Raw genomic sequence first — 54,198 nt, 5'->3', positions numbered from 1 at the left:
GGCACGTGCAGACCTTTCGTCATGGCCTCCTACCTTTCTTTCGGGCCTTACGGCCGAATCTCTCAGCACCCTTCCGTAACGGGTGCTGCTTGCTGACAGCTCTAGTTATATCCAAATATCACCCGCAATTCCACCTCGCCCCCGAACGGTCAACAAAGTTCGATGAACGGTATATCGAATATGATTCCCCCATAATGCACTTCGGCGTTCTAAAGTAGCTTTTCTAAGGTAAATGCTCTTTTTTCTTAAAAATCATTCGCAATTACAACTCCAATCTTTCGATTAAGAATTGCATATCTAAAACGGTTTTATGTATATAAATGACGCTTGTTCGTGTTTCTGTCTGTATTCGATGATATTCAGCTACCTATCATTCTTATTCACACATACTCACCAGTTGAGTGAGGATATAGACCGTTTTTCACAACGCGAAGAGCGTCAGCTCTATGGCTTGTCAGCGTAAGAAGTAGGTAAAGATACCGTTCACGCGATACGTCCGTGCCATAGGTCGACTAAATTGAGACAATAGTGAATAGTGTTAGGCAACCGTCCCCCACGGGGACTGAACGGACAGATGCATATGCCGAGCAAAATCGAAAAAAAGCAAGCCGCCGCAAAGCTGCGTAAGCCGCCGCGCGACTTCTCGTACACGCAGAACCGAGAGCTCAGCTGGCTGCGCTTTGACAACCGTGTGCTTGACGAAGCCTTCGACGAGACCGTTCCGCTGTTCGAGCGGCTAAAGTTCGTGTCGATTTTCGAGTCTAACCTCGATGAGTTTCTCATGGTGCGCGTGGGCGGCCTGTCCGATCTGGCAGAGCTCAAAAAACAGCCTGTCGACAACAAGAGCAATATGACCGCCTCCGAACAGGTCGATGCTGTCATGGCCGAAATGCCCGGGCTCCTTACCCGATGGGAGTCCATCTTTAAGAGCATCGAGGGCAAGCTCGACACCCTGGGCGTTCACCGCGCCCGCATCGATTCGCTTACGCCCGAGGAGCGCACCTTTGTAACCCGTTACTTCCAGGCCTACGTGTCGCCGGTCATCTCACCGCTGGTGATTGACCCGCGCCACCCCTTCCCCAACCTGCGCAACGGCGCACTCTACCTGGCCTGCGGCCTGGACGGCGTCACCGACGAGGAGAGTCTGCTGGGCCTTATCGAGATTCCCACCTCGATGAACCGCGTGGTCGAGATCCCCTCGCCCACCGGCACCTACTCCTACATCTTGCTCGAGGACGTCATCCTCGCCTGCCTGGACAGCTGCTTTGGCTCCTATAAGCCGCTCGACCGCGCGCTCATCCGCGTCACCCGCAACGCCGACATCGACCCGGACGGCGAGGGCGTCGAGGAGGAAGAGGATTACCGTCAGCACATGAAGCGCATCCTCAAGAAACGCTTGCGCCTGCAGCCGGTGGTGCTCGCGGTCTCGGGGTCGCTCGAGAAGGCGACGCTCAAGACCATCCGCAAGGCGCTCGAGCTTTCGCGCCGCTCTGTCTTTACCTGCGATATCCCGCTCGACCTAGGCTACGTCTTTGGCATTGAGGGCAAGATTCCCGAGCACCTGCGCAACGAGCTGCTCTTTACGCCGTTTAAGCCGCAGCCCAACCCCACCATCGACATGTCCCGTTCCATCCGCGAGCAGGTGCTGCAGCACGACAAGCTGCTCTTTTACCCTTACGAGGCCATGAATCCGTTCTTGGACCTGGTGCACGAGGCCGCCTACGACCCCGAGTGCATCTCGCTGCGCATCACGCTCTACCGCGTGGCCAAGCAGAGCCGCCTGTGCGAGTCGCTGATCGATGCCGCCGAGAACGGCAAAGAGGTCACGGTGCTCATGGAGCTCCGCGCGCGCTTTGACGAGCAGAACAACATCGAGTGGGCCGAGCGCCTGGAAGAGGCCGGCTGCACCGTCATCTACGGCTCCGAGGGCTTTAAGTGCCACTCCAAGATCTGCCAGCTCACCTATCGCGAGGGCATGGCGCTAACGCGCTTGACGCTGCTGGGCACCGGCAACTTTAACGAGAAGACGGCCAAACTCTACAGCGACTTTATGCTCATGACCGCTCACCCCGGCATCGGCGAGGACGCCAACCTGTTCTTCCGCAACCTGTCGCTGGGCAACCTGCGCGGCGATTACCGCTTCCTGGGTGTGGCGCCCGTCGGACTGAAACCGCTCATCATGCGCGGGCTTGACCGCGAGATCCAGCGCGCCCTCGCCGGCGAGCCCGCCCGCGTGTTCTTTAAACTCAACTCGCTCACCGACCGCGAGGTCATCGACAAGATCGCCGAGGCATCGTGCGCAGGAGTCCGCGTGGACATGATCATCCGCGGCATCTCGTGCCTCAAGCCGGGCGTTCCTGGCAAGACCGAGAACGTGCATGTCCGTTCTATCGTCGGACGCTTTTTGGAGCATGCGCGCGTTTACGCCTTTGGCGTGGACTCGGACATGATCTATCTGAGCTCGGCCGACATGATGACACGCAACACCGAGCACCGCGTGGAGATCGCCTTCCCCGTGCTCGACCCCACCTGCCGCGCCCTGGTGCACGAGTACATGAGCATGCAGCTGCGCGACAACGTGAAGGCCCGCAGCCTCACGAGCGACGGCACCTGGGTCCCCGTGGAGCGCGCAGAGGGTGAGAAACCCTTCAACTCGCAGGAAGCCCTGCTGGAGCGTGCCTACCGCAACGCCGAGGCCGCGCCCGAGCCCGTCATTGAGGCAAAGCCCGCCCCTGCTCCTAAGCCGCAGCCGGCCACACCCGAGGTTCAGAAGGTCCAGGCGACCGTCATTGAGCCCGAGCCCGCACCTGCACCTCAGCCCGAGCCGCAGGCAGCTAAGCCCGCACCCGAGACGAGCGCCCGTCGCGATAAGCCCGCCGGCAAGACCAAGGCCATCGAGCGCCATCGCCCCGGTCGTGTGCGCATGGGCCTGGGCCTGATCGGCCTGGGTCTTAAGACGCTCATTACCGGCAAGACGAAATAGTCGTTTGTAGAAGCAGTTTGTAGAAGCGCCCCGCATTTGAGGAAAGCCTCGGATGCGGGGCGCTTTTCCCTGCTACCATGGTGCGAGCAACAACACGAATGACAGGCAGGGATATGAAGCTCACTATAGAATCGATGACCTACGGCGCCGACGGGCTGGCGCACGCCGACAACGGCAAGGCCGTCTTTGTGCAGGGCGCCGTGGCAGGCGACACCGTCGAGGCCGAGGTCGTACAGGACGGCAAGTCGTTCATGCGCGCCCGCACGACCGAGATTCTGGAGCCGAGCCCCGATCGCATTCAGCCCCCCTGCCCCTTCGTTGGCATCTGCGGCGGTTGTTCGTGGGGCAATCTCTCACGCACGGCACAGCTCGCCGCCAAGGAGCAAAACCTGCGCTCCACGCTCGAGCGCATCGGCAAGTTCGCTCCTGAGCAGGTCGATGAGTTGGTACAGCCCATCTGCCACACCAAGGACGACTGGGGCTACCGCAATAAAATCGAGCTCGAACCGACCGTCGTCAACGGTCGCGTGCGCCTTGGCATGCACGGTGTCGACCCCAGCAAAATCGTGACCGTCGATGCGTGCCCGCTGTTCGATAAGCGCTTCCCGAAGGCGCTCAAATCGGTCGTCGGCGCACTCAACTATCTAAGCGGCAGCCATGACTTGGGACTCGAACGCGTGGGCATTCGTGCATCGCGCCGTACCAAGGCACTCGAGGTCGCACTCTGGACGCCTACAGGCTCTTTTCCGCGCTCGCAGGTCTCCCGCGTGCTGGCGGACGCCGCTCATCCCACGAGCATCGTGCGCGTGATGAGCAAGGGCGAAAAGAAGGCCCGCCGTGTCTCCAAGGTCGAAATGCTCGCCGGAGAGGGCTCATGGACCGAGAATATCGCCGAGGGTCAGATGCGCTTGTCCGCCCCGTCTTTTTTCCAGGTCAACACCAAGGGTGCTGAGATTTTGATCGAGCTTGTCATGGAAGCGCTCGACCCGCAAGAAGACGAGCTTGCCGTGGACCTGTACTGCGGCGCCGGAACCTTTACCCTGCCGCTCGCCCGCCGCTGCGACTTCGTCGCCGCCGTCGAGGCCTACGGCCCGGCCGTGCGCGACCTGCGCCGTAACCTGGAGATCAACAAGCTTGATAACGTCGACGTCATTGGCGGAGACGCGGTGCGCGAGTTCCCCGACCAGGATGCCGACGTCTTGGTGGTCGACCCGCCGCGCGCAGGCCTCGCCCCCGAGGCGATCGACCTTATCGCCAGCACGAGTGCTCGCGATGTCGCCTACGTGAGCTGCGACCCGGCCACCCTGGCGCGCGATCTCAAACGCTTTGTCGAAGAAGGCACCTTCTCCCCCGTCAAGATCACGCCAGTCGACCTGTTCCCGCAAACCTTCCACTGCGAGACCGTCGTCCACCTTAGGCGCAACTAGTCACTCAATCATTGCTCAGATAAATCATTGAGAAATCGAGCGTGGCAAGCGGAGGTCTTCGGGGTATAAGACGGCTAATTGTATGCCGCCTATGAAAGGAACCCTCATGCCCAGCGTTGCCGTTCTCGCCGCCGATGGCTTTGAAACTATTGAATGCTTGACCATGGTCGATGTCATGCGTCGCGGCGGTGTGCGTGCCACGCTCGTCTCGATTATGCCCACACGTGAGGTCGTAAGCTCGCTGCAGATCCCCGTGACCTGCGATGCGCTCTTTGATGAGATCAACTTTGACGAGTACGACTGCGTCGTGCTGCCCGGCGGCTTGCCCGGTGCCACCAACCTGCGTGCCGATCAGCGCGTCTGCGACGTGGTCTGCGAGTTCGCCGCGACCAAGCACGTTGCCGCCATCTGCGCCGCCCCGTTTATCCTGGGCGAGCTCGACCTACTCGAGGGGCGCCACGCCACGTGCTTCCCTGGCTTTGAGAAAAGCTTCCCCGAAGGCGCCTATACCGGCGAGAAGGTTACGCAAGACGGCAACATCATCACCGCCAGCGGCATGGCCCAGTCGCTCCCCTTTGCGCTTGAGCTGCTGCGCACACTCGCCGGCGACAAGGCCGTCGAGAAGGTCGCCGAGGGCATTCAGCTATGATTTTGGCTTCGCAATCACCGCGCCGCATCGAGTTGATGCGCGAGGCGGGCTATGACATTCACGTGATTCCCGCAGATATCGACGAAACGCCTTTTGATGGCGAGGCCCCGCTTACGCTCGTTGAACGCTTAGCACGCGCCAAAGCCGCCTCCGTTGCCGCCGAGCATGCCGAGCCCAACGAACTGACCGTCGCGGCCGATACTATTGTCACCTTCGATGGCAAGATTCTGGGCAAGCCGGCAACCGAGGACGAGGCGCGCACCATGCTCCGCGAGCTTTCGGGCCGCACGCACCAGGTCGCAACCGGCGTCTGCATCGTTAAGGCAGGCGACACGGCCGCTCCGCATGCCGCCGAGAGCCTGTCGTTTGTCGATGTGACCGACGTGACGTTCTATGAGCTTACCGAAGAGCAGATCGAGCGCTATGTTGCCTCCGGCGAACCCATGGACAAGGCCGGGGCCTACGGCATCCAAGGCACAGGCGGCCGCATGCTTGTGCACGATATTTCGGGTGACTTCTACAACGTGGTGGGCTTGCCCATCGCTCGCGTCGCACGCGCGATTCAAAAACTCTCGTAATTGCATCTGGCGCTGGTTATCCCCCAGCGCCTACAATTTTGCCGTACCGTACGGATCCCGACCGGGCATAAGGCCCGGCGGAAAACCGATAGGAGAAAACATGGACACACTGCTCGAAGCCATCGATGTTTGCAATGTCGATGGCTTTTGCTTTGGCAACTATACGGACGAGGAGGCTGGCACCGGCTGCACCGTAATCGTGGCGCCCGAGGGTGCCACCGGTGGCGTTGACGTACGTGGTGGCGCCCCCGCTTCGCGTGAGACCGACCTGCTGCGTCCCGAAAACACCGTCGATAAGGTCCACGCCGTCTGCCTTTCGGGCGGATCGGCCTTTGGCCTCGAGGCTGCAAGCGGCGTGGCCCGCGAACTCGAGAGCCGCGGCATTGGTCTGCCCGTCGGCCCCACGCAGGTGCCCATCGTGTGCTCCAGCTGTATCTTCGACCTTGCCTTTGGCGACCCCACCGTTCGCCCCGACATTGAGGCCGGCATCGCCGCCGTGCGCGAGGCGCTCGACAACACCCCCACCATGCTCGAGCAAGGCAATGTGGGCGCCGGCACCGGTGCCACCGTAGGTAAGCTCATGGGCCCTGCCACCTGCATGAAGGCCGGCCTTGGCACTGCCGCCGTGGCGCTCGGTCCCGTTAAGGTAGGCGCCGTGGTTTCGGTCAACGCCTGCGGCAACGTTGTCGACCCCCTCACCGGCGAGTGGGTCGCCGGCATGCGCGCCTCAGCCGATAGCGACCAGATCGTCGACATGGAACTCGCAGCCTTTGCCGCCGCCGGATCCATGCAGATGCCGCTCGACCGCACCAACACCACCATCAGCTGCATCGTCACCAACATGGAGCTCACTAAGGCCCAGGCCACCAAGGTCTCCCAAATGGCCGCAGACGCCTACGCACACGCCATCCGTCCCACGCACACCACCAACGACGGCGACACCATCTACACCCTCGCCAGCGGCAAACTGGGCGCCCAGGCAAACGCCGCCGTTCCCCTAGACCTGCTGGGCATGCTCGCCGTAAGGGCTTTGCAAACCGCCATCGTAAACGGAGCCAAAACCGCCAAAACCTCCCACGGCATCCCCGGCGCCGCAAAGTAATCTCACTCGACCGTCGGTCGGAGACGGGCGGTCGTTACGTTTGCTGCTCTACAGTCCTATGCAAGACGAAGGCCACATTAAGTGGCCTTCTTTGCATGCGGAACTCGCGACAAACACAACCAAGCCCCACCGGGCAACCTGCTCAACCAGATCTTTTTCAGCCCAGGCCCCTGTGTACCGCGCGTCCAAGATCTTCAAATTCAGCTGTCTGACATAAAGCGAGACATAGCAGAGGACCCCTGGTCCTTAACTTGATACGAGTTCCGCACGCAAAGGAGGCGCCAGTGGCGCCTCCGTCTTGCGCAGGACTGTCCGAAGTAGCAAGTTAAGGACCAGGGGTCCCCGTTACCCGAGCGTTTCTGTACTAGTTGAATTTGAAGATCTTTGAGGCAAGACGGTATAGGCCGAGTGTGGTTTTGTCTCCGGCACGACCGCGGAGGTTAGTGAAGAAGCCGACCACACCGTAACGTGCACGACGATACATACGCTCGTCATAGGCCTTCAAATCATTCCACAGCGTCTTCAGACGCTCATCGGCACAATCCTCGTCGGAAAGCTTGGTGAGCACCGAGCAGATCGCCATCATCATGGTGAAGTAGCCCATCATGTACGAACGCAGGCGCGACGACCCAACATCGCTGTACAGGTGGTACGACTCCATCATGATACGCGTAACACGGAACTGCTGGTCCAGACGCTTGACCATCGTGGCCTCGTTGACACTCTGGCCCTCGCGACCGATAAAGTAGCGATAGAGGTCGATGTCGGCGTAGTACATGGTCTTGCAACGCGGCAGCGGCACGTAGGCGTAGATGTTGTCCACATAGAACGTGTGCGGCGGCATGGGCAGGTTGGACTCGCGCAGCACATCCGTGCGATAGCACAGGCTGTGCATGAGCAGATTCTGGTCCAGGCGGAAATGGCCGATCTGGTCCCAGGTAAAGATCTTTTTTCGAGGCAGGGCAAACTTGTAACCAATGGCCGTATGCGTACCCTCGTAAACCTTCTCGTACACGTAGTTCGAGATAAACAGGTCAACGCGCTGATCGCGCTCTTCAAAGCCGCGCAGAATCGACAGCATGGTCGAAAGGGCAGCGCCGTCAAGCCAGTCGTCCGAGTCGACAACCTTGTAGTAGGTGCCCTGCGCCTCGCGCAGACCCGAAAGGACGGCAATACCGTGGCCGCCATTCTCCTGGTGCACCGCGCGGATGATTCCAGGATAACGGGCCTCCCACTCGTCGGCCTTGGCGGCCGTCTCATCCTTGGAGCCGTCGTCCACCACGATAATCTCGATATCGGTGGCATAATTGCTCCCCTCCAAGATGGAGGTGATGCAATGGTCCATGTCCTTAGCGGCGTTATACGAGGGAATACCGAATGTTATGACTTTATGCATGGCAGGCGATAATCTCATCCGAAAGATCGAGGGCGGAATTGGTCACGGCATCCATATCGTAGTAACGATACTCGGCCAGACGACCCACCGGGTGGAAGTTTGTCAGGTTCTGGACGCGCTCAAGATAGCGCTCATAGAGCTCACGGTTCTCGGGCTCAAGAATGGCGTAATACGGCGTCTCGCCCGAGCCGGGCGTATAGGCCTTGGAGTACTCCTTCATGATGGTGGTCTTGCCGGGCAGGACCTGACCAGTCATGTTCTTGAACTCGGTAATGCGGGTGTAGTCCTCGCTCGTGGTGTAGTTGACGGTGCCCACGGGCTGGAACTGATCCATATCGAGCGTCTCGAACTTCATGTCGAGCGTACGGTACGGAAGAGCGCCCAGGTCGAGGTTGAACAGCTCATCGAGCGGACCGGTATAAACGATCTCGCCGCCGTAGACCTTGCCACCGATCTTGACGGTGGTCTCGTCGATCTCAAAGAGATCGCGGGCGTCCACGTCGCAGAACACGTCGATCAGGTCGTGGTCGAGCATATGCTCGAACAACGCCGTGTAGCCGTCCTGCGGCATACCCTGGAAGGGAGCCTGCGGGAAGTAGCGGTCATCATCGCCCACAAAGATGGGAACGCGGCCGGTGATCGAGGGGTCGATCTGATCGGGCGTCTGGCCCCACTGCTTCATGGTGTAATGCAAAAAGACGTTCTCGTAGACGTAATCGGCGACCTCGGCAAGATCCGGGTCGTTCTTCTTACGCAGCTCCATGATGGGCACCTTGACATCCTTGCCAAAGGTCTCCACGAGCTTCTGATACAGCTCCTCGCCGCGCTCGTCACCAAAGGCGAGCTTGAGACTCGCGTGGTTGAAGGGCACGGGCATAAGGGTGCCGTTGATGTTGGCGAGCACCTTGTGCTGATAATCCGTCCACTTGGTAAAGCGCGACAGGAAATTGTGCACGCGCTCGTTAAAGGTGTGATAGATATGCGGACCGTACTCGTGGATCAGGATTCCGGCCTCGTCAGTGCAGTCATAGGCATTGCCCGCAATGTGGCTACGGCGCTCCAAAACGGCAACACGATAGCCGATGGTCTCGGCAAGACGGCGGGCGCAAACGGCACCGGCATATCCAGCACCGACGACAATCATGTCGTACGCGCCGGCGTTAAAGCCTTCAGGCAGGCCTGAGGTAATCTGCATCGATACTCCTTGTCAAAAGCCACGGGCTCGTTAGCTGGGCTTTTCTCGAACATTCTTCGAGACATATTTATCAGAGCGATTATAGCGCTAATGCGTCCTATAATGAGCTTGCCACACAAGGAAAGCTCAAGCACCGCGGCGTACAAATTTGAAAGGTAAACCCGCTAGCAGCGGGTTTATTCGTGAACAGCCGGGCGCCTGGAGCTTAGTGAAACGCTTGTAAGGAGTAACATGAGCGATTTCCTAAACCGTATGAAGTCTGCCGCCAAGGCCGACCTTAAGACGATCGTCCTGCCCGAGGGCGAGGATCCGCGCACCATCGTCGCGGCCACCAAGATCATCGAGGAGGGCCTGGCAAAGATCGTCATCCTGGGCAACCCCGACGAGATCAACGTTCCCGGCGCCACCGTCATCGATCCGCGCAATGCCGAGAAGCACGAGGAGTACGCGCAGAAGTTTGCCGAGCTCCGCGCCAAGAAGGGCGTCACCATCGAGCAGGCTCGCGCCCAGGTGATGGACGCCACCTACTTTGGCACCATGATGGTCAAGATGGGTGACGCCGACGGCCTGGTCTCCGGCGCCTGCCACTCCACCGCCGACACCCTGCGCCCCGCGCTGCAGATCCTTAAGACCGCCCCGGGTACCAAGCTGGTCTCGGCCTTCTTCGTGATGTGCACCGACACCCCGCAGTTCGGCACCGACGGTACGCTGATCTTCGCCGACTGCGGCCTCAACATCAACCCGTCCTCCGACGAGCTCTCCGAGATCGCCATCGCCTCCGCTCACTCCTGGTCCACCTTTATGGGCAGCGTCGAGCCGCACGTGGCCATGCTCTCCTACTCCACCATGGGCTCCGCCGGCGGCGAGGTCGCCAAGAAGGTCCAGGAGGCCGTTAAGTTCTGCAAGGAGAAGGCTCCCGAGCTCGCCATCGATGGCGACCTGCAGCTCGACGCCGCCATCGTTCCCACCGTCGCCCAGCTCAAGGCCCCCGGCTCCTCCGTTGCCGGCAAGGCCAACGTGCTTGTGTTCCCCGATCTCGAGGCCGGCAACATCGGCTACAAGCTGGTCCAGCGCTTCGCCGACGCCGACGCTTACGGCCCCATCCTGCAGGGCATCGCCAAGCCGGTCAATGACCTTTCGCGCGGCTGCTCTGCCGACGACATCGTGGGTGTCGTGGCCATCACCGCCGTCCAGGCTCAGATGGCTGAGTAGCGGACGCACTCGCCCGAAGGCCGTACGGGCTAACCCCTGAAAACGTCCTCGACCAATGAAACGCCCCCGTTCCGCTCCTTCGGAGCTACGAACGGGGGCGTTTCTGGTCTGCGGAATGTTTTCAGGGGTTAGCCCGTACGGCCTTCTACTGCTACGAAGCATTCAGAGCATCTGGAGTGGGCGGCGGCTTGGCTACGAGCTGGGGCTGAGGATCTGAATGGATGGATGTCGTTGCTGGGAGCGCAGGCGTTACTGGTGATGATCACTTTGGGACTGAAATTTCCGCCTGCCAGCAAAAAGGCCTCCCGAGCTGCTGCTCAGGAGGCCTTTTTGTCAATTACAGACGAATGCGTTAGTTGTTCTTGGTCAGACGCTCGACGTCGTGGGCGATCATGTATTCCTCGTCGGTGGGGATGACCATGACCGTGACGGCGGAACCGGCGGCGCTGATGACCTGCGGACCGTTGCCCACGGCCTCGCGGTTCTTGTTGTTGTCGATGCGCACGCCCAGCCACTCGAAGCAGTCGCAGAAGGCCTTGCGGATCGACCAGTCATTCTCGCCGATGCCGGCGGTAAAGGTAATGGTGTCCACGCCCGCCATGGAAGCGATCATGGAGCCGGCCTGCTGCATGGCCTTGTAGGCGAACATATCGAAGGCGAGCAGGCAGCGCTCGTCGCCCTCGGAGGCGCGCGTACGGATGTCACGGGCGTCGTTGGAGATGCCCGAGATGGCAAGCAGACCAGACTGCTTGTTCATCATGTCATCGACTTCCTGGTAGCTGTAGCCGCCCTCGCGCTGCAGGTAGCACACGGTAGCCGGGTCAATGGAACCACAACGGGTGCCCATCATCAGGCCGTCGAGCGGCGTGAGGCCCATCGTGGTATCGCGGCATACACCGTCCTCGATGGCGGCAAGCGAGGCGCCGTTGCCCAAATGGCACGAGAGCAGGCGGTGGCAGCGCGAGCCCAGGATCTCCTTGGCCATCATCCACTCATAGCGGTGACTCGTGCCGTGGGCACCGTACTTGCGCACGTGGTACTTGTCGCACACGTCCTTGGGCAGCGCGTAGGTGTAGGCGACCTCGGGCATGGTCATGTGGAACGAGGTGTCGAAGACGGCCACGTTGGGCAGCTCCGGATACTTCTCGCGGCAATATTCGATTGCCGCGGCCTCGCCGTAATTGTGCAGCGGGGCGAGCGGAGCAACCTCGAGGATCTTAGCCATGACCTCATCGTCGACGACCGCGGAATCATCGAAGTGCCAGCCACCCTGAACGATACGGTGGCCGATGCCATCGATCGTAAAGTCGGTCTTCTCGAGCTCCTCGAGCACGCGCGCAATGGCGCAGCGATGATCGGGAAAAGGAATCTCCTCGGTCTGCTTGGCACCACCGTTCTCGGAGTGGCCAAAGATGCCCATGTCCGAGCCGATACGCTCGCAGTTGCCCTTGGCGAAAACCTCGCGGGTATCGGTATCCAAAAGCTGATATTTAAGGCTCGAGCTGCCGGCGTTGACAACAAGTACGTTCATGAGACTCCTTTGCAGTGCGATACGGTCGGCGCAGACCCCTTAAGGCGGCCGCATGTTAATAAGAAGTTATCACAACTTGATAAATAGCTATCAGGCATATCGCTCAACGAGACAAAAGAGGGGCTGAACGGCGCTCGGTCGTCCAGCCCCTCCCCTCTTGCAATTACTTGCCGTTGACAATGCGCTCGACGTCGGAAGCGATCATGAACTCCTCGTCCGTGGGGATGACGAAAATCTTGACCTTGGAATCCTTGGCGGACAGGCACCAAGCGCCGTCGCCACGCAGGGCGTTGCGGGCATGATCCATCTTGACGCCCATAAAGGCCAGACGATCGGCCACGCCAGCGCGAACGGCCGGAGCGTGCTCACCGATGCCTGCGGTAAAGACCAGGGTGTCCATGCCGCACATGGAGGTGGCCATCTCGGCAGCCTTGGCGGCAATCTTGTAGACGAACATATCGAAGGCGAGCTGAGCCTCGGGGTCACCAGCGGCGGCGAGCTCCTCGACATTGCGGCAGTCGTTGGTCTTGCCACCGGTCACAGCCAAAAGGCCGGACTTCTTGTTCATCATCTCGTCGACCTCGTCGAAGGTGTAGCCGCCCTCGCGCTGCAGGTAGCACACGGTAGCCGGGTCGATGGAACCGCAGCGGGTGCCCATCATGACGCCGTCGAGCGGCGTCAAGCCCATGGTGGTGTCCATGCACTTACCGTCCTCGATAGCGCACAGGGAGGCACCGGAACCGATGTGGCACACGACGACCTTGCGGGCCTCGCCGTTGGTCATCTCGGCGACCTTCTTGGAAATGTAGCGATAGCTGGTGCCGTGGGCGCCGTACTTACGGATGTGCAGCTTGTCGCAGACGTCCTTGGGCAGGGCATAAGTCTTGGCGACCTCGGGCATGTTGAAGTGGAAAGCGGTGTCGTAGACCGTGACATTGGGCAGGTCGGGATACTGCTCCAGGCAGTACTCGATAACGTTGGCCTCGGGGTTGTTGTGCAGCGGCGCCAGCGGGGCGACCTCGCGGATCTTAGCGAGGACGTCCTCGTCGACGAGGGAGGAGTCGCCAAAGTACCAACCGCCCTGAACGATGCGATGGCCGATGCCCTCGATCTTGACGCCGTTGGCCTCGAGGTCCTTGAGGACGACCTCGATGGCGACCTTGTGGTCGGGGAACTCGATGTTCTCGGTCACCTTCTTGGAACCGTTGGCAGCGTGGGTGAAGGTACCGCCGGTAAAGCAGACGCGCTCGCAGGAGCCCTTTGCGGACACCTTGTGGGACTTGGTATCGATGACCTGATACTTAAGGGTCGAAGATCCTGCGTTGACGACCAGAACGTTCATGTGTCTCCCTACTAACAGGCGGTGTGGCGCCGCCAGGTTACATACGCTTCAATAATAAACCCAAACGCCCTCGCGCTCGGGTTTATTGCGTTGATATATAAGTTATCGGTGCCTGAATACTCATGTCCTTTGGCTTGTAAGACGAAATAACGCGGGGATATACACAAGGGAAGAAATCCCGAGCGCGACAAGCAATATGACTCGAGTGCCCGCGATGCTGTTCAACGCAGCATTGAACAGATAGAAAAGGATGGCACCCACCGCCACCATCTGGCTTTGAACCGAAATCAGTGAACAGCGCATCGAAGAATCGGCAGCATTTTGAAAAATTGAGTATTTAATTGGAGCAAATAAAGAGTACGCAACCGTCTGCAGCACATAGAACACGGGCAGCAAATAGACCGGAGTAAAGGGAATCAAAAACAGAGCAGTCAGGAAAAGGCGCACGATGCCGCAAATACGCGCAAAACAGCCCTTGTCGACATGAGCAATCGCACTGGGCACAATAAACCCTATGGAGGCGGAGGCAAGGAGCTGGACCGCAATGGTCACACCCGAAGCGACGGCATTCATTCCGCGACCCGCAAGCAGCAATGAGAAAAAGTCTTCCAGGGCGACAAAAGCAAATGCCTGAGAACAGTCCATCATGAACGCTGAACGAAGAATGTCACTACACACAATAGCGGCACCGATCATCTTCGTGCTCATTCCACGCTTAGGTGTCGCTGCAGTGTCCCCTCTTCGTATCTCAGGAATGCAGGCAACGACAACCAACGTCAACACCATTGCGATGATATCTGCCGAAAGACCAATGAGATATGCACCGACAGACGAAATGAAACCGCCCACGCAAGCGGAGATGGCATAAGAGGCATAGAAAACGAATCGCTCAATGACATTAAGTCTTACGAGCTGGTCCTGAGAGACGCTTTCAATGTAAATCGCTTCTATGGATCCGCTCACACATGCAACGGCAAAACCTTTAAGAGCAAACGCACCGATTAAAAGCAGAGGAGAACGGACGAGAAGCAGGGCGGCGTAGTATCCAAGCATTCCCACGACGCCAACGAGACCGCTTGTCTTTCGTCCAAACCTATCAGCAATATAGCCAGTGGGAACTTCAAGGACGAACTTGCTCACTTGATATGCAATCATCATGCCAGAAATCGCTACCATCGAAAGCCCGACGAACTCAAGGTAGACAGTTAGAAAATACAAGATGGTGCTGAAGTTCGACAGAAAAACGAACGTCATATAAAGCAAAACCGTACGGTTTTTCATGCTCCGCCCTCCAAGAGCCAGCAATCTTAATCGGAATCTTGGAAAAGCATGAGGGCAAAGCTGTCAGCTATGTGTTGCAAGGCGTCAATAATCACTTGACGTCTCAAAGCCAATTAATTTCACGAAGCAAGATGACGCAATAGGTGAAGAAATACCGTCTGGTGTCGATCGGTCCAGGCATTTTGTCGATAGCAAAAGTAGATGGGCAAGGCTACGTCACGCGAACCCTCAATGGAGCACTCGCTCACTTCCAATACATCTGATGCGAGAGAAGAGCCAGAAAGACTCAATATCAATCCCCCGGCTTGAAGAAACTCAGTCTGCGCCCTGTTTCCGTATTCGACATCGCGGAAACGGAAATTGACGAGCTGAGCTTCGGGGCATTGATTGATTGCATTGAGACAGGGTGACAAATTAATGGGAACAGCGAGCCTGCCGCCCAGTAACTCACGAACGGTCATAGCGCCCACAGATTGATGACCCGCTGGGCACGAAAGAACCTTGAGCTCCTTTTCACCCAAGTATTTCGAAGAAAGGACACTGTCCCTTGGTTCCTCAAATGAGATGGCCGCATCCGAAATGCCAAGCACAAGTGATTCAAAGCATGTAGCCGTTGGCTGATGCCACACATCAAGGTGAATCTGAGGGTGCGAGCGTTCAAACGAGTCGTACCAGTTTTCGGAAAAAAGACGCCCCCGCCCATGAAGGCAGGGGGCGTAAAGACGGAAGTGGCCGTCGGGCGAGACGCCGTCGTCCCTCGATTGGGCGTACTTTTTGAGATCGTCGACTTGTGCCAGGATCACGCGTGCACGACGCGCAAATTCTCTGCCCGCCGGAGACAAAACAGCCTCCCCCGCCGATCGGTCGAGCAAAACAATCTGATACTCAGATTCCAACTTTTTGATTGCCGACGAAACGGCCTGCGGACTCACATGAACGGCGCGAGCTGCCTTGCGCACGCCGCCATAGTTCGCTACCGCTTGAAGGTATTCGAGTTGAGAAAGCTGCATAGATTACTCCAAAGGCAGCCAAGTCGACGGGCTACGCGTCCTCAGATGAGGTTCTCGCCCAGGTTCTTGCCGCCGAGGACATGCATGTGGAAGTGCATGACGGTCTGGCCGGCGTTGACGCCCTTGTTGGAGATGACGCGGAAGCCGTCCTCCAGACCCTTGGCCTTAGCGACCTCCTGGATGGCGTGAGCCATGGCGCCCATGGTCTCGGCAGGTACGTTGTCGGCGATATCGCTGTAGTGCTTCTTGGGGATCACGAGCGTGTGGACCGGCGCCTGTGGGTTGAGGTCGTCGAAGGCGATGACCTGGTCGTCCTCATAGACAACGGTCGAGGGGATCTCGTGGTTGGCAATTTTGCAGAAGATGCAATCACACATGGTTGGTTCCTTTCTCGCAGACCAAGGTAATTATATTTGGTCGGGATGGTTAGAACGAGAGGTTGTCGTCGGTGTTGGCGGCTTCGCCGTCGGCGAGCACGTCGTTGCCGTCGACGTCCTTCAGGAGCACCGAGACCTTCTGCTCGGCATCGGACAAGCGAGTACGCAGGCTCTTGAGGAGCTCGACGCCGCGGGTATAGCTCTCGAGCGACTCCTCGAGCTCCATATCGCCCGACTCCAAGCTGCGGATGATGAGCTCCAGCTCCTGCGAAGCCTGCTTGTACGTAAGCTGCTCGACCGGGGTCTTCTCTGCCATATCTGTTTCCTTTCCTAAAGGTTTATCGCTATGAAACGCGGTTTACTCGACCGCATCGACCGTTGCCGCCACGTTGCCGTCTGCCATGCGCACGCGGATGGCGTCGCCGGGCTTAAAAGTCTTGGCGCTCGTAGCCACCCCATCATCGCTGTACGCGATGGAATAGCCGCGGGCAAGCACCTTGAGCGGCGACAGGGCATCGAGCGACGCGGCAACTCGGCCCAGGTCGGACGCTGGCTTGCTGAGCATCGTGCGCCCCTGATGCTCTAAACGGGAACTCGCAAGCGTGAGCGCATGGCGCTTCCCATCGAGCCCCGAGGTGCTTGCGATCAAGCGCTCGGGCAGACGCTCGAAGTTGGAGCGGAAGGCCCCAACCGAACGCGTTATGGCGCCGGACAGACGATCGGCCGTCAGGGCAAGCTCGGACTCGCGGCGCTCGACCATAAACGTTGGGTCGTTGAGGCACGGGCGGCGCGCGGCTGCATCGAGCGCGTCGCCCAGACGAGCCGTATAGGTGTCCCAGGCACGGTGACCGCGCTGATCGAGCATCTCCAGGTCGACCTGGGCCGACCCAATCATCGATGCCATCGCGGCACCCAGACGCTGATGGCGCGCCTCGAGCACATCGGCCAACTCCGTCATAGCCGGCGCCACCGATTCGGCCGCCGCCGTGGGCGTGGAGGCGCGACGGTCGCTTACCATGTCGCAGATCGAGGTATCGGGCTCATGGCCAATGCCCGTCACCACAGGCACGGGACAGGCTGCCACCGCGCGGGCAAGCCCTTCGTCGTTAAAGGTCATAAGGTCTTCGAAGGAGCCACCGCCGCGCACCAGCAAAATACAGTCGGGCGCCGGCGTAATGGAAGCGGCGCGGCGCAAGCCCTCAATGAGCTCGGCCGGCGCACCCTCGCCTTGAACCTTGGCGCCCACGCAGACAAGCTCAACGAGCGGGTTGCGGCGGCGCAGCGTACGCTTGACGTCGTCGATTACGGCACCCGAAAGCGAGGTGACGACCGCCACGCGCGAGCAGAACACCGGGATGCGGCGCTTGCGTGCCTCGTCCATCAGGCCCTCGCGGCGTAGCTTTTCGGCCAGTTGCGCCACTTGCTGACGCAGCAAGCCCTCCCCCGCCAACGAGAATGACTTAGCCACGAAGCTCATGCGGCCCGTGGCCTTATACAGATTAAAGCTGCCCTTAAAGCTCACCTGCATACCGTCGCGCAAATCGAAGGTGCGCTTGAGATAGGCGCCCTTCCAGATGATGCAGTCAACGGCTGCCGAGGCGTCCTTAATCTGGAAGTAGCAGTGACCGCTTCGGGCATTGGGGCCACGGAAGCCCGTGACCTCGCCCAGGACGCTCAGCTGCGGAATAGCATCGAGCGCACCAGCGGCGATCTCCACCGCCTGGCTCACGCTGAGCTCTTTGCGCTCCTGCTCGTCCGAACCGTCGAACTCGGCGGAAACGGCATTGCCGGTCAGATTCCAGCCTGCCACGCAGCCTCCTTTCGTCATCGTGCACAAGGGCTCCGGCCCTGCGCAAATTCAAGTCCAACACATAGTACAGCGCCGCGGGGACACAAATCTCCGCGGCGCCTGTCAAGCCAATTTGTTATCGGTTGGAGTTTCTGTTGTAGCGAGCCATCAGGTAGAGCAGCTGAATGATCGAAGTGAGCGCTGCAGCAACGTAGGTAAGCGCGGCTGCCGTCAGGACCTTCTTGGCACCATTGACCTGCTTGGAGCTCATGCCCGACTGCTCGATGTACGCCACGGCGCGGCGGCTGGCATCAATCTCGACCGGCAGCGTAACCAACTGGAACAACACACTAAACGAGAAGAAGACCAGCGCGAGGGTCGTGAGCCCCGCGATGTTCATAAACAGGCCCATGAGTAGCACGATGGTCCAGGTGTTCTGGGTAAAGTTGACGACCGGGACCAGGGCGGTGCGCACCCTCATCATGGCATAACCACTTTGACGCTGGGCGGCATGGCCCGCCTCGTGGCAGGCCACGGCAACGCTTGCGACCGATCCGCCCGAGCGGTTGGCTTCCGAGAGATACAGGTTGTTATCCTGAGGGTTGTAATGGTCGGTGAGCTCACCAGCGACACCCTTGATACCCACGGCACTGCAGCCGTTGGCGTCGAGCATGCGGCGCGCGACCGCAGCACCCGTATCGCCGTCCGAGCGAACCTTGGACCAGGTTTTGTACGTCGAGTTGATATAGCTCTGTGCAGCAAGGCCAAGCACCGTACAGACAAGGACAACCAGCAGATACAGCGGGTCGATGCCAAAGCCGTATCCATAGTAGTAGGGCATACGAATTCCTCCGAATCGAGTTACACATTGGAGGCATTCTACCCACTCGCCCAGACAATGAGACACCATCGATGTTTTGTCGCTACCGGTTTGTATCGTTTGGCAAAACCGCGTAATTACAAAAGCTCGATTTTACCGTCCTTCACGGTGAGCCCCATATTGCCGGAAAGCAGATCGTCCAGGCGCGAACCCACAAGCTCAAAACGCCAGCCTTCGCGCAGGGGGCTTTGCTCAGGATGCTCGATGTAATCGGCCAGGTCATCGCGCGAGGCAATGACCGAGGTCGCCACCCCCGAGCGCTCGGCAACCAAGCGAATAAGCGCATACATCAGGTCCGTCACGCTCTCAAGCTCCGGCGAAATCTGGCGATGCCCGCGCACCATGAGCGGCAGGCGATCGTGCGGGCAGCTTGCGCCGCGCTTGATGGCCATGAGCGCGCCGTCCACGTCGCGCTCCCCCAGCTGATCGGTACCGCGGATGCTACGGAACTCCTCAACGCGAACGGGATTGCGCTTGACGAGCGCCAGCAGCGTATCGTCGGACATGACCCACTTGCGCGGGATGTTGCGGCGCTCGGCGCGGTCCTCGCGCCAGGCGGCGAGCTCGCGCGCAATGCCCAGCTGATGGCGGCTGCACGAGTTGATGCGCTTGACCTTGCGGAATGCCTCATGGCGGTCGGCGCGGTAGTGCGACTCGTCTGCCAGCGGGCGCAGCTCATCGAGCACCCAATCCACACGGCCCAGCTCGCGCAGGCGGCTCATCATCTCGGTATAGGCAACGATCAGATACTTGACGTCATCGATCGCGTACTCAATCTGCTTATCGGTCAGCGGGCGGCGCGACCAGTCGGTCAGCGACTCGGTCTTAGGCAACGAAACGCCGCAGAACGTCTGCACGAGCGCACCGTAGGAAATCTGCTGGCGCTCGCCCAAAAAGGCGGCGGCGACCTGCGTGTCAAAAATCGGACGCGGCAGCGCGCCCACGGTATGAAGCATGACCTCCATATCCTGCGAGCAAGCGTGGAAGACCTTGGTCACGCTCTCATCGGCCATAAGCTCGGCCAGCGGCGAAAGGTCGTCGATTACCAGGGGATCGACCGCTACGCTCTCGGCAGGGGTGGCAATCTGGACCAGGCACAGACGCGGATGGAACGTGCGCTCGCGCAAAAACTCGGTATCGACGGCAATCGCGTCGAACTCACGGGCGCGCTGGCAAAAGTCGAGTAGAGCCTGATGTGTGGAAATGTACATATCAACCCATCGAATAAGGTTAGGCCCGAAAAACACGGGTAGGATATCGGCATTGCCTTACAACTATACTCGGTTAGTCACAGAACGGGAACGTAAGTATGCGCTGCCTTATCATCCACAACCCGGCATCGGGCCCCAGCTCAGATGAAATCTACGCGTTCACGCACGCCCTCGCGCAGGGCGGCGACGAGGTCGTGATGCGTTTTATCGGCGATGGCATGGAACCCGAGGACGCCGTGGCGGACGTGCGCGAGTTTGATCGCGTGGTGATTTCGGGCGGCGACGGCACCGTCTCCAACGTGCTCGACCAAATGCGCGGATGCGGCGTCCCCACGCTCGTCTTCCCCTCCGGTACGGCCTGCCTGTTCTTCAATAACATCGGTAATGCCCCCGAGGCAGCGGCACTTGCCAAGGCCTGCCGCGCCGGTCGCACGGTCAAAGTAGACATGGGCGAGCTCTTTTGGCTCGACGAGAACGGCAACGAGAAGCGCCACGGCTTTATCATCATCGCCGGCTCGGGCTTCGACGCCGAGATCATGATGAAGGCCGCCCCCACCAAAAACGACATCGGCGAGATTGCCTACTTCCTCTCCGCGCTCGCCACGCCCAACCCCACGGTGGCGCACTTTACCATCGAGCATGACGGCATTGTCGAGGAGCTCGATGGCATCTGCTGCATGGCCGGCAACACCTCGGTCATCCAAAACGACATCAACCTGTTCCCCGATTGCCGCATGAACGACGGCATGGTCGACATCGCGGTCATCGAGCCCGTAAAAACCGTGCAGCTGCTCCCGACCGTGATCACCGCCGCGCTCGACCCCGCCGGCAAGGTGCTCGGTCGTCCGCAGTTTAAGATCATCCAGACCAAGGAAGCCAAGATCACCTGCACCCCGTCGCTGGGCATGCAGTTCGATGGCGAGATTATCTCCAGCAATTCGGGCGTCTTTGGAGCCCGCGCGCTTCCGCAATGCCTCGACCTCATCGTCGACGAATTCTCACCGCTCGGAAAATAGGAGGGCCCCATGAACGACAATCCCCTGATCGGCTTTATTGTCATCGTCTTGGCCATGCTCGTCGGTTACGCCATCAACGTGATTCACCGCCGAAAGAAGTAAATCCACATTGGTATGATATTCATCCAGTTATCGACTCTCCCGCTGTTTATGCATTCGTCAAACAGCGGGGGATTTTCATTTCGGGCATTCCCAGCTACTTTATTCGGCTACAGTAATTACAGGGCGTCTTTATTAAAGTAAAGCTGCAAACTGAGTACGATTAACCGTTCATCGCATATTTCATCACGCTTATCGAGTAAGTTTCTTTCATAGATGAATATTGTTTCCAGTTCGTTACGCTAATGAGGTGTCTTTATTGGCTGAAGCCCTCTGGCGACAGAGGGCTTTCGCACGCTGGGAGGGAAAATGAGGAAAACTCGCCCCGTCAACGCGCTCAAGAAGCTAGGCATAGGCCTCGCCTTTGGAGCTGCGACCATCATGTCCATGCCGACATCTGCGCTCGCCTGCACGCAGATGTACATGGGCAAAAACCTAACAGCCGACGGCAACACATATTATGGTCGCGCCGAGGACTTTGGCCCGCGCTACCTCAAGCACTTTGGCATTGAGCCGTCGCATGCCCCCGGGTATACCTACGGCTCAGACGAGTCCGACTTCTCATACAGGTCGACCAAGACTACATATCGTTATAGCTACGTGCGCGATCATCCTTCGCAGTGGCACGGGCGCTATGATGCCTACTCTGAGGCAGGCATCAACGAGAAGGGCGTGTCCTGCTCCGCAACGCTGACCACCAACATGAACGATAAAGCCGCCAAGGCAGACCCCCTGACCGACACTGGCATTGGCGAGTATAGCTACGGCAGCGTTATCTTAGGCGAAAGTGCCAAAGCACGTGAGGGTGTCGAGCTCCTCGGCAAGATCATCGACGAGCAGGGCGCCAACGGCAACGATCAGATTATCATCGCCGACAGCAACGAGACTTGGCTGTTTGCCGCACTTTCCGGCCACCAGTGGATCGCCATGAAGCTCGCCGATGACGTCGCCTCACTCAACCCCAACATCGGCGGACTCAATTACGATGTCAACCTTGATGACGCCGAGAACTGCCTCCACTCCGAGGGCATCCAGACCATGCCCGAGAAAAATGGCTTCGCCGAGTACACCGACGGCAAGTTCGACGTTGCCAAGACCTATGGCAAAAGCGTCGCCGATTCCGGCGTTCATCAGTGGACTCGCTATGTCCAGGGCCGCGATTACTTCATGGCCCCGTTGACCAAGGGTGCGGATTACGACATCGTCACGGTTAAACCGGAAAAAGGCCCCGACCAAATCGGAGCCATGGTCAGCGAGATCCAGCCCCTGTTCTTCAAGCCCGGCAAGTCCGACTGGAACACCTTTGAGATGATCCGTGCATTTGGCAACCGCGGCGAAAATGTCCCCGGCCTCAACGCCAACACCGACGGTGTCTACGCCATCGGCACCGAAAGAAGCACCGAGACCAACCTCTTCCAGATCCGTCAGGGCATGGACCCCGAGATCGCGACCATTCAGTGGGAGATGCTCTCCCGCGCCGCCTACTCCGTCGCTATTCCTCTGTACTCTGCACTGCTCACCGAGGTCAGCCCCTACTTCAGCAATCAGGATGTCTCCTACGATCACTGCGAAGAGACGGACATCGTGAACAACGAGGAGCCCGAGAACTCCATCAACTACGTCCTCATGGACATTAGTTCCCTCTGCTACGAGCACCGCGAGCAGCTCGGCACCGGCGTTCGCGCCTACCTCGACGCTCTCCAGAACGAGCTCATCGAGCAGAACCTTGAGGTCGATGCTGCTATGCAGGCCGAGACCACCACTGAGGGCCGCACCGCCCTGGCAAACAAGGCCGGCAAGGCTGCCACTGAGAACACCTACGTCAAGTGCAAGGCCCTTCTCCAGGAGATGCGCGCTTATCTGAAGGCTGAGGATTTCAGCACGCCCTTCACCCCGAGCGACCTGAACACCGAGACCAACGGCCTCAAGGTGTCCATCACCTACGCCAAGGACGCTCTTGCCACCGACCCGGTAACCCCGGATCAGCCTGGCACCCCCGAGCAGCCTGGTACTCCTGAGCAGCCCGGTACCCCCGAGCAGCCCGCTAAGCCCGAGCAGCCCGCTAAGCCCGAGCAGCCCACCACCAAGCCCGAGAAGCCTGGCAAGTCCGACACCACGACCACAGTAACCACCAACAAGACGAACACCAAGGGCGGCCTGCCCACCACCGGTGATAGTTTTGATGGCCGCGTGGTGGCTGCATTCGCCATCGCTGGCGTTGCCGTCATCTCCGCAGGCGGTTACTTCCTCTACCGTCGCAATAAGGAGTAACGTCTTAGCTGAGCGGACAAGGCAGCAATGGCAGCCTCGCCCGCTTAGCCCGCTCTTTTGGCCGACGGGAAACCCACCTGAAATCTTTTTAAAAAAGATTTCCCCGCACACACTTCGCTGTGCTATAGTGCAGCGCAACAGCAACTAGGTGCGACCGCGCCATGGCATCACGAAAGGAGCCACCGACATGAAGAACACGATGAAGTCTCTCAACAACTGGTGGTGGCGTGATGCGAATACGATCGGTCGACAGTGAGTCCCTCACGCCTGTTTTTGCGCTCTAGGTGATTGGAAGGCCTCCGGTTTCGACCGGGGGCCTTTTTCTATCTCGAGCCCGATCGCATTCGCATCACGCGCCTCCGCTTTTCTCTTGCAATCCCCTTCCGAAAGGATTTTCACCATGTCTCAGAACACCACCGCCACCCAGCCCCGCACCGTCCAGACCGCCGATCGCGGCAAACTCGATGTCCGCGCCCTCGTCTTGCTCGCCATCCTGCTCGCCGCCGGCTTCATCCTCAACTTCACCGTCGGCAAGGCAATCTCGGGCATCTCGGGCGGCATGATCAGCCCCGAGTTCATCATCTCGGCCTTCTGCCTCACCATCCTGGTCGTTCGCCCCAACATCGGCCAGGCGCTCGTCATTGGCCTCATCTCGGCTGCCGTGATCCAGATCACCACCACTTCGCCGTTCGTCGATTTTGCCGCCGAGGGCATCGCCGCCATGCTCATGGCCGGCATCGTCAACGCCGCCGGCAAGAACGGTCAGGTCAAGCCTGCCGTCGCCATCGTCGCAACCTTCGTGACCACCTTTGTCTCCGGCGTCATCTTCATGGTCATCAAGATGGCCATGCTCGGCGTGGTGGGCGAGCTCGCCGCCGCCATGCTTCCCGTCGTCGCCATGACCGCCGTCTTTAACGCCATTCTGGTCGGTGCCCTCTACCTGCCCATCCAGAAGGCCCTGAAGCTCAACTAACCCACAGTGCCCCATCGGTAAAGACTGTCCCAAACAACTAGCTCTTGGGGACGTTCTCAAACGACTAGTCATGTAAGAACGTCCCCAATGACTATGAAAGGTATCCATGGAAACGATCATCAACGTCGACGATGTCTCGTTCTCCTATGGCACGCAGACCGAGCAGGCGCTCAGCCACATCTCGCTCAGCGTGAACAAGGGAGATTTCATCGGCATCATCGGGCCCTCGGGCGCCGGCAAGTCCACGCTTGCCGCCTGCCTGTCGGGTGCCGTGCCCCACCACTACACCGGCACGTTCTTTGGGTCCGTCATGGTTGACGGCCACGACACCTGCGAAGCCTCGCTCACCGACGTGTCGCAAATCGTCGGCAGCGTGCTGCAGGATATCGACACGCAGATGGTCGCCTCGGTCGTCGAGGACGAGATGCTCTTTGGCCTCGAGAACTTTGGCGTTCCCCACGACCAGATCGAGCAGCGCGTGAGCGAAACGCTCGAGACCGTCGGCATCAGCGACCTGCGCGACCGCGAGATCGCCACCCTCTCGGGCGGACAGAAGCAAAAGGTAGCCATCGCCGCCATCCTCGCCATGCGTCCGCGCGTCTTGGTTCTCGACGAGCCCACCGCGGCACTCGACCCCGCCAGCTCCACGTTGGTCTTCGAGACGCTGCGTGAGGCAAACCGCACACTTGGAATCACCATCGTCGTCGTTGAGCAAAAGGTCGCCCTGCTCTCGGAGTACTGCAACCGCGTGCTCGTGCTCAACCATGGCGAAATCGCGCTGCAGGGCGAACCACACGAGGTCTTCGCGCATACCGACGAGCTCCGTGCCATCGGCGTCGACTGCCCTCGCGTCACGCGTATCTTCAATAGCCTCGAGGCCGATGGCCTGGTAAGCGGTACCCCTTGCTTGGATGTCGATGAGGCCGAGCGCCTGATTTCGGGCATCGTCGACCCCGCACACGCGGCCAGCGAAGCCCAGGCGCCCGCCGGCTCACCGCACGCACCGTCGTTGCGCCCTCATGCCAAGGACGCCGAACCCGTACTCACCTTCGACCATGTTGAGTTTGCCTATCCCAATGGCGGCGCCGCCGTACACGACCTTAGCCTGACGCTCTATCCCGGCGAGCTCGTGGGCATCGTCGGCCAAAACGGTGCCGGCAAGACCACGCTCACCAAGCTGCTCACAGGCCTGCTCAAGCCCGCCTCGGGCAGCGTGCGCGTCACGGGACTGGATACCGCGGCCGTTCCCACGAGCCGCATCGCCCGCGAAGTCGCAACCCTCTTCCAAAACCCCGACCGCCAGATCTGCAAGGATACCGTACTCGACGAGGTCGCTTTTGGCCTGGAGCTTGCCGGCATCGACCGTGCCGAGGCTCTGCGTCGCGCTCGACTCGTTATCGACCGCTTTGGCCTGCCTGCCGATGAGGCACCTTTCTCGCTTTCGCGCGGCCAGCGACAAATGGTGGCGCTTGCCTCCGTCGTAGTGGTTGAGCCCAAGATCGTCGTGCTCGACGAGCCCACGAGCGGCCTTGATTACCGCGAGTGCATGACCGTCATGGAAACGGTGCGCACCATGGCCGAGCGCGGCTGCGCCGTTATCATGGTCTGCCACGATATGGAAGTCGTCTCGGATTTTGCCGAGCGCATTGTGGTAATGGCCGACGGTAGCATCCTCGACCGCGGCCGCACGCACGAGCTATTCTCGAACATCGATCTCATGCAGCGTGCCTATGTTGAGCCGCCCCAGGTTATTGAACTCTCGCGCCGTCTGGCATCTTCCGTCTCGCCCGCTTTTGCACAGGTGAGCGAGGTCACCGATGTCGTTCGCATTACCAAGGAGATGGTCCGCCGTGGTTAACGTCATCGACTACATGCCAGGCGATACGCTGCTGCATCGCCTGAACCCCGTCGTCAAATTGGGCCTCGCCGCCGCCATCATCGTCGGCATCTTCTTGTCCGACACCTACGTGGCGCTGCTGGGCTTTTTGGTGCTCACCCTTGCGCTGGGTGCCTATGCCGGCGTCGTCGACCGTCTGTTCTCGCTGCTCAAGTTGCTGATTCCGCTCGCGCTTATCATGCTGGTGCTCCAGCTTGCCTTTATGCGCGATGGCAACGTTGTGTGGGGCTTTATCACCGACACGGGCCTCATCACAGGATCGAAGGCCTGTCTGCGCCTGCTGGGTGTGGCGTTACCGCTCATCCTCATGCTCATGGTGACCAAGCTCAACGACCTTGCCAACGCCTGCGTCGAGGTGCTGCACGTACCGTATCGCTATGCCTTCACCTTTACCACGGCGCTGCGCTTTGTGCCGGTGTTTGGTCAGGAGATGAACGCCATCATGGAAGCGCAGACCGCGCGCGGCGTCGAGTACGACACCAAGAACCCTATCAAGAAGCTTAAGCTCATGCTGCCACTGTGTGTGCCGCTGCTCATCTCGAGCGTGGGCAAGACCGATGCCACGGCCTTGGCGGCAGAACAGCGCGGCTTCTATCTGCGCACGCGCGCCAGCTCGTACAAGCGCTACCCCATCAAGGGCCTGGACATCGCCGTACTCATCGTCAGCATCGCCCTCATCGCCATCGGCTTCCTGTTCTAGTTCGCCACCGACAGCAACCGCCCAACGCAAAAGGCCTCGGCTCGCACCAAACGAGCCGAGGCCTTTTTTGTTTCACCAGATAAAACCTACCAAAATTAACCTGTCCCTTTTTGACGGGTCGGAAGCTAGAGGCGGTAGGGGACGCCGCTGCGGATGATGGATTCGCGCACCAGGACATCCATAGCATCGAGGGTGATCTCGGGCATCTCTCGATACTTCTGCAGCACCGATAGCTCGGTGCAGGCCAGAATGACACGGTCGCAGCCGCTACGGGCGAACTCCCACATCACGCGGTCGAACTTATCCATATCGGGCTCACGTCCGGCTTTCACATCATCGTAGATAAGCGACATCACATCGTTCTGACGTTTCTCGCTGGGATAGACAACCTCAACACCCGCAGCCTCGCATTCGCAGCCGTAGACGCCCGCGCCCACGGTTCCGTCGGTGCCCATAATGCCAATCTTGTGCACTGGCTCGGCCGGCATACTCAGGTTGGGGTCGAACTCGCACTCCCCCATCACCGCACCCGCAAGGGCATAGCGCACCGACTCACGCGGCATGTGGATAATCGGCACCTTCGTAAACGACTGGATCTGGTCGTAGAAGTAGTGTGACGTGTTGCAGGGAATGGCAATGTGCGCACAGCCCAGCGACTCGAGTGCCTGGGCACACTCTTTCATGGTCGCCAGCAGCTTGGCATGCTCGCCGGTCTTAATGGCAAGCGTGCGGTCGGGCATGGTCGACTTGGAGAGCACCACCATGTCGATATGTTCCTGATCGCAGGCAGCAGCCGTATGGCGCACCACCTGGTCGTAGTAATACGACGTGGCCTCGGCGCCCATGCCGCCGATAACCCCCAGCTTTTCCATCGCCGCCTCCTTGGTGACGCTTGCGCAATTGCGCGTATCATACCCGCGCCCGCCCGATGTAAACCGGACGGGCGCCGCACTCATCTACTTGTAATACGTCTTGAACAGCTTAAAGTGGCGCAGCTTGGTGTGCCACATGCGCAGCCAGCGGTTAAAGACAAAGTCGCCCTTCATAAACGAAGGGTCGGCGCCCTTGCCTTCCTTGTCCAGGCGATGCACCTTAGCGCGCAGCTCGGGATCCTTGACGTACTTGTCGACGACGCCCATGGGAACGACCATCCACAGCGCCTCGTCCTGCGCCGTCACAAACTCCGGCTCAAACGGGCGGTTGAACACATACTCGTCCACCACATACTTGGCAACGTTAAAGCCGCTGTTGGTAACGTAGTAGTTGCTGCGACCTTGGCGCGTGTTGAAATCGAAGAACTTAAACGAGCCGTCGCGTTCGTCGTACTTAACGTCAAAGTTAGAATAGCCCACAAAGTGAAGGTCCTCGAGCAACTTGCGCACGCCGCTCATGAGCTCGTCATTGGGCTCGGTGATGATACAGGCGTGGTTGCCGACACCGTGAGGCTGATGCTCCTCGAGCAGCACGTGACCCAGGCACATCATGCGCACCTTGCCGTTGCGGTCGGAATAACTGGTGAGCACGCGCATGTACTCGTCATTGCCGGGCACGCGATCCTGCAAGATCAGGTCGTCGGTGTAGCCGCTGGCATACGAGTCGCGAATGACCTGTTCCAGCTCGGCACGGTCGGCAATCTCATAGGCCTTTTTCTGGCCCTCGAACTCGTGCTGCCACCACATGATGCCGTCAGAAGGCTTCAGAATCATCGGGTAGGGAAAATCGATCTGGTCGAGCACTTCGGCAGGCGCCTCGCCTTGGGCGTTCAGCATCGCCATGGTGAAGGTAAAGGTATGCGGATAGGGCACGCCATGCTTCTCGCACAGCTCGTAGAAGATCTCCTTCTTCTGACACTGTTCAAGCATGCTATAGGGAGCGTAAGGCGCGACGATGTTATCCGCCAACTCATGGGCATCCTTGGCCTGAGCCACGAGGGCAACATAGTTATCGCCACAGCCCACAAGGACAATCGTCTTATCGGCATGCGCTTGGGCGATGCCGTTGACGGTCCTGAGCATCACGGGCATGGTATCGATATCCACGTTGGGCGTGTAGTCGATAATCTGGCTGCGGTACGCGGGGCCCGTCTGGTACTTGCCAAAGACCAGACTCTTGACCTGGTACTCCTCATAGAAGGCGCGCGCCACCGAATAGGCGTTGATGTCGCCACCGAGCAGCACGGGAATAAACTCGCGCTCTGTAAACTGCAATGCCATGGAAACTTCCTATCATGAACTGCCCACACAACGGGGCGGTCTTTGCGCAACTGATTTATTCTAGCGTGCCAAGCCGCCGGCGCCCAAAGCTCCACCGTATCTATGGCAATCGACGTAATCGTCCAGCATAAAGGCCGCACTCACCGCGATGAAGCCTTGTAGCTGCAAACCCCCTGTTGAGATAGCTTTTACAGCCCTAAACTCCTCTTAAACAGGCCCCCGTAACGTTAAAGTTGAACTCTATGGTTTCTCAACAATTCATCATAACTGCAGGTCAAAGCCAAAGCCTCAAGTTCAACTTGACCCTTTGGAACCTTTAAGGTTCAAGTTGAGGTCGAAAGCAGTAGTAGAATACCGTTCGAACCATAACCTACGATTGATTGCAGAGGGACTGGATGCAGCATTCGAATCATCGCACCGCAGCGCTCATTGCGTCGAAGCCGGCTCGTATCATCACGAGCGCCGCGCTCGCCGTTGCGCTGACGGCCACGCCGATGCTCTCCCCCGTTGCGGCGTATGCCGCCTCGCAGGCAACGCAGGACCAGCTTTCCGCAGCCCAGCAGAAGATCGAAGCCGCCACGAGCGCCTACAACGACGCCCGCACCAAACTCGATGACCTGCAAAAGCAGATTGACTCCAACGAGGCAAGCATCGAGGAAATCGAGGCTAAGCTTCCCGAGCAGCAGGCCAAGGCAAGCTCCGCCATGCGCGATCTGTACAAGTATCAGAAGGGCACCAACCCCATCGTGAGCTTCCTGGTCAACGCGCAGAGCCTGGGTGAGTTCATCACGACCTGCAAATACACCAACCAGATCACGAGCTCGAGCGTCGACGAGATCGAACAGCTCAATAACATGCAAACCGAACTCGAGCAGAACAAGGCTGAGCTCCAGCAGGCCAAGTCTCAGCTTGAGGCAGAGCAGAAAAACGCCGAGGATGCGTTGGCTCAGGCCCAGCAGCTCCGCAGCGAGGCGCAGGCAAAAGCCGAGCAGGAAAATGCCGCCGAGCTTGCCAAGCTTGAGGCCGATAAGGCCGCTGCCGCCGAGAAGATCTCGGGCGAGGGCGTAAGCGGCAGCAATTCCAGCAGCCAGGCCACCAACACCAACACCACCATCGACACCATGGTGAACAACGCCAATACCGGTAGCTCCGATTACGATTCGTTCATTAATGGGTGGACGAGCCGCATCGACAATTATCTCGCCGGCTCCCCCATGGCAGGCCAGGGCTATAACTTTGCCGTCGCCGCTTGGAATACCGGTGTCGACCCCCGTTGGTCCCCCGCCATCGCCTGCATCGAGAGCACCAAGGGTGCTTATTGCGCCAATTCTTACAACGCCTGGGGCTGGAGTGCACGTGGCGGCGGTTGGCGCAGCTTTGGCAGCTGGAGCGAGGGCATCTCCGCTCACGTTGCCTATCTGGGCGCCAACTACGGCTCCACCCTTACCCCGGCTGCGGCCAAAAAGTACTGCCCGCCCACGTGGCAGGACTGGTACAACAAAGTCGCCGCTCAGATGAACCGCATCTAAGTGCAACTGCAAAGGGCCCCAATGGGGCCCTTTTCTTTTAGGTAGCGGAAGTATCGACGACGCCGGTCGCATTGGCAACCGCGACTATGACGATCATGCATAGGAGCAGCACGCCCAATGCCTTGAGCCAGAGTTTCGCGAGTTTCTTGCCGCGATGGCTGTCGAGCAGTGCGAATCGCCGACGAAGACGGCGCTTATCGAGCAGCGCAAAATGCATAAGCACCATAAGGCCATCGACAAAGAAAAAATACTCGATTATGAGAAGCCACGTCGGGTAGCTTTGGTTTGCTCCCGTGGGGTGAAAGACGGCAAAGTGACTTCCGGCAAAGAACACAAGTAGCGAGAAGCAGACGAGCGCATTCCAAATGCGCCCCAGAGACTCCGGAACGCGAGAGAGCAGACCGCATGCAGCGGAGGCGACAGGCCTAGGAAGCCCTGCTGGGTTCTGGAGCCCTTGGAGCGTCAACACCGTCTCCGAGGCCGGAGTACGGACAGGCGCAGGTGTAGGAGGCCGCACGGGGCGGCTCAGATCGTATGCCGAGCGCGTCGCCCGTCCCAACGCTTCCGCACTCGCAAAACGCTTGGCCGGGTCGAGCGCCATCGACATGCAGACGGCATCGGCAAGTGGAGTGGGAATGCCACGCGCCTCGCATTGCTCGCGCATATTCTGACCCGGCTTAGGGTCAGCCCCCGTCAGACAAAAGAACAGAAGCGCGCCGAGCGCATAGACATCGCTGCGCACGCTCGTCTGCCCAAAACCATATTGCTCGGGTGGCGCATAGGGTCGCGTTCCAAACTTAACTGTGTCGGCATCGGCCCCGTCACGCCACACCCGCGCAATCCCCAAATCGATAATCACCAGCGACGAGAAGGTCATGCCAGCATCGGCCGCATACCTCACGCCCGATACGATGATGTTCGAGGGTTTAAGGTCGCGGTGGATTACCGGTACCCCCGGCTCCCCCGCAGCCGCAAAACCAGCATGCAGCTCGCCCACCGCTTCACACAGAACGGGATACAGCCCGCGGGCATAATCGGGCGTCGCCCCCAAGCGCCCCACCAACGCCTCGAGTGTCTCGCCTTCGACATACTCCATCACCACGTCAAGCTCGTCGCCCACACGGCGGCAATCGACGATTCGTGGCAAGTGCTCAAAACGACGACCGGCGCGCTGGGCCGCAAACAGGCGCTCATAAGCTCCGCCAATCTGCACCGAAGCATCGATGCGCTTGCGGACAAAGGGGCCAAGAGACCCGCCACCAGAGCCCTCAAAATAGACGAGTTCGGTCGTCTCGACATCCGAGAGCTTGAGCACGCGCTCCACACGATAGCTGTCATCGCGGTCGAGCGACGCCAAATGCTCGACGAGTGAAGCAGTCAGCTCATCATCGGAATATGTTGGGCTCTGAGTATCCATAGCGTCCATCATAACACAGGGTGCGGACACCTCATGCTGTCCGCACCCCGTTCGTTTGCATGGTTGTTCTGGTGACACCGCCGGCTCAGCCATCGGCCACTAACTCACCGTTTCCTCGCCAAAGCGATACAGCTCTTTATTGACCTTTTGGAGGCTACAGCCACGGTCGATGCAAAAGATAATGATTGCATCGCGACGGTCCTTGCAGTTGAGGACGCTTACCCCGGCAGCTGTCAGAGCGCGGTTGGTCTCCTTGAGCGTCAACGCCATCGCAAAGGCAATCTGCAGCACCTTATTACGGCTCGGATTGCGCGAACCGGTAAAGATCTGATAGCCAAAAGTCTCGTTGAGGTCGGCCATACGCACCACGCGCGAACGCTCGAGCCCCTTCTCTTGCAGCAACTGCTTTAAGTAATCCGAAAGCGACGGGGCGGCAAAGTCGTGTTCCTTGATATAGCCATCGATACTTGGCGCATCAAGAAGCTCGTTGAGCAACTCGTCCGTCAGCTTTTTATCGGGCACGCGGCCTCACCTCCAAACGACCCAACGGCATCAACACACTAAGCAAGCACCCAGCTAGCAGTCACGGTCTTTTCGAGCATGTTGGCAAAATACAGGGCCTTCTTGATGTCGCCGTCAAAGTAAATATTGCCCGCAACGGAGCCGCCGGCGGCAAGGGTGCCAGACTGCAGCTCGTCAGAGCCTTCGCTGTAATAGCCTTGGTTCTGCTGGGCGCCGTTGGCGTCCTCGCCCTTCCAGTCGTAGACATTGTAATCCGCGCCCTCATCGCCATTGTTGACGTACGTGACGTGAATGCCCGTCATGGTCGAACCGTCAAAATTGGTAAGCCCGGTCTGCACGGAATCGACAGTAACGGAAAGACCGGCAGCCGTGGTAACAGACGTGCCGACGGCCAGGTCGGTCGTAGGCTGCTCTTCCTTTTTCGACTCCTCCTTCTTATCTGCGTCGCCGGCGTCCTCGGTGACGGTCGTCTTATCGCTACCGCAACCGGCAAGAAGACTGGCAGTCCCCAAGGCAACAGTGGCGAATGCGCCAAGTGCAGCGCGACGGCTCAGCAGCACTTCGTTTTCGAGCTTTTTCATCATGCATCCTTCCATCTATCCGGCTACCGTGCCGGCACACAGCACATCGTAGGAAGGATTAAACTTGAATTCATTAGCTGAGAGCTAAAGTTGCGGTAAACGGCCAATGCGGTTATCCGAACGCCGAGCAAACGCACTTTGCGCAACCGTCTGCTGGCAGTGCATCAACCCAACGTGACGGATTCCCCGGTAAAGGTACTCACAAGCAACAGGATAAAGAAAACTAAATAGCTGATGCTCAATAGGTAGGCGACGACTAAAAAGATGGTCCATCCAACATCGGTTGTACCATCGGCACGGCGTTGCTCGCGAGAGCGGCACAGCCAGACCGTCACGCCGATGGCCACAATCAGCAACACGAGTGCCGCTGCGGCCAGCCCGGCAAGCGCAAACATCACGCCAATGCTCACAGCGATGACCGGAAGCAGCAGCAAACCGCACCCGCATCCACCCGGACTATATACGGCTGATTGCCGACGTCGCCTCATCGTCACTCCATCACAAGCAGTCGTTTGTAGACATCGAGGCCTTTGAGCAGGATTTCCTCGTCAAAAAGCATGGTATCGGTATGCAGGGCGCTTGTAGCATAGGCGGGGCAGCCATCCGAATCACTCGGGTTGTCTTGGTCCTCTGGCACGCCCGTGCCCAGCAAGAAGAACACGCCCGGCAGATGGCGCTGATAGAACGCGAAATCCTCGGCGATTAGCAGCGGCTCATCCACGAGCTGCAATTCGGGCAGAGCGGGCGCGATTCGGGCAAACAACTCAGGGTCGTTATCGACCGGTGGATAGCCCTCGGCAAAGTCGAGATCATACGTGCAGCCCGTAGCGGCGCACGCCTCATCGAGCACGCGGCGCACGCCCTCTCGCGCGCGGTCGAACATGTCGTCCGTAAACACGCGCAGGCTACCGGCCACGTGGGCCTCCCCCGCCACGGCGTTGCAGACGGTGCCGGCCTGCAGCAGGCCAAACTTACCGATACAGGGCTCATCGGCGCCCAGCTCGTCCATCAGCTCGCGCTCGGCAACCAAGAACTTGGCAGCAGCCAGCGCCGCATCGTGCGATTCCTCGACCGGTACGCCATAGGTCTTGGCGATATGGATGCTCATCCCGTGAATGTGCACATGCGTCTCGCTCGAACGCGCCAGCAGCGGACCGGGACAGCTCGCCAGCGTGCCGGCGGGAAGGTCGGGCCACACGTGAAAGCCAAAGATACGGTCGGCACCATAGCGCTCGAACACACCGCTCTCGCATACTGTCTTGGCACCACCGGTCGTCTCCTCGGCAGGCTGGAACACAAAGAGCACGTTACGCTTAATGGCACCCGGCCGCTCGCGAATCGCACGGTCGACATACGTCGCTGCGACAAGCGCCATGGCCATGTGCCCATCGTGCCCGCAAGCGTGCATCTTGCCGGGATGAGACGAGGCGAAAGCCGCGCCCGTCGCCTCCACAATGGGCAGCGCATCCATGTCGGCGCGAATCGCCGTGGCATGCGCGGCACCAACGCCAGCGTCGAAGAAAGCGCAGACGCAGCTGGGACACGGATGGGCCACCTCGCAGGCGAGCGGCGCCAACACACCCTCGATATAGGCGATCGTCTGCGGAAGATCGAAGTCGAGCTCCGGGATCCTGTGCAAGTCGCGCCGATAGCGGCGGAGTTCTTGGAGCTCGGTCATAGAGGTTCCTTTCATGGGTGCGCGTCGGTTGCCATCTATTGTGCCGCAAGATTGCCACACCCTTATTTCCAGCATATCCTTGCATTTTTTAAACGTTATATACGAATACTCTTGTTTGATAAAGTGCAACGTGGTAGGGTCTTTACCACTTGATAGAGGCGCGGGCACGAAGAACCGCGGGCGAGCCGGCAGGCTTTGACCCCGTGGGGAGGCGAAACCCGCCGAACTGGGTTTTTCGGGCACGAACAACCTGGTGGGCCTGTAGGAAACACCCACAGGACTGTCTGCAGCAATGCGGGAGCGCTATCCGGACATTGGGTCCACGCTATGCGGATTCGATGCGCAGATGGCGCCGTCTGGATAGCGAGGTTTACGGGACATGGCATTGACCCCCAACGAGGCATATGCGGCCAAGCAGCCGTTTGTGGACAAGGAGACGCTCGAGCATATCGTCGAGCAATTCCCCACGCCGTTTCATCTATACGACGAGGCAGGCATCCGCCGCAACATGCAAGAAGTGCGCGACGCCTTTGCATGGAACCCGGGCTTTAAGGAATACTTTGCCGTCAAGGCCAACCCCAACCCGGCGCTCATCTCCATTCTCAACGAATACGGCTGCGGCTGCGATTGCTCGAGCTATACCGAGCTCATGATCGCCCGCTCGCTGGGCATCACGGGGCATGACATCATGTTCTCGTCCAACGACACGCCGGCGGCCGACTTTGAGTTCGCTGACAAGCTGGGCGCCATCGTCAACTTCGACGACATCAGCCACATCGAGTTCTTTGAGCGCGTTGCGGGGCCCATTCCCAAGACGGTCAGCTGCCGCTTTAATCCGGGCGGCCTGTTCCAGCTCTCCAACGGCATCATGGACAACCCGGGCGACTCCAAATATGGCATGACCACCGAGCAGCTCTTCGAAGCCTTCCGCACGCTCAAGGCCAAGGGCGCCGAGCGCTTTGGCATCCACGCATTCCTTGCCAGCAACACCGTCACCAACGACTACTACCCCAAGCTCGCGCGCATCCTCTTTGAGCTTGCCGTACGCCTGGAGCGCGAGACCGGTGCACACGTCGCCTTCATCAATCTGTCCGGCGGCGTCGGTATCCCCTACCTGCCGGAGCAGCAGGCAAACGACATCCACGCCATCGGCGAGGGGGTACACGCTGCCTACGACGAGATCCTGGTTCCCGCCGGCATGAGCGACGTGGTCATCTGCACCGAGATGGGCCGCTTCATGATGGGCCCCTACGGCTGCCTGGTCACCAAGGCCATCCACGAGAAGCAGATCTACAAGGACTATATCGGCGTCGACGCAAGCGCCGTCGACCTGATCCGCCCTGCCATGTATGGCGCCTACCACCACATTACGGTGATGGGCCAGCCGGGCGGCGCCGACAAGACCGCAGCGCCCGTCACGGACACGTACGGCATCACGGGCAATCTGTGCGAGAACAACGACAAGTTCGCCATCAATCGCGAGCTGCCGCATATCGACATGGGCGACCTGCTCGTGATTCACGACACCGGCGCGCATGGCTACTCCATGGGCTACAACTACAACGGACGCCTGCGCTCCGCCGAGGTCCTGCTGCGCCCCGATGGCTCGGCCGACCTCATCCGCCGCGCCGAGCGCCCGGGCGATTACTTTGCCACGCTCGACGTGCTGTCGTACGGCCGAGAGCTACTGGCTAAGTCGCGCGCCGATGCCGCCCGCCGTCGCGCCCAGGACGAGCGCCTGGCAGTCGCTGCCCAATGGAACAAACGCATCCAGATCGCGGAAGCGAAGGAGAAGAACATGGACATCCGCAATCTCGAGGGCTCAATCGTCGCCCTTGTCACGCCGTTTAAAAAGGACGGCAGCGTCGACTTTGAAGCACTCGAGCGCCTTATCGATTTCCACCTGCAAAATGGCACCGACGCCATCCTCACCCTGGGCACCACCGGAGAGAGTGCCACGATGACCGACGACGAGGACAACTCCGTTGTCGCCGCGGTGGTCAAGCAGGTTGCAGGCCGCGTCCCCGTTATTGCCGGCTCGGGCTCTAACTCCACGCAGACCATGCTCACCAAGTCGCTCACCTATCAGGGCCTGGGCGCCGACGGCCTGCTGCTCATTACCCCCTACTACAACAAGTCTAACGAAGAGGGCATCTACCAGCACTTTAAGACCGTCGCCGATGCCGTGGACATCCCCTGCATCTTGTACAACATCCCCGGCCGCTGTGGCTGCGGCATCAGCGAGCGCAACGTGGAGCGCTTGGCCGTGCACCCCAATATCATGGGTATCAAGGAGGCCTCGGGCAACGTCGCCTACGCGGCCAAAATCGCCCACCTGCTGTCTGATGACTTCCGCATGTACTCGGGCGAAGACGCACTCACCGTGCCGCTCATGAGCCTGGGTGCCTCGGGCACCATCAGTGTGTGGGCCGACGTTCAGCCGCAGCTCGTGCACGACATGTGCCGCGCCTATCTGGACGGCGACGTGGAGCGCGCCCGCGATATCCAGATTGCCGGTCAGCCGCTCATCAACGCCCTCTTTAGTGAGGTCAACCCCATCCCCGTCAAAGAGGCGCTCGCTCAGATGGGTATGATCGAGGCAAACTACCGTATGCCGCTGTGCCCCATGGCCAACGACACGCGCGCTGCACTTACCGATGCTTTGAAGGGAGCTGGTCTGCTTGATTAAGACCGTCATTATGGGAACGGGCCGCATGGGCTCGCTCATCCGCACTACCGCCGAGGGCATTGTCGACGCCGCCGGCCAGCCCGTTTTCGACATTGTCGCCCAGATCGGTTTTGACCTGACCGAGCTCGAGAGCGCCCCAGCGGCCGACGTGATCATCGACTTCTCGAACGTTGCAACCTTCGATGCTGTCGTCGCCTATGTCGAGCGCACGGGCGCGGCGTTGGTCTCGGGCACCACGGGCTACACACCCGAGCAGATGGATCGCCTGCGCGAGCTGGGTCAGAACGCCCGCGTCATGCACTCCGGCAATTACTCCATCGGCATCGCAGCCCTGCGTCATCTGGTGACACAGGCCACACGCGAGCTGCCCGGCTTTGACTGCGAGATTGTCGAGACACACCACAACCAAAAGGTCGACGCTCCCAGCGGCACCGCCAAGCTGCTACTCGACGCCGTCGTCGAGGCCGAGCCCGAGGCAGGCTACCAGCCCGTCTATGGCCGCGAGGGCATGTGCGGCGCGCGCGACCCCAAGGAGATCGGCATGCACTCGCTGCGCGGCGGCACGGTCGCCGGCGTACACGAAGTGAGTTTCTTTGGCCAAGACGAGGAAGTCACGCTCACGCATCGCGCCACGAGCCGTCAGATCTTCGTCAACGGCGCTCTGGCAGCCGCGCAGAAGCTCGTCACCCGCGAGCACGGCTTCTATACGTTCGACCAGGTCATGTTTGCCTAACCAGGTATCAACCGGATCCACCCAAAGGAGAGACAGCAAATGAGCAATGCAGCCGAGATGGATGCCCAGGAGATTATCAACTACATCGCCACAGCGCCCAAAAAGACGCCCGTCAAACTGTACGTGCGCGAGAAGCCCGGCATGAAGGTCCAGTGGGGCAATGCGCACGTCTACGGCGGTCGTCGTGGCAAGACCGTCTTTGGTGACTGGGATGAGCTCAAAGCCATCCTTGATGCCAATGCCGATTCCATCGATTACTACGATGTGGAGAACGATTGCCGCAACTCCGCCGTGCCCATGCTCGACCTTAAGGGCATCAACGCCCGCATCGAGCCGGGCGCGATCATCCGTGACCGCGTCGAGATCGGCGATCGCGCCGTCATCATGATGGGTGCCATCATCAATATCGGCTCCGTCATCGGTGAGGGCTCCATGATCGACATGGGCGCCGTGCTGGGCGGCCGCGCCACAGTGGGCAAGAACTGCCACATCGGCGCTGGAACCGTGTTGGCAGGCGTCGTTGAACCCGCAAGCGCCACGCCCGTCATCATCGAGGACGATGTCATGATCGGCGCCAACGCCGTGGTCCTGGAAGGCGTGCACGTAGGCAAGGGCGCTGTCGTTGCCGCCGGCGCCGTGTGCGTCGAGGACGTCCCCGCTGGTGCCGTCGTGGCCGGCGTCCCCGCCCGCGTCATCAAGATGCGCGACGAGAAGACCGACAGCAAGACCGGACTCGAGGAAGGCTTACGCCGGCTGTAGAAGTTACGCGGTTTTACCAAACCGCGTAACGGCTCGACGCTGCAAACGCCCCTAAGCGGCAATCTGACGTTCAATCGTCGGTCGCGTACCGAAGTACGCTTCCCTCCTCTTTCACGTCACCTTGCTCGCCTAGAGGCGTTTTCGCTGACGTATGCTCAGTCTGCAACTCAATTCAGCTCCAAGCAAAAAGGCCGAAGTCCCGAAGGGTTTCGACCTTTGTTTTTTGCAGCGTCCAGGCGCAGTTTATCGATTCTCGATGCTGCCGATGTTTTTGAGCTCGATGGAGATGAGGCCGTTGGGTTCGTTGACGAACTCGATGTACTCGGAGTTCGAGCCCATCTCGGCCGGAAAGCTGATCTCGATGCCCGTGTCGGTACGAATCTTGTGGTTGCGCACGGCCGCACGCTCGACCTGCTTGCGCTCCACGGGCACACGCTCGGGCACCTTCTCTTCGGTCAGCGCCGCACGTACGCTCTCCTTGATGACCGGTTCGTCCTCAAAGACCTCATCGACGATATCCCAAGGCGGAAGCTCCTCGTCATCCTCGACCTTCTCGGCAACGGCAGCCTTAACCTTAGCGAGCGCTACGGCCGTATTGGCACCGTGCTCCTCGGCGACTTCCTCGACCACACGCGTCACGGTGTCGATGACCTCCTTGCCCGATACGCCCGTGTCGCACTGCAGCAGGCCATCGGGGATAAGCATACGGTCCTCGCCGGCAATCTTGCGCTTCTTGTCCACGTAGCCGATCTCCATGGTACTCGCGCGCACGATGGCATAGCTCGGCACCTTTTGCGAGGGGTTCGGCAGAATGGCGTAGTGGCGCGCGATGTCGTTGCGCACCTCTCCCTCCTCGCGGCCCACTTCGTGCATAAAAGCCTGCTTGGAGCCCAGCAGCATCACGGCAAACCAGCGGGCATCCTCATCGTCGTCAAAATCAGCCACGAGCACGTCGGTGGACTCGGCTTTCTCGGCTTTGGTGAGCTCGGAGGAGATAAACTCCGCAATCTGCTGCGACAGGTCCACGAACTCGCGCTCGCCAAAGAAATAGCCCTTGAGCTCGCTGCCAAACGCAGAGTTCTCGGCAAACGTGGCGCGTTTATTGTCGGCCGAGGTACGTGCGCGGCGCAGATGTGTGGTCACGAAGTTGCGCACGGTACGGCTCTCGATATCGAGCTCGCGCTGGCTCATAACGTTGACGGCAGAGTCAAAGTCCAGGATATGCAGAATCGCGTGATTGATTTTCATATACGGCATTCCGTTCTAGATCGATTTCGGCACGAACCAGTATAGCGGTCGAGCCCGCCCCAGGCGCATCGAAGCTTGGTGCATCGGGGACAGGTTGCTTTGCACCAATGGTTAGCGCAGGAGCTCGGACTGCCAAGCCTCGAGCTGTTCTGCCAAACTCTTGCCGGCAGCGGGCATGTCGATCTGGGGTCGTTTGGGCAGCAGTGCGCATTTAAGGATTGCCACGATGGTCTGCGAGACAAAGCGTCGCGTATCCTCGTCAAAGCCTTGCGCAGCCTGGAGCATCACGGGCAGGCTCTCGCGCAGATTCCCGGCGATATCCGCAAACCGCTCAGCACCCGTAGCCTCAAACACGGAGAACAACGCATCTACAAAACGCTCGCGCTCGCCAGGCGACACTGCAAGCAGCATCTCGCGAATGGAGCCATCAACGTATCGAGCACCGGCGGACAGGCGCTCACAGTACACGAAGTCGCGACCATCAACCACCCAGCTAAAGGGATTGTGCTGCAGCAGGCTGAACTCGGTGCTCTCAACGATGGCATAGTCCTCCTGTGTCTCGAACATCATGCCAAAGATCGACGACCGAGGTAGCGTCTTGTCGATTCGACCGCAAAGATCGGCAAAGGCGTTGCCGTTCAGAAACTCCTCGACGAAGCCCGGACCATCATGGGAATACACCCGCTCAATTCGCTCACGGGCGACATCGGAGCACATCGCCGCACCGTACACCGCAAGGTTTCCACCCTTGGAATGACCTCCGCACAAAAGCGGCCCGTCAATCGCATCCGCCGCCTCGTCCACATAACGTACCGCGGATTCCTGGGCCGGCACAGGACACCGGAACGCCATGTTAAAGTCCTCTTTCCAGCCCACAATCGTACTGTCGGTCCCCCGGAAGGAAAGATAACTAAACCCCGCCGGAAACCGGAACGCCATGGCTGCAAACTGCTCTGTCGCTACCACATCGCTCACGGCACGATAGCCGCAAACGTGCACGCCACGGTAACGAGGGTTTGCTGCCACGGCCTCCAACAAAGCTCTGCTCTCCTCTGGGTCCCACAAGTCGTCAATCATGCTCCGGTAGCACTCGGCACGCAGCAGCTCGCGTACGTCTAGGCCCTGCCAGTTCTTCAGCTCCGCCATATCCTCCGGCAAACGCAAATAGGACAACCACGCAAAGACCAGGCTATCCACCGCGCAGAACGGCCGCTCCTCAAACGGACCAAATGCCGTCTGGGCATAGGTCAAAAAATTAGGCGAATCCGACATGGCTCTCCCATCAACTATGGCGCATTGGGATGGTGCAAAGTAACCTGACCCCCTTGTACCAAAAAGGCGCCCGGACCGTGTGGCCCGGACGTCTTTCATTGTAGCCTGTTGCCCAAAAGAGCTTGATTTAGCAGGAGAAGTCGACGCTGTCGATGATGTCCTTGAGGGCCTTGGCGGAGGCGGTGAGCTCATGCTGCTCGTCATCGTTCAGCGGCACGGGGACGCGACAGACGACGCCGTCGCGGCCAACGACCGTCGGCATGGAGATGGCAAGATCGGACAGGCCATACTCGCCCACCATGAGCGAGGAGACGGGCAGAACGGTCTGCTCATCGCGCATGACGGCGGTGCAGATGCGCTTGACGGCCATGGCGACGCCATAGTAGGTGGCGTGCTTCTTCTCGATGATGGTGTAGGCGGAGTTCTTGACGTCCTCGGCGATGCGCTTCTCGGCAGCCTCATGCTCCAGATGACCGTGAAGCTCGCAGAAGGTGTTCAGCGGAACGCCGGCAACCTGAGCGCTGGACCAAGCGACAAACTCGGAATCGCCGTGCTCACCCATGACATAAGCCTGGACATCGCGCGGGTCGACCTCGACATGGGCACCAAGCATCTGCTGCAGACGGCCGGTGTCGAGCACGGTACCGGAACCGATGACGTGGCCCTCGGGCAGGCCGGACATCTTGATGGCGGCGTAGGTCAGAACATCGACCGGGTTGGAGACGATGAGCAGAATGCCGTCGAAGCCGGACTTCTTAATCTCGGGGATAATGGACTTAAAGATGCTGACGTTCTTGTTGACCAGGTCCAGGCGAGTCTCACCGGGCTTCTGGGCAGCGCCAGCGGTGACGACGATCATGGCGGCGTCGGCGACATCGGAATAATCGCCGGCGTAGATCTTCATCGGCTCGGCAAACGTCATGCCGTGCGCGATATCCAGGGCCTCACCCTCGGCGCGGTTCTTGTCCACGTCGATGAGGACCATCTCGGAGAACAGACCACTCTGCATCAGCGCGAACGCCGAAGACGAACCAACGAAACCGCAGCCGACAATAGCGACCTTCTTCTCGTTAACCATTAGAAACTCCCATCTCTCTCCACAAGCAAGCCGCCCGGGAACGACCCGAGCGGCTTGCCGTAATCCCAATACATCCAATCGGGACTTTGATTATGCTCCTATTCGCAGCCAAAAATCGACCGTTTACCGAAATTGTTTGCAGAAATCGTAAAATAACTGCACGAAATCGGTTTCGAGCTATTGACGAGTCGAAATACCTTTCTAATACAGGCCCGCCTCGCGAATGGCCTCGACAGCCAAAGCAATCTGGTCGGGCGGCAAGACCAGCGCCATGCGCACGTGCCCCTCGCCCGAAGGACCAAAGCTCGCGCCCGGCGTCACCACAACGCCGGCCTTCTCCATGAGCTCCTCGCAAAACGCCATGGAATCGGTGCGACCACCGGGAAGCTTGGCCCACACAAACATAGAGCCATGCGCGTTGGGACGCTCCCAGCCCAGGCCCTCAAGACCGTCGCACAGGGCATCGCGGCGCTCCTGGTACTTCAGACGCTGCGCCTCGACCTCATCGCGCGGACCGTTCAGGCAGGCGATAGCAGCCTTCTGGATCGGGAAGAACATGCCAAAGTCGATCTGGCCGCGCAGCTTGGCAAAGGCAGAGACCACGTCCTCGCGGCCGACCAAAAAGCCGATACGCGCACCGGTGACGTTAAACGACTTGGAAAGCGAGAAGAACTCCACGCCCACCTCAAGCGCACCGGGATACTGCAAGAAGCTGCCGCCCGGCTCGCCGTCGAACACGATGTCGGAGTACGCGTTGTCATGGACGATGAGCAGGTCGTGCTCGCGGGCGAAAGCGATGATCTCCTCGTAGACCTCGGGCGTGCCCACCGAGCCGACCGGGTTTGCGGGCAGCGACACGATCATATACTTGGCACGATCGGCCACCTCGGGATCGATACCCGCCACATAGGGCAGGTAATTATGCTCGGCGACCAACGGATAGTACTCGAGCTTGGCATCGGCGATTTTGGCGCCCGCCTCAAAGACCGGGTAGCACGGATCGGGAACCAAAATGGTGTCACCCGGATCGAGCAGGGCCAGGCCCAAATGGCCCACGCCCTCCTGCGTGCCGTTGCACGACTGCACCATAGACGGCGTAATGCCGGAGACACCAAAGCGACGCTCATAGTAATCGCACACGGCTTGCTTGAGTTCGGGCAGGTCGCGCAGGGCATACTTCCACATCTCGGGATCTTGGGCTGCATGCGTGAGCGCCTCGACCACATGGTCGTACGGCTTAAAGTCGGGCGTGCCCACGCTCATGTTGTAAATGGTCTTGCCCTGAGCCTTCAGCGCGAGAAGTTTGTTGTTGAGCGAGGCGAAGACCTCCGCGCCAAAGCGGTCGAGACGCTGCGATGCCTGCATGGTGCCACCTTTCGATATGAAAAACGCGGCGCTCCGACAAGAGCGCCGCGCGATACGGGCCATCAGATTGCAAAAGTGTAACGCTTGCACCCGCTGTTTTGGTTCAATTTGGCAACCTTAGTCCATCGGATTGAGCGCGTCAATCTGGGCGAGCCACAGGCGCGAGCTGGCGTCACTCGGCATGCGCCAATCGCCGCGCGGGCTGAGCGTGACCGAGCCCACCTTGGGGCCATCGGGCAGGCAGCTGCGCTTAAACTGCTGGGCAAAGAAGCGACGGTAGAACGTGCGTAGCCACGTGTGAATGGTCTTGACGTCGTAGACGCCCTCGAAGCTCTTGAGCGCCATGCGGTAGATCTTGCCCGGCTCAAAGCCAAAACGCAGCAGGTAGTAGAGGAAGTAGTCGTGCAGCTCGTACGGGCCCACCAAATCCTCGGTCTTCTGCGCAATCTCGCCGTCGCCCGTGGGCGGCAGAAGCTCGGGGGACACCGGCGTATCGAGGATATCGAGCAAGACCTCGGCAATACGCCCGCCAAAAACATCAGCGGCATAGCGCACCAGATGGCGCACAAGCGTCTTGGGCACGCTCGCATTGACGGCGTACATGCTCATGTGGTCGCCGTTGTAGGTAGCCCAGCCGAGCGCCAGCTCCGACAGGTCACCCGTGCCGATGACAAAACCGCCGGCCTGATTGGCCAGATCCATCAGAATCTGCGTACGCTCGCGGGCCTGGCTGTTCTCGTAGGTCACGTCCTGCACGGCCGGATCGTGCTCAATGTCCTTGAAGTGCTGCTCCACGGCCGCGTTGATCGAAACCTCGCGGAAGCTCACGCCAAGGTCGCGAGCGAGCGACTCGGCATTCGACTTAGTGCGATGCGTCGTGCCAAAGCCAGGCATGGAAACCGCCGTGATACCCGTGCGCGGCAGCCCCAGCGCATCGAAGGCACGCACGGTCACAAGCAGCGCCAGCGTGGAGTCCAGACCGCCTGAAAGACCGATGACAGCCGCCTTGGTACCCGTATGGGCAAGACGGGTCTTGAGGCCCGCGGTCTGCAGGTCGAGGATGGTCTCGCAACGTTCGGCCAGGTCACCATGGTCGGCCGGAACAAAGGGTGCGCGGGGGAAGACACGGTCGATGCCGAGTGCATCGCGCAGGACAGGCTCTTCGGCCAACACGCCCTCAAAAGAGAACTCAACGGTCGTGGCCTCCGGCGCATCGTCCGCGCGCGTCCACGTCGTCGAGCGACGGCGCTCGGCAACCAGACGATCGAGGTCGACATCGGCAACCGCCATGTCGCAGGTAAGCAGTTTGGTGGCGGCCAGCTTAGAGCCGTTTTCGTAGATCAGGTTCTCGCCCGCAAAGACCATGTCGGTCGTAGATTCGCCCTCACTCGCATCCGCGTAGGCATAGGCGCAGTACAGGCGCGCACTCTGGTTGGAGATGAGGCTGCGGCGGTAATCCGCCTTGCCGATAATCTCGTCCGAGGCCGACGGGTTGAGGATCACCGTCGCGCCAGCAAGCGCCATCTCGGTCGAGGGGGGCGCCGGTACCCACAGGTCCTCGCACACCTCGACACCCAGCACCAGATCCTCGGCACCTTCATCGCAGCAGCGGTAGACAAGCTCCGAGCCAAGCGGCACCGGACCCTGACCAGCAAATTCAATCCACACGGGATCGGCCGGCGCCGGAGCAAACCAGCGGCGCTCATAAAACTCTCCGTAGTTGGGCAAGTACTTTTTGGCCGTAAGGCCCAAAAGCTCGCCCGCACAGCACACGGCGGCGCAATTGTAGATGTTTTCGGCCACCGCGACGGGAAGACCGATGGTAAAGACGACCGGCAACTCACGGGTTTCATCGAGGATATGCGCCAGAGCAGCCTCGCAGACATGCAGCAGTGTGCGATTATGGAACAGGTCGGCCGCGGTATAGCCGGTCAGGTTAAGCTCGGGCAGCACCAGAGCATGAACGCCGCGCTCGGCAGCATCGCGAACAGCCGCCAGCGCAACCTCGACATTGCCCTCGACATCGGCGACGCGAATCTGCGGCGACGCCGCCGCCACACGCAAAAAGCCATCGTTCTTATTAGCCGAAACGCAGCATTGCCTTGTTGATCTGGACACTGGAGGCCCCTTCTACCCTGAGATTCAGTCTAACGGACGTTCACATATCTCTAACTAGCCAAAGCAACCTCCCAGTTTACTGAGACGCCAACCTGTGCTAAGAGCATGTATTCCAAAAATATCTTTAATTAAAAAAGGAGAAATCGATAATCGACTTCTCCTTTAAGCGAGGCAAGTAAATTCCGAAACTAATGGCAGAATTTATCCATGTAGTCCTCAAAGTCGAACACTTCTACCACGACGCCCTCTTCCTGAGACTCTTTCAGTTGCTCCAAGAGATCTTTGTTAATAACGTCCATGTAGAAACCTCCTCTATCTAATCAATTGTAGTATATCTGCTTTCATGCAATTATCAACCAACTTGTTTAATTGCTCCTCGCTTGCCGATAGTCCCTCTTTTTTCAAAATGTCGCACACCTCGTTCTTAGTAATCGGCTTTTCAAACAACGAAAGCAAAGCGAACGAAAAATCATTAACCGCACACATTCTATGGGTGGCACAACTCAGCAGTACTCTTAACCCCTCTTTTGAGCGTCCGACTTCTTTAACAAACGAACTTTTAACCAATTGAAAACCATTATCGTGCATTACATAATCGGCATCGATATTTGTATTCAGCAATCCATAATGCAACAGTTCTTCTATCGCCCTTGTCAGCTCGAGGTCGCCCTGATCAAGAATAAGAGAAATGCTACAATCGGCCTCCAATAAACGGGCCAACTTAAGGTATACCAACTGGGAAACAGCATAGACATGATGGTATTCAGAATTATAGAAGTAGGCAAATGGCTCAACGAGCACGACAGAGGTCTTGGAATCCAGCCAGATTCGATCAGCTGGATTTAGACTAGTTAGCCGTCGCTTTACTTTGGTCAAATGTCCCTTATACCTGACAGCGTGAATAGAATCTAGGATCCAGGTCACCTCTGAAATATGAAGGCGCTGGGGCAAGTCAATTGTGTCGCTACCGTTTATGACCTCTTGCATATAAAAATCAATATGATGCTCATCAGATAAGGATTTTGCTTCATTTAAAGTTAAACCAGTGCCTGAAACATAATCCACTTCGAGGCGCAAATCCTCATATTGGGACTTCGGCATTACAGAGACACCATACTTATCGGGATGATTCCAAACATCCGACCCCATAACGAGACCAAAATTCGTAAATCCTCTCGTGGAATATGGAACACCACATACCTGTTTTGAATAATTCAAAACATTCTCTGTATAAGCTAAGGTGTTCAGAGCCTCTTCTTTAGTTTCGGTCGGAAAGCCAATCATAAAAAATAGATGAACAGGAATACCCGCATTGAGACAATCATGGATATTGCGATCAATCCAATCAACTCTCGTGTTCTTCTTCATTAGATCAAGAACTCTTTGGTTGTATGACTCGAGGCCAAACTGAATCTGCCTACATCCACTTTGGTATATCTTGTTAAAAACTTCTGTACTTAGGGTTGGAGAGAACCTCGTTTCTCCATGCCAGAAAAACGTTTTTCCCGATGCGTTTATTTCATCCGCGAGTTGCTCCATTCTTTTGCCTTCGAATGTTTCATCCACAAAAGAGAAAACTCTCGTGCCGTATTTTTCATTTAACCGACACATTATTTCAAATACTCTCGATATAGGCATCTTTCGGTAACAACCACCGGTAGCACCGGGAATGGTGCAGAAGGCGCAATGATTAAAACACTGCCTAGAGGAATAAACCGGCAATATTAACTCAGGCATGAAGTATTTAGAAAGGGCGAAGCCATCGAAATCGGGAACTGTATCGTTGATAAATGTTTGCTCAATCCGATGGTTTTTATATATCTTTCCACCTTTAGCATGGCAAAGGTTTGGAACACAGTCGAGATTGTCATCACCAGAGTCAAGAGCCTCAAGAAGACGTGCAAGCGGCTCTTCGCCGTCATACATCATTATCGAATCAATGTATTCAAAAAAGGGATGCCATTCTTTCATGCAGTCATCTGCTAAACGAGTAATGTAATTGCCGCCCAATGAGACGTGTTTAACAGATGGACATTCTTCCTTAATCAGTTTCGCTAACGTAACTGCAGAAATCAATTGGAAACAGCCGCTCACCGAAATCCCAATAAACTCGATTTTTTCCCTCTGAATACGCTTAAGAAAGGCAGTTTCATAGAAGGAAATAAACGGATTATGCAAGGTATCTGCAAGCGATTTCATTATTTCTGGTGTCGAATAATAATCATAGGGCAGATCTATGGAGTTGAACGTGTATTTAACTCCATATGAGACGTGATTTATGATATAAAGTGCATTTCTAAAAATGTTTTCAGCATATTGTCTTTCTTTTAGATTAAAGTATCTCTTCGATCTGAAAATATCTTTTGCCTCGTCAACATTAAGTGCCGACTTTTGTATCAACTCGATTGTTAATTGAACATTCGAACTAAACGAATCCTTTGATTCCCGATACCTTTTACAGCACTCTTCGACATGTCTAAAAGATAGGAGGTCATCGTAAAATTCCACGTTTAAGTCAACAATGTCAACTTTGTATTGTTCAACCTCTTGAAGATATGACTTCAAAACAGGCAAGGCAAGATACGGCCCCACTGGACTCCATCCTGGGGGAAATACTAAAAGCGTTTTAGGCATATCAACGTCACATCTTTCGCAAATAATTCAATTGAAACACAACTACCATCATAATTGAAAATACACCAAGTCCTGTAACGAGAATTGAGAACATCGCGATGCTCGTGAACAGCGAAACAAGAAGTGTTGAAATAACAACAGCAACCGATTGCAAAGACTCCCTAATTGAAAACAGGCTTATCGATTCAGATCCGTCTCTCGCCAAATCCTGCAGCGATGTTATGAGAAGCACATCTTGAATGGCGTTTCCGGCACCGACGATAAAAAGGAAAATAAACGATATCCCAGACGCATAGCGATAGCCAAACGCCAGATACGCACCGAGCGCAAGATACGTCACAAAACAATATGATTTAACGCAATCGGAACCACTGATTAAACGACCATATATTGTATTTCCGAACAACAGTCCGATTGTAAGACTACTCTGAAGGAATCCGTATTGTATCGATGACGAGTCAAATTGCAATTGCGCTATAGCTGGCAAAAGAGAATTCAGAGAGCCGAATGCCACGCCACTAGAAATATCGATTAATAGGAAACCAATTGCCAAGTGCTTCGCGCTAAGATCACTAAATGCAGTCCTGTTTTTTTCATTTTTGCTTATTCCCTCTTTATCATTAACCTCGATAATCGACGGAACATCTCGCAGCAACCAGAACGACGCGGCAAAAGAAAGCGCGTCTAATGCAAGAACAGCCTCCGCCCCAAATTGAGCGACAACAAAACCGCCGGCAACTGGCCCCAGAACCATCATCAAATTCTGCAGGAACCCAAACGAATTATTAATTACGTCGCGATTGATACTATTCGTATTGGCTCTTAACAACGAGTAAAAGCAGGGCATTTCTACCGTTCGGCAAAGCGATACCGCGCACGTAATAGCAAACATACTCCATTTACTATCAACAAAAATATAGCAAACGAATAATCCCGCGCGAATTAAGTCTGCCAATCTCATGGCCTGCAGTGTCCCGATACCCATCTTCTGAGGCAGCTGCGCGAGCGCAACTGAAAACAGAGAGGGGGCAAATCTGCAGCAGACCATCAAAGCAGTTGCAGAAACATCGTGAGTTACCTCGTAAATCAGCATTGGCAAAGCAATATTCGCACACCAATTGCCTATTTCGCTTATCCCTCTAGCAATATATAGGACCCGAACCGGACGGCTAGCTCTCAATACCGTGAACATCACGATTAACCTCGTATTTCAGGCCTCGTTCATCCCTTAATAGGAATCCATAATCAACCAAGTACCGCCTCAACACGGCATAATCAGGATAGAGCTGTGACAGCACACGATTAACCTGAAGCTCCGTATAACTTGTATTTAATTCAAAGAAAGAGACGGCCCATAGCAGCATGATTCTTTTATAGCTTTCCTTTTTTGGAATTGAAACCAGCTCGCCATTCTTGAGAAATCGTTTTTTAAAGTCTATTAGCTCATCCATTCACATCCTCCATTTCATACGCATCTAATACTAAAAATGCATACGCTTTAGGTCATCGCATTCAGCTTCTTTATTCGAACTAAACTCGAACTAATCTAAATTATTTGCTCAGACACTCTTCGAAAGCTCGTTTTTCACTCTGAGTAAAATGCCCTTCCCAGTCAGTCCACGAACAGGAAGGCAACTCACAACGAGCGGAGTCGAAGCCCTCTGCCGTCGGTCGCTCAAAATGCACGATAACCTTTTCGATATCGCCATCTGTAATCAGGTCAGAATGAATGACCTCGGTTCCATCTTCGAATGTCATATACGGGTACATCACGTAAACCACCTCGCAAACATAAATCCAGTTTAGCATCAAGCTATTGCACCAAAGACAGCAGGCCCCCTTGATGAGTTGATGGTATCTGTTAAATGTCACGTACGATTCACATCTGGTGGGTACCCTGATGGCTACACGAAACGAAGCAGATTTACACCGGGAGGACCCCGTATGGCAACCAAGTACACCGACGCGCCGCGCACGCGCGTCATGACACCGGCCGCGCTCAACAACGGCGTGCACGAGAACCATTCCATCGGACAGACCATGGCCATCGCGCCCAAAAAGGGCCTGTTCGATGACATTTCCATTCCCCAGATCATCGCCGGCGCCGCAGCTGCCGCCACGAGCGTGGCGCTTGCTTCAAAGATCGGCATTGCCGGCTCGGTGATTGGTGCCGCTGTGAGCTCAGTCATCACTGTTGTGTCCTCGCAGGTCTATCGCCACTTTATCTCCGCCAGCGCCGAAGCAATCAAGGGCACGCATGCCGCTGTCGACTACCCTACCGGCGCCTACGAGCCCGTTGAGCCCAATGTCGAGGAGCACCTAGGTGGCGCCGCAACCACGCAGGAGATGCGCCAGGTTGCGGGACGCGCGACCACGGCGCGCGTCGCTCCCAACAGCCTGCGCGCCAAGGCGGCGGCTGAGCGCAGCCAGACGCAAAAGAAGGTCATCGTCTTCTCGATCGCTATCGCCATCGTCGCGGTCATCGCCTGCGCCGGCGCCATCCTTATCACCACTGCCGGTGAGGGTCTGGGCGAGCGTCCCGAGCCAATCCTGTCGTCGCGCACGACCGAGAGCGATGCAAATGGCAACACCCAGTCGCAGGATCAGCAGGCACAGACGGACGATACGCAAGACAGTTCTACCTCTGCCAATTCGTCCTCGAACACCCAAAACCAATCGCAGGGCGTCGATTCCTCTGCGAACAACAGCGGCACGCAATCCGGCACGACTGACTCAAGTCAAACGACTGACGGCTCTCAACCGAGCACGGGCGACCAGGCGAATGGCAATACACCGAGTACGGGATCTACCGACAACAGCAACACCAACAGCTCGAGCGGAACCGCGTCCGGCACGGCATCTGACAGTTCAAGCCAAGGCGCGACATCGGGCAACTAGGCACATTTGCCTCTCATAGATAACCGACCTGTATAACGGGCGCGAATCGACAGCGGTTCGCGCCCGTTTGCCTTGGGCGCCGCCATGGCGAGCGCCATGCGATGGTAAGATGCTTTACATGTGTAAAGAGGAGATTTGCCATGAGCAAGACAATAGTTAGGCCCACGCTTTCACTGGGCAACCACATCTATCTGTATCGCCTGCTGCGCGATGCGATTGGATGCGGCAAGCAAACGTTTATGACGCAGGTCGAAGAGGCGCTCGCCGCTGGCGACATGACCGCTTATGACCTGGGCTTCGAATCCACGCGCGAGCTGCTCGAAGAGCTTGACGACTGCATTAAGCTGACCGTCTTTAAGGGCGGTCGCCTGTATGCCACCGTCATCGCCAACGAGGCCTGGGATGCCGCCCTTGCCAAGGGCGAGGACAAGCCCAAGACCGCCAAGGGCGCTAAGCAGTCCTACAAAAAGAAAAAGCGCGGTGAGAAGGACCTCAAGGCTGTGCGCCCCAAGCACGTTAAGCGTCCCGAACCAGAAGCCGCGGTTGAAGCTGTGCCGGAGCCCGAGCCCGAGACAGAGATCGAAGTCGCTATTGAGGTGGCAGCGGAAGCCGAAACCGAAATCGCCGCCATGACCGATCCCGAAGTCATGCCAGAGCAGGAAGCCGCTGTGGAGCTCAACGAGGCATCCAAGTCGACAACCGAAGAGGCGGCTGGCCAGCCCGAGGCGCCCGTGTTCCAGAACCACGATGCCTTTGGCGACAACACCGAGGACAATCAGTCCGACGAGCTCGCGGATCAAGATGCTGCCGAGGCAACACCGGAGCCCGAGGCGCCCCAGCCTGCCATCTCGCTCACGGTTGTCTACGACCCCGAGAACGCCAACGCCGGCATCACCACCATGGTATCCACGCCGGTCGAGGCCAAGCCGAACGTCGAGGCAGAGGACACTCCGCAGGCCGATGCCAAAACCGGGACCGAAGACACGTCCATCTCCGTGGAACCGACAGATTCCATAGCTAAGCCAGAAGCGGCATCTGAGTCTGCACCTGTCATTGAGTCCGCATCCGCACCCGCCTGTGACCAGGCTCCCACACCTGCACCGACTCCGGTCCCCAATTCAGCACCGGCCCCCGCTCCCGCAGCACCGACCATCCCCGGGGACTTCCCCATCGATTTCGCGACCGAGGTCTTCTGCCCTAGCCCGCTGCTGCACCAGCTGTCGACTTATCTCCCCTACGGCGCTGACACCCTCGGCATCGTCGGCGAGTACTACTGGATCGCTCGCGAGCGCGGTACCATCGAGGCCGGCCGTAACCGCGCGTGCTTCCCCCTGCGCTACACACAGGCCGGCAAACGCCACGAAGTCACCGTACGCATTCGCCGCAACACCACCGGCGGCCTCGGAGCCACCTGGGCCATCGACAAGGTCGAAGCCCCGGTCGAGTAAAAAACGGCCTCGGATAGCCAATTGACCATCCGAGGCCGTTTGAATTCAGGCCTTTTAGTTGTCATCGGCGCATATAGACACCAGAGAAGCAAGCTCATCCTCAAGTTGCGGAGCAAAGTATCTAAAAGAAACCTGCGCTCCGGTCGGTATCGACTCAATCATATTCGCAGCATTATCTGAAACTCGGTACGATGCAGTTTCACCTGTCTTCAAATCCTCTATTGAGCAGACAGCGTCTTCAGCATCATTCGACCTAAGCACGCCTTTTCCTTGTAACATCACATCGGCATGCCCGCCAGCTATTTCTAATGAACCTGAGTCTGTCGCAGTCACTTCTCCGGAACCTCCGCGCGATATCTCTTCCTTTGTTGAACAGCCCACCAATGAAGCCATCAGCACCAAAGACAGAGCTAGACGAATCGCCCTACTTCGAAAAAGTCGTTCCATAAGTCCACGCATAATAGCTCTGATCATACTTCAGGAAGGATAAAGATGAATTCCAGCCGTCCGCTATGCCAATCATCTGCCTTGTCTCTCCAGTTTTCTTACCAGTAAGTGTGGCGTAAGCCTCCGCTGTTACAGAATGGGCTGATCCGTTGTACAAACTCGCATGTAAAACATTCGGTCTATTAGAGTTAATCTCATTTTGAATGCTCGCGATAGCCGGAGAGGAGACAGTGCGGGCGATAAGAGCACTTCCTCTGCTTGCGCAGTAATTTGTAAACCCCGTTGCACAGGTTGATATCGGCGTTCCGCCCAAAACAACGCCGGGAACAGTCTGTTCTTCAGCGGAAAGAGCATGGGTATTGGTGTAATTCCATATCTGCATATATTGCGAAGGGTCGCTATATAAATTGGCAATGCCATACAGTTCCGCAACGTTCGAAAAAGCGGTCACCATACAAGCATAGTGGGCAGTAAGCCTCTTAATCTCGCTTTCATCATATGACATAAACTGAGAAATGGAACGAAATCCAGATACTGTGTAATCCTGCATTTGAGTTGCGTAAATTACGACATCGTTCCAGCTTGAAGGTTTATTCGATAAAACGACAGGCCGTCCTTCTATGGAAACAGCCGGGATTGTTCTTCCGCAA

General features: G+C 58.0%; 45 protein-coding genes and 1 riboswitch (1 of these 46 running past the window's edge). Of the genes, 17 read left to right on the top strand and 28 right to left on the bottom strand.

Annotated elements, in window-relative coordinates:
- Positions 1–574: 574 nt before the first annotated feature.
- From ppk1 to DXA43_RS05695, 5 genes are all read left to right on the top strand, one after another.
- Positions 575–2,983, top strand: a complete 2,409-nt coding sequence (gene ppk1, locus DXA43_RS05715) for a polyphosphate kinase 1 (protein WP_117806514.1) — start codon at positions 575–577, stop codon at positions 2,981–2,983.
- A gap of 98 nt (positions 2,984–3,081) precedes the next feature.
- A complete protein-coding gene (rlmD, locus tag DXA43_RS05710; RefSeq protein WP_117564380.1) occupies positions 3,082–4,410 on the top strand; it encodes a 23S rRNA (uracil(1939)-C(5))-methyltransferase RlmD in 1,329 nt (442 codons plus the stop codon).
- 106 nt (positions 4,411–4,516) lie between these two features.
- Complete coding sequence (locus tag DXA43_RS05705; protein WP_055287259.1) at positions 4,517–5,059, top strand: DJ-1 family glyoxalase III; 543 nt, start codon at positions 4,517–4,519, stop codon at positions 5,057–5,059.
- Positions 5,056–5,637, top strand: a complete 582-nt coding sequence (locus DXA43_RS05700) for a nucleoside triphosphate pyrophosphatase (protein ID WP_117638208.1) — start codon at positions 5,056–5,058, stop codon at positions 5,635–5,637. The genes DXA43_RS05705 and DXA43_RS05700 overlap by 4 nt, the downstream gene beginning before the upstream one ends.
- Positions 5,638–5,737: 100 nt before the next feature.
- On the top strand, positions 5,738–6,739 hold the full coding sequence (locus DXA43_RS05695; protein WP_117806513.1) for a P1 family peptidase: 1,002 nt from the start codon (positions 5,738–5,740) through the stop codon (positions 6,737–6,739).
- 364 nt (positions 6,740–7,103) lie between these two features.
- Here DXA43_RS05695 and DXA43_RS05690 read toward each other — a convergent pair whose 3' ends face one another.
- Positions 7,104–8,135, bottom strand: a complete 1,032-nt coding sequence (locus tag DXA43_RS05690; RefSeq protein WP_117806512.1) for a glycosyltransferase family 2 protein — start codon at positions 8,133–8,135, stop codon at positions 7,104–7,106.
- Positions 8,128–9,330, bottom strand: a complete 1,203-nt coding sequence (gene glf / locus DXA43_RS05685; protein ID WP_117806511.1) for a UDP-galactopyranose mutase — start codon at positions 9,328–9,330, stop codon at positions 8,128–8,130. The genes DXA43_RS05690 and glf overlap by 8 nt, the downstream gene beginning before the upstream one ends.
- 231 nt (positions 9,331–9,561) lie before the next feature.
- Between glf and pta the strand changes: the two genes are divergently transcribed.
- Positions 9,562–10,542: a phosphate acetyltransferase gene (pta, locus tag DXA43_RS05680; protein WP_117806510.1), complete on the top strand. Its 981-nt coding sequence runs from the start codon at positions 9,562–9,564 to the stop codon at positions 10,540–10,542.
- Positions 10,543–10,894: 352 nt separating this feature from the next.
- Here the strand turns inward: pta and DXA43_RS05675 are convergent, their stop codons facing one another.
- The 9 genes from DXA43_RS05675 to rnd form a co-directional block, all read right to left on the bottom strand.
- Positions 10,895–12,073 (bottom strand): acetate/propionate family kinase, encoded by a 1,179-nt coding sequence (locus DXA43_RS05675; RefSeq protein WP_117655321.1) that lies wholly within the window; start codon positions 12,071–12,073, stop codon positions 10,895–10,897.
- Between the two features lie 163 nt (positions 12,074–12,236).
- Entirely contained in the window at positions 12,237–13,415 is a 1,179-nt protein-coding gene (locus tag DXA43_RS05670; protein WP_006234305.1) for an acetate/propionate family kinase, read from the bottom strand.
- A 120-nt stretch (positions 13,416–13,535) separates the two neighbouring features.
- A complete protein-coding gene (locus tag DXA43_RS05665) occupies positions 13,536–14,696 on the bottom strand; it encodes an MFS transporter (RefSeq protein WP_117806509.1) in 1,161 nt (386 codons plus the stop codon).
- A 119-nt stretch (positions 14,697–14,815) separates the two neighbouring features.
- Positions 14,816–15,706, bottom strand: a complete 891-nt coding sequence (locus tag DXA43_RS05660; protein ID WP_117806508.1) for a LysR family transcriptional regulator — start codon at positions 15,704–15,706, stop codon at positions 14,816–14,818.
- Between the two features lie 41 nt (positions 15,707–15,747).
- The gene (locus DXA43_RS05655) at positions 15,748–16,083 is read right to left on the bottom strand and encodes a histidine triad nucleotide-binding protein (RefSeq protein ID WP_035137921.1); all 336 of its coding nucleotides are present in this window, start codon (positions 16,081–16,083) and stop codon (positions 15,748–15,750) included.
- A 49-nt stretch (positions 16,084–16,132) separates the two neighbouring features.
- Positions 16,133–16,399 carry an exodeoxyribonuclease VII small subunit gene (gene xseB, locus DXA43_RS05650; RefSeq protein WP_006234311.1) on the bottom strand — a complete coding sequence of 89 codons (267 nt, stop codon included), beginning with the start codon at positions 16,397–16,399 and terminating at the stop codon, positions 16,133–16,135.
- A gap of 42 nt (positions 16,400–16,441) precedes the next feature.
- Complete coding sequence (gene xseA, locus DXA43_RS05645) at positions 16,442–17,893, bottom strand: exodeoxyribonuclease VII large subunit (RefSeq protein ID WP_370448007.1); 1,452 nt, start codon at positions 17,891–17,893, stop codon at positions 16,442–16,444.
- 115 nt (positions 17,894–18,008) lie between these two features.
- Positions 18,009–18,713, bottom strand: coding sequence for a zinc metallopeptidase (locus DXA43_RS05640; RefSeq protein ID WP_117806507.1), 705 nt, complete (start codon positions 18,711–18,713; stop codon positions 18,009–18,011).
- 116 nt (positions 18,714–18,829) lie between these two features.
- The gene (rnd, locus tag DXA43_RS05635) at positions 18,830–19,963 is read right to left on the bottom strand and encodes a ribonuclease D (protein WP_117806506.1); all 1,134 of its coding nucleotides are present in this window, start codon (positions 19,961–19,963) and stop codon (positions 18,830–18,832) included.
- Positions 19,964–20,061: 98 nt separating this feature from the next.
- On the opposite strand from rnd, the gene DXA43_RS05630 reads away from it, so the two are divergent.
- The 5 genes from DXA43_RS05630 to DXA43_RS05610 all read left to right on the top strand — a co-directional run bounded on the left by DXA43_RS05630 (position 20,062) and on the right by DXA43_RS05610 (position 26,919).
- On the top strand, positions 20,062–20,979 hold the full coding sequence (locus DXA43_RS05630) for a diacylglycerol kinase family protein (protein ID WP_117806505.1): 918 nt from the start codon (positions 20,062–20,064) through the stop codon (positions 20,977–20,979).
- Positions 20,980–21,387: 408 nt separating this feature from the next.
- Positions 21,388–23,349 carry a C69 family dipeptidase gene (locus DXA43_RS05625; RefSeq protein ID WP_117806504.1) on the top strand — a complete coding sequence of 654 codons (1,962 nt, stop codon included), beginning with the start codon at positions 21,388–21,390 and terminating at the stop codon, positions 23,347–23,349.
- 400 nt (positions 23,350–23,749) lie between these two features.
- Positions 23,750–24,322 (top strand): hypothetical protein, encoded by a 573-nt coding sequence (locus tag DXA43_RS05620; protein ID WP_117635404.1) that lies wholly within the window; start codon positions 23,750–23,752, stop codon positions 24,320–24,322.
- 106 nt (positions 24,323–24,428) lie between these two features.
- Positions 24,429–26,180, top strand: coding sequence for an ABC transporter ATP-binding protein (locus DXA43_RS05615; RefSeq protein WP_117806503.1), 1,752 nt, complete (start codon positions 24,429–24,431; stop codon positions 26,178–26,180).
- Positions 26,173–26,919 carry an energy-coupling factor transporter transmembrane protein EcfT gene (locus DXA43_RS05610; protein WP_117637498.1) on the top strand — a complete coding sequence of 249 codons (747 nt, stop codon included), beginning with the start codon at positions 26,173–26,175 and terminating at the stop codon, positions 26,917–26,919. Before DXA43_RS05615 ends, DXA43_RS05610 begins: the two co-directional genes overlap by 8 nt.
- Before the next feature lie 125 nt (positions 26,920–27,044).
- Here the strand turns inward: DXA43_RS05610 and DXA43_RS05605 are convergent, their stop codons facing one another.
- Together DXA43_RS05605 and DXA43_RS05600 are read right to left on the bottom strand one after the other, a co-directional pair.
- Positions 27,045–27,791 (bottom strand): aspartate/glutamate racemase family protein, encoded by a 747-nt coding sequence (locus tag DXA43_RS05605; protein ID WP_233503157.1) that lies wholly within the window; start codon positions 27,789–27,791, stop codon positions 27,045–27,047.
- Between the two features lie 84 nt (positions 27,792–27,875).
- Entirely contained in the window at positions 27,876–29,132 is a 1,257-nt protein-coding gene (locus DXA43_RS05600) for an ATP-grasp domain-containing protein (protein ID WP_117806502.1), read from the bottom strand.
- A gap of 395 nt (positions 29,133–29,527) precedes the next feature.
- On the opposite strand from DXA43_RS05600, the gene DXA43_RS05595 reads away from it, so the two are divergent.
- Positions 29,528–30,661 (top strand): glucosaminidase domain-containing protein, encoded by a 1,134-nt coding sequence (locus DXA43_RS05595; protein ID WP_117806501.1) that lies wholly within the window; start codon positions 29,528–29,530, stop codon positions 30,659–30,661.
- Positions 30,662–30,698: 37 nt separating this feature from the next.
- Here DXA43_RS05595 and DXA43_RS05590 read toward each other — a convergent pair whose 3' ends face one another.
- From DXA43_RS05590 to DXA43_RS05570, 5 genes are all read right to left on the bottom strand, one after another.
- On the bottom strand, positions 30,699–32,078 hold the full coding sequence (locus tag DXA43_RS05590) for a protein kinase (RefSeq protein ID WP_117806500.1): 1,380 nt from the start codon (positions 32,076–32,078) through the stop codon (positions 30,699–30,701).
- A 99-nt stretch (positions 32,079–32,177) separates the two neighbouring features.
- Positions 32,178–32,600, bottom strand: a complete 423-nt coding sequence (locus DXA43_RS05585) for an XRE family transcriptional regulator (protein WP_117806499.1) — start codon at positions 32,598–32,600, stop codon at positions 32,178–32,180.
- A 38-nt stretch (positions 32,601–32,638) separates the two neighbouring features.
- Entirely contained in the window at positions 32,639–33,181 is a 543-nt protein-coding gene (locus tag DXA43_RS05580; RefSeq protein ID WP_158564943.1) for a DUF4352 domain-containing protein, read from the bottom strand.
- A 164-nt stretch (positions 33,182–33,345) separates the two neighbouring features.
- Entirely contained in the window at positions 33,346–33,669 is a 324-nt protein-coding gene (locus DXA43_RS05575; protein WP_147344727.1) for a hypothetical protein, read from the bottom strand.
- A 2-nt stretch (positions 33,670–33,671) separates the two neighbouring features.
- Positions 33,672–34,859 (bottom strand): N-acetyldiaminopimelate deacetylase, encoded by a 1,188-nt coding sequence (locus DXA43_RS05570; protein ID WP_117806496.1) that lies wholly within the window; start codon positions 34,857–34,859, stop codon positions 33,672–33,674.
- 145 nt (positions 34,860–35,004) lie between these two features.
- Positions 35,005–35,173: riboswitch (Lysine riboswitch) on the top strand.
- A 65-nt stretch (positions 35,174–35,238) separates the two neighbouring features.
- On the opposite strand from DXA43_RS05570, the gene dapA reads away from it, so the two are divergent.
- Genes dapA through dapD form a run of 3 tightly spaced genes read left to right on the top strand, consistent with a single transcriptional unit; the run spans position 35,239 to position 39,040 of the window.
- Entirely contained in the window at positions 35,239–37,548 is a 2,310-nt protein-coding gene (gene dapA / locus DXA43_RS10450; protein WP_117806495.1) for a 4-hydroxy-tetrahydrodipicolinate synthase, read from the top strand.
- Positions 37,541–38,281, top strand: coding sequence for a 4-hydroxy-tetrahydrodipicolinate reductase (gene dapB / locus DXA43_RS05560; protein ID WP_199580533.1), 741 nt, complete (start codon positions 37,541–37,543; stop codon positions 38,279–38,281). Before dapA ends, dapB begins: the two co-directional genes overlap by 8 nt.
- A 39-nt stretch (positions 38,282–38,320) precedes the next feature.
- On the top strand, positions 38,321–39,040 hold the full coding sequence (gene dapD, locus DXA43_RS05555) for a 2,3,4,5-tetrahydropyridine-2,6-dicarboxylate N-acetyltransferase (RefSeq protein WP_117637490.1): 720 nt from the start codon (positions 38,321–38,323) through the stop codon (positions 39,038–39,040).
- Positions 39,041–39,283: 243 nt separating this feature from the next.
- Here the strand turns inward: dapD and DXA43_RS05550 are convergent, their stop codons facing one another.
- The 8 genes from DXA43_RS05550 to DXA43_RS05515 all read right to left on the bottom strand — a co-directional run bounded on the left by DXA43_RS05550 (position 39,284) and on the right by DXA43_RS05515 (position 50,206).
- On the bottom strand, positions 39,284–40,288 hold the full coding sequence (locus DXA43_RS05550) for a nucleoid-associated protein (RefSeq protein ID WP_117806494.1): 1,005 nt from the start codon (positions 40,286–40,288) through the stop codon (positions 39,284–39,286).
- Positions 40,289–40,399: 111 nt separating this feature from the next.
- Complete coding sequence (locus tag DXA43_RS05545; protein ID WP_117806493.1) at positions 40,400–41,560, bottom strand: Mbeg1-like protein; 1,161 nt, start codon at positions 41,558–41,560, stop codon at positions 40,400–40,402.
- A gap of 127 nt (positions 41,561–41,687) precedes the next feature.
- Positions 41,688–42,638 carry an L-lactate dehydrogenase gene (locus tag DXA43_RS05540; protein WP_089573042.1) on the bottom strand — a complete coding sequence of 317 codons (951 nt, stop codon included), beginning with the start codon at positions 42,636–42,638 and terminating at the stop codon, positions 41,688–41,690.
- Positions 42,639–42,839: 201 nt separating this feature from the next.
- Positions 42,840–44,003 (bottom strand): pyridoxal phosphate-dependent aminotransferase, encoded by a 1,164-nt coding sequence (locus DXA43_RS05535; protein ID WP_117640359.1) that lies wholly within the window; start codon positions 44,001–44,003, stop codon positions 42,840–42,842.
- A gap of 117 nt (positions 44,004–44,120) precedes the next feature.
- Entirely contained in the window at positions 44,121–46,121 is a 2,001-nt protein-coding gene (locus DXA43_RS05530) for an NAD(+) synthase (RefSeq protein WP_117640360.1), read from the bottom strand.
- A gap of 312 nt (positions 46,122–46,433) precedes the next feature.
- A complete protein-coding gene (locus DXA43_RS05525) occupies positions 46,434–48,755 on the bottom strand; it encodes a radical SAM protein (RefSeq protein ID WP_117776428.1) in 2,322 nt (773 codons plus the stop codon).
- A 7-nt stretch (positions 48,756–48,762) separates the two neighbouring features.
- A complete protein-coding gene (locus DXA43_RS05520; protein ID WP_117641064.1) occupies positions 48,763–49,947 on the bottom strand; it encodes an MFS transporter in 1,185 nt (394 codons plus the stop codon).
- On the bottom strand, positions 49,925–50,206 hold the full coding sequence (locus DXA43_RS05515) for a DUF2087 domain-containing protein (protein WP_055251466.1): 282 nt from the start codon (positions 50,204–50,206) through the stop codon (positions 49,925–49,927). The genes DXA43_RS05520 and DXA43_RS05515 overlap by 23 nt, the downstream gene beginning before the upstream one ends.
- A 493-nt stretch (positions 50,207–50,699) precedes the next feature.
- Here DXA43_RS05515 and DXA43_RS05505 point away from each other — a divergent pair, with 493 nt between their 5' ends.
- Positions 50,700–51,653 (top strand): hypothetical protein, encoded by a 954-nt coding sequence (locus DXA43_RS05505; RefSeq protein ID WP_117806492.1) that lies wholly within the window; start codon positions 50,700–50,702, stop codon positions 51,651–51,653.
- A gap of 140 nt (positions 51,654–51,793) precedes the next feature.
- Positions 51,794–53,101: a hypothetical protein gene (locus tag DXA43_RS05500; RefSeq protein ID WP_117806491.1), complete on the top strand. Its 1,308-nt coding sequence runs from the start codon at positions 51,794–51,796 to the stop codon at positions 53,099–53,101.
- 54 nt (positions 53,102–53,155) lie between these two features.
- Here the strand turns inward: DXA43_RS05500 and DXA43_RS10195 are convergent, their stop codons facing one another.
- Both DXA43_RS10195 and DXA43_RS10190 read right to left on the bottom strand, forming a co-directional pair.
- On the bottom strand, positions 53,156–53,494 hold the full coding sequence (locus DXA43_RS10195; protein WP_147326362.1) for a hypothetical protein: 339 nt from the start codon (positions 53,492–53,494) through the stop codon (positions 53,156–53,158).
- A gap of 31 nt (positions 53,495–53,525) precedes the next feature.
- Positions 53,526–54,198 carry the 3' portion of a hypothetical protein gene (locus tag DXA43_RS10190; RefSeq protein ID WP_147344724.1) on the bottom strand. Its footprint extends 455 nt past the window's final position, so only the last 673 of its 1,128 coding nucleotides appear in the window; its start codon lies off the right edge, out of view; its stop codon occupies positions 53,526–53,528.

It is taken from the genome of Collinsella sp. OF02-10 (genome assembly GCF_003463445.1).
GTDB lineage: Bacteria > Actinomycetota > Coriobacteriia > Coriobacteriales > Coriobacteriaceae > Collinsella.
Note: the sequence above shows the minus strand (reverse complement) of the source record. Positions and strands in the feature narration are given on the sequence as shown.

Coding starts and splice junctions, on each gene's coding strand:
- DXA43_RS05535 (WP_117640359.1), bottom strand. CDS start 44,003: ATGCAGGCATCGCAGCGTCTCGACCGCTTTGGCGCGGAGGTCTTCGCC.
- pta (WP_117806510.1), top strand. CDS start 9,562: ATGAGCGATTTCCTAAACCGTATGAAGTCTGCCGCCAAGGCCGACCTT.
- DXA43_RS05690 (WP_117806512.1), bottom strand. CDS start 8,135: ATGCATAAAGTCATAACATTCGGTATTCCCTCGTATAACGCCGCTAAG.
- DXA43_RS05670 (WP_006234305.1), bottom strand. CDS start 13,415: ATGAACGTTCTGGTCGTCAACGCAGGATCTTCGACCCTTAAGTATCAG.
- DXA43_RS05570 (WP_117806496.1), bottom strand. CDS start 34,859: ATGACCGAGCTCCAAGAACTCCGCCGCTATCGGCGCGACTTGCACAGG.
- DXA43_RS05640 (WP_117806507.1), bottom strand. CDS start 18,713: ATGCCCTACTACTATGGATACGGCTTTGGCATCGACCCGCTGTATCTG.
- DXA43_RS05605 (WP_233503157.1), bottom strand. CDS start 27,791: ATGGAAAAGCTGGGGGTTATCGGCGGCATGGGCGCCGAGGCCACGTCG.
- dapA (WP_117806495.1), top strand. CDS start 35,239: ATGGCATTGACCCCCAACGAGGCATATGCGGCCAAGCAGCCGTTTGTG.
- rlmD (WP_117564380.1), top strand. CDS start 3,082: ATGACAGGCAGGGATATGAAGCTCACTATAGAATCGATGACCTACGGC.
- DXA43_RS05525 (WP_117776428.1), bottom strand. CDS start 48,755: ATGCCTAAAACGCTTTTAGTATTTCCCCCAGGATGGAGTCCAGTGGGG.
- dapD (WP_117637490.1), top strand. CDS start 38,321: ATGAGCAATGCAGCCGAGATGGATGCCCAGGAGATTATCAACTACATC.
- DXA43_RS05655 (WP_035137921.1), bottom strand. CDS start 16,083: ATGTGTGATTGCATCTTCTGCAAAATTGCCAACCACGAGATCCCCTCG.
- DXA43_RS05630 (WP_117806505.1), top strand. CDS start 20,062: ATGCGCTGCCTTATCATCCACAACCCGGCATCGGGCCCCAGCTCAGAT.
- DXA43_RS05620 (WP_117635404.1), top strand. CDS start 23,750: ATGTCTCAGAACACCACCGCCACCCAGCCCCGCACCGTCCAGACCGCC.
- DXA43_RS05580 (WP_158564943.1), bottom strand. CDS start 33,181: ATGAAAAAGCTCGAAAACGAAGTGCTGCTGAGCCGTCGCGCTGCACTT.
- DXA43_RS05575 (WP_147344727.1), bottom strand. CDS start 33,669: ATGAGGCGACGTCGGCAATCAGCCGTATATAGTCCGGGTGGATGCGGG.
- DXA43_RS05595 (WP_117806501.1), top strand. CDS start 29,528: ATGCAGCATTCGAATCATCGCACCGCAGCGCTCATTGCGTCGAAGCCG.
- DXA43_RS05695 (WP_117806513.1), top strand. CDS start 5,738: ATGGACACACTGCTCGAAGCCATCGATGTTTGCAATGTCGATGGCTTT.
- DXA43_RS05545 (WP_117806493.1), bottom strand. CDS start 41,560: ATGTCGGATTCGCCTAATTTTTTGACCTATGCCCAGACGGCATTTGGT.
- DXA43_RS05540 (WP_089573042.1), bottom strand. CDS start 42,638: ATGGTTAACGAGAAGAAGGTCGCTATTGTCGGCTGCGGTTTCGTTGGT.
- xseB (WP_006234311.1), bottom strand. CDS start 16,399: ATGGCAGAGAAGACCCCGGTCGAGCAGCTTACGTACAAGCAGGCTTCG.
- DXA43_RS05660 (WP_117806508.1), bottom strand. CDS start 15,706: ATGCAGCTTTCTCAACTCGAATACCTTCAAGCGGTAGCGAACTATGGC.
- ppk1 (WP_117806514.1), top strand. CDS start 575: ATGCATATGCCGAGCAAAATCGAAAAAAAGCAAGCCGCCGCAAAGCTG.
- DXA43_RS05505 (WP_117806492.1), top strand. CDS start 50,700: ATGGCAACCAAGTACACCGACGCGCCGCGCACGCGCGTCATGACACCG.
- DXA43_RS05600 (WP_117806502.1), bottom strand. CDS start 29,132: ATGGCATTGCAGTTTACAGAGCGCGAGTTTATTCCCGTGCTGCTCGGT.
- DXA43_RS05515 (WP_055251466.1), bottom strand. CDS start 50,206: ATGGATGAGCTAATAGACTTTAAAAAACGATTTCTCAAGAATGGCGAG.
- DXA43_RS05625 (WP_117806504.1), top strand. CDS start 21,388: ATGAGGAAAACTCGCCCCGTCAACGCGCTCAAGAAGCTAGGCATAGGC.
- DXA43_RS10195 (WP_147326362.1), bottom strand. CDS start 53,494: ATGGCTTCATTGGTGGGCTGTTCAACAAAGGAAGAGATATCGCGCGGA.
- rnd (WP_117806506.1), bottom strand. CDS start 19,963: ATGTACATTTCCACACATCAGGCTCTACTCGACTTTTGCCAGCGCGCC.
- DXA43_RS05665 (WP_117806509.1), bottom strand. CDS start 14,696: ATGAAAAACCGTACGGTTTTGCTTTATATGACGTTCGTTTTTCTGTCG.
- DXA43_RS05550 (WP_117806494.1), bottom strand. CDS start 40,288: ATGAAAATCAATCACGCGATTCTGCATATCCTGGACTTTGACTCTGCC.
- DXA43_RS05615 (WP_117806503.1), top strand. CDS start 24,429: ATGGAAACGATCATCAACGTCGACGATGTCTCGTTCTCCTATGGCACG.
- DXA43_RS05675 (WP_117655321.1), bottom strand. CDS start 12,073: ATGAACGTACTTGTTGTCAACGCCGGCAGCTCGAGCCTTAAATATCAG.
- DXA43_RS05520 (WP_117641064.1), bottom strand. CDS start 49,947: ATGTTCACGGTATTGAGAGCTAGCCGTCCGGTTCGGGTCCTATATATT.
- DXA43_RS05500 (WP_117806491.1), top strand. CDS start 51,794: ATGAGCAAGACAATAGTTAGGCCCACGCTTTCACTGGGCAACCACATC.
- DXA43_RS05700 (WP_117638208.1), top strand. CDS start 5,056: ATGATTTTGGCTTCGCAATCACCGCGCCGCATCGAGTTGATGCGCGAG.
- DXA43_RS05705 (WP_055287259.1), top strand. CDS start 4,517: ATGCCCAGCGTTGCCGTTCTCGCCGCCGATGGCTTTGAAACTATTGAA.
- DXA43_RS05590 (WP_117806500.1), bottom strand. CDS start 32,078: ATGGATACTCAGAGCCCAACATATTCCGATGATGAGCTGACTGCTTCA.
- glf (WP_117806511.1), bottom strand. CDS start 9,330: ATGCAGATTACCTCAGGCCTGCCTGAAGGCTTTAACGCCGGCGCGTAC.